General features: G+C 74.3%; 51 protein-coding genes and 4 tRNA genes (1 of these 55 only partly in view). 15 read left to right on the top strand and 40 right to left on the bottom strand.

The genetic code is table 11. The annotated features are described in order from the left end of the window. Positions 1-95: 95 nt before the first annotated feature. The 4 genes from BUE45_RS19490 to BUE45_RS19475 all read right to left on the bottom strand — a co-directional run bounded on the left by BUE45_RS19490 (position 96) and on the right by BUE45_RS19475 (position 6,040). Positions 96-2,696, bottom strand: a complete 2,601-nt coding sequence (locus BUE45_RS19490) for a serine/threonine-protein kinase (RefSeq protein WP_245833357.1) — start codon at positions 2,694-2,696, stop codon at positions 96-98. After that, positions 2,693-3,961: a hypothetical protein gene (locus BUE45_RS19485; RefSeq protein WP_073380795.1), complete on the bottom strand. Its 1,269-nt coding sequence runs from the start codon at positions 3,959-3,961 to the stop codon at positions 2,693-2,695. The genes BUE45_RS19490 and BUE45_RS19485 overlap by 4 nt, the downstream gene beginning before the upstream one ends. A 261-nt stretch (positions 3,962-4,222) precedes the next feature. After that, entirely contained in the window at positions 4,223-4,786 is a 564-nt protein-coding gene (locus BUE45_RS19480; protein ID WP_073380794.1) for an AAA family ATPase, read from the bottom strand. Positions 4,787-4,873: 87 nt separating this feature from the next. Next, complete coding sequence (locus BUE45_RS19475; RefSeq protein ID WP_073380793.1) at positions 4,874-6,040, bottom strand: macrolide family glycosyltransferase; 1,167 nt, start codon at positions 6,038-6,040, stop codon at positions 4,874-4,876. Positions 6,041-6,251: 211 nt separating this feature from the next. On the opposite strand from BUE45_RS19475, the gene BUE45_RS19470 reads away from it, so the two are divergent. After that, entirely contained in the window at positions 6,252-6,566 is a 315-nt protein-coding gene (locus BUE45_RS19470) for a putative quinol monooxygenase (protein WP_073380792.1), read from the top strand. Between the two features lie 12 nt (positions 6,567-6,578). Here BUE45_RS19470 and BUE45_RS19465 read toward each other — a convergent pair whose 3' ends face one another. From BUE45_RS19465 to BUE45_RS19450, 4 genes are all read right to left on the bottom strand, one after another. Next, a complete protein-coding gene (locus BUE45_RS19465; RefSeq protein ID WP_073380791.1) occupies positions 6,579-7,376 on the bottom strand; it encodes an HdeD family acid-resistance protein in 798 nt (265 codons plus the stop codon). A gap of 206 nt (positions 7,377-7,582) precedes the next feature. Continuing rightward, positions 7,583-8,872 (bottom strand): citrate synthase, encoded by a 1,290-nt coding sequence (locus BUE45_RS19460; RefSeq protein ID WP_073380790.1) that lies wholly within the window; start codon positions 8,870-8,872, stop codon positions 7,583-7,585. Between the two features lie 695 nt (positions 8,873-9,567). Beyond that, positions 9,568-11,193, bottom strand: coding sequence for a peptide chain release factor 3 (locus BUE45_RS19455; RefSeq protein WP_073380789.1), 1,626 nt, complete (start codon positions 11,191-11,193; stop codon positions 9,568-9,570). Between the two features lie 78 nt (positions 11,194-11,271). Further along, on the bottom strand, positions 11,272-12,006 hold the full coding sequence (locus tag BUE45_RS19450) for a TetR/AcrR family transcriptional regulator (protein WP_073380788.1): 735 nt from the start codon (positions 12,004-12,006) through the stop codon (positions 11,272-11,274). Positions 12,007-12,161: 155 nt separating this feature from the next. On the opposite strand from BUE45_RS19450, the gene BUE45_RS19445 reads away from it, so the two are divergent. Beyond that, positions 12,162-13,319, top strand: a complete 1,158-nt coding sequence (locus tag BUE45_RS19445) for an acyl-CoA dehydrogenase family protein (protein WP_073380787.1) — start codon at positions 12,162-12,164, stop codon at positions 13,317-13,319. A gap of 72 nt (positions 13,320-13,391) precedes the next feature. On the opposite strand, the gene BUE45_RS19440 is transcribed toward BUE45_RS19445, so the two are convergent. After that, a complete protein-coding gene (locus tag BUE45_RS19440) occupies positions 13,392-14,204 on the bottom strand; it encodes an NAD-dependent epimerase/dehydratase family protein (protein WP_073380786.1) in 813 nt (270 codons plus the stop codon). A 144-nt stretch (positions 14,205-14,348) separates the two neighbouring features. Between BUE45_RS19440 and BUE45_RS19435 the strand changes: the two genes are divergently transcribed. The 3 genes from BUE45_RS19435 (at position 14,349) to BUE45_RS19425 (ending at position 17,220) form a co-directional block, all read left to right on the top strand. Continuing rightward, positions 14,349-15,530 carry a sensor histidine kinase gene (locus BUE45_RS19435; RefSeq protein WP_073380785.1) on the top strand — a complete coding sequence of 394 codons (1,182 nt, stop codon included), beginning with the start codon at positions 14,349-14,351 and terminating at the stop codon, positions 15,528-15,530. Next, complete coding sequence (locus BUE45_RS19430; protein WP_178378583.1) at positions 15,527-16,213, top strand: response regulator; 687 nt, start codon at positions 15,527-15,529, stop codon at positions 16,211-16,213. The genes BUE45_RS19435 and BUE45_RS19430 overlap by 4 nt, the downstream gene beginning before the upstream one ends. Positions 16,214-16,281: 68 nt before the next feature. Then, a complete protein-coding gene (locus tag BUE45_RS19425; RefSeq protein ID WP_245833356.1) occupies positions 16,282-17,220 on the top strand; it encodes a glutaminase in 939 nt (312 codons plus the stop codon). A gap of 57 nt (positions 17,221-17,277) precedes the next feature. On the opposite strand, the gene BUE45_RS19420 is transcribed toward BUE45_RS19425, so the two are convergent. The 11 genes from BUE45_RS19420 to BUE45_RS19370 all read right to left on the bottom strand — a co-directional run bounded on the left by BUE45_RS19420 (position 17,278) and on the right by BUE45_RS19370 (position 32,026). Continuing rightward, a complete protein-coding gene (locus BUE45_RS19420) occupies positions 17,278-18,990 on the bottom strand; it encodes a serine/threonine-protein kinase (protein ID WP_073380783.1) in 1,713 nt (570 codons plus the stop codon). 325 nt (positions 18,991-19,315) lie between these two features. Next, positions 19,316-20,611 carry a cytochrome P450 family protein gene (locus BUE45_RS19415; RefSeq protein WP_245833354.1) on the bottom strand — a complete coding sequence of 432 codons (1,296 nt, stop codon included), beginning with the start codon at positions 20,609-20,611 and terminating at the stop codon, positions 19,316-19,318. A gap of 264 nt (positions 20,612-20,875) precedes the next feature. Beyond that, a complete protein-coding gene (locus tag BUE45_RS19410; protein ID WP_073380781.1) occupies positions 20,876-23,095 on the bottom strand; it encodes a heavy metal translocating P-type ATPase in 2,220 nt (739 codons plus the stop codon). Beyond that, positions 23,092-23,286: a hypothetical protein gene (locus BUE45_RS19405; RefSeq protein WP_073380780.1), complete on the bottom strand. Its 195-nt coding sequence runs from the start codon at positions 23,284-23,286 to the stop codon at positions 23,092-23,094. Before BUE45_RS19405 ends, BUE45_RS19410 begins: the two co-directional genes overlap by 4 nt. 1 nt (position 23,287) lies before the next feature. Beyond that, positions 23,288-23,503 (bottom strand): heavy-metal-associated domain-containing protein, encoded by a 216-nt coding sequence (locus BUE45_RS19400; RefSeq protein WP_073380779.1) that lies wholly within the window; start codon positions 23,501-23,503, stop codon positions 23,288-23,290. Positions 23,504-23,701: 198 nt separating this feature from the next. Beyond that, positions 23,702-24,301, bottom strand: coding sequence for a GNAT family N-acetyltransferase (locus BUE45_RS19395; RefSeq protein WP_073380778.1), 600 nt, complete (start codon positions 24,299-24,301; stop codon positions 23,702-23,704). 197 nt (positions 24,302-24,498) lie between these two features. Further along, entirely contained in the window at positions 24,499-24,780 is a 282-nt protein-coding gene (locus BUE45_RS19390) for a GNAT family N-acetyltransferase (protein ID WP_073380777.1), read from the bottom strand. A gap of 242 nt (positions 24,781-25,022) precedes the next feature. Next, a complete protein-coding gene (gene narI / locus BUE45_RS19385) occupies positions 25,023-25,775 on the bottom strand; it encodes a respiratory nitrate reductase subunit gamma (protein ID WP_073380776.1) in 753 nt (250 codons plus the stop codon). Continuing rightward, positions 25,772-26,611: a nitrate reductase molybdenum cofactor assembly chaperone gene (narJ, locus tag BUE45_RS19380; RefSeq protein WP_084737517.1), complete on the bottom strand. Its 840-nt coding sequence runs from the start codon at positions 26,609-26,611 to the stop codon at positions 25,772-25,774. The genes narI and narJ overlap by 4 nt, the downstream gene beginning before the upstream one ends. Before the next feature lie 10 nt (positions 26,612-26,621). Next, positions 26,622-28,352: a nitrate reductase subunit beta gene (gene narH / locus BUE45_RS19375; RefSeq protein WP_073380775.1), complete on the bottom strand. Its 1,731-nt coding sequence runs from the start codon at positions 28,350-28,352 to the stop codon at positions 26,622-26,624. Then, a complete protein-coding gene (locus BUE45_RS19370; protein ID WP_073380774.1) occupies positions 28,349-32,026 on the bottom strand; it encodes a nitrate reductase subunit alpha in 3,678 nt (1,225 codons plus the stop codon). Before BUE45_RS19370 ends, narH begins: the two co-directional genes overlap by 4 nt. A 164-nt stretch (positions 32,027-32,190) precedes the next feature. Here BUE45_RS19370 and BUE45_RS19365 point away from each other — a divergent pair, with 164 nt between their 5' ends. Continuing rightward, positions 32,191-33,390, top strand: coding sequence for an MFS transporter (locus tag BUE45_RS19365; protein ID WP_073380773.1), 1,200 nt, complete (start codon positions 32,191-32,193; stop codon positions 33,388-33,390). A gap of 99 nt (positions 33,391-33,489) precedes the next feature. Here BUE45_RS19365 and BUE45_RS19360 read toward each other — a convergent pair whose 3' ends face one another. Next, positions 33,490-34,212, bottom strand: a complete 723-nt coding sequence (locus BUE45_RS19360) for an rRNA methyltransferase (RefSeq protein WP_073380772.1) — start codon at positions 34,210-34,212, stop codon at positions 33,490-33,492. A gap of 60 nt (positions 34,213-34,272) precedes the next feature. Continuing rightward, positions 34,273-34,347: transfer RNA gene (locus BUE45_RS19355), tRNA-Asp, on the bottom strand. Positions 34,348-34,470: 123 nt separating this feature from the next. Between BUE45_RS19355 and BUE45_RS19350 the strand changes: the two genes are divergently transcribed. Both BUE45_RS19350 and BUE45_RS19345 read left to right on the top strand, forming a co-directional pair. Next, a complete protein-coding gene (locus tag BUE45_RS19350) occupies positions 34,471-34,875 on the top strand; it encodes an RNA-binding S4 domain-containing protein (RefSeq protein WP_073380771.1) in 405 nt (134 codons plus the stop codon). 16 nt (positions 34,876-34,891) lie between these two features. Then, positions 34,892-35,563 (top strand): phosphotransferase, encoded by a 672-nt coding sequence (locus tag BUE45_RS19345; protein ID WP_073380770.1) that lies wholly within the window; start codon positions 34,892-34,894, stop codon positions 35,561-35,563. Between the two features lie 214 nt (positions 35,564-35,777). Here BUE45_RS19345 and BUE45_RS19340 read toward each other — a convergent pair whose 3' ends face one another. The 9 genes from BUE45_RS19340 to BUE45_RS19300 all read right to left on the bottom strand — a co-directional run bounded on the left by BUE45_RS19340 (position 35,778) and on the right by BUE45_RS19300 (position 42,417). Next, entirely contained in the window at positions 35,778-36,566 is a 789-nt protein-coding gene (locus tag BUE45_RS19340; protein ID WP_245833353.1) for an alpha/beta fold hydrolase, read from the bottom strand. A gap of 46 nt (positions 36,567-36,612) precedes the next feature. Then, positions 36,613-37,410: a nucleotidyltransferase domain-containing protein gene (locus tag BUE45_RS19335; protein WP_073380768.1), complete on the bottom strand. Its 798-nt coding sequence runs from the start codon at positions 37,408-37,410 to the stop codon at positions 36,613-36,615. A 248-nt stretch (positions 37,411-37,658) separates the two neighbouring features. Then, on the bottom strand, positions 37,659-38,201 hold the full coding sequence (locus BUE45_RS19330; RefSeq protein ID WP_073380767.1) for a hypothetical protein: 543 nt from the start codon (positions 38,199-38,201) through the stop codon (positions 37,659-37,661). A gap of 215 nt (positions 38,202-38,416) precedes the next feature. Then, positions 38,417-39,178: a glycosyltransferase family 2 protein gene (locus BUE45_RS19325; protein ID WP_073380766.1), complete on the bottom strand. Its 762-nt coding sequence runs from the start codon at positions 39,176-39,178 to the stop codon at positions 38,417-38,419. A 3-nt stretch (positions 39,179-39,181) separates the two neighbouring features. Continuing rightward, positions 39,182-39,979 carry a GntR family transcriptional regulator gene (locus BUE45_RS19320; RefSeq protein ID WP_073380765.1) on the bottom strand — a complete coding sequence of 266 codons (798 nt, stop codon included), beginning with the start codon at positions 39,977-39,979 and terminating at the stop codon, positions 39,182-39,184. 472 nt (positions 39,980-40,451) lie between these two features. Next, positions 40,452-40,525: transfer RNA gene (locus BUE45_RS19315), tRNA-Phe, on the bottom strand. A gap of 21 nt (positions 40,526-40,546) precedes the next feature. Next, positions 40,547-40,621, bottom strand: a tRNA-Asp gene (locus BUE45_RS19310). A gap of 84 nt (positions 40,622-40,705) precedes the next feature. Further along, a tRNA-Glu gene (locus BUE45_RS19305) sits at positions 40,706-40,778 on the bottom strand. A 106-nt stretch (positions 40,779-40,884) separates the two neighbouring features. Then, complete coding sequence (locus BUE45_RS19300; protein ID WP_073380764.1) at positions 40,885-42,417, bottom strand: metallophosphoesterase family protein; 1,533 nt, start codon at positions 42,415-42,417, stop codon at positions 40,885-40,887. A gap of 119 nt (positions 42,418-42,536) precedes the next feature. Between BUE45_RS19300 and BUE45_RS19295 the strand changes: the two genes are divergently transcribed. Both BUE45_RS19295 and BUE45_RS19290 read left to right on the top strand, forming a co-directional pair. After that, entirely contained in the window at positions 42,537-42,887 is a 351-nt protein-coding gene (locus BUE45_RS19295) for a metallopeptidase family protein (RefSeq protein ID WP_073380763.1), read from the top strand. 297 nt (positions 42,888-43,184) lie between these two features. Then, positions 43,185-44,495: an MFS transporter gene (locus BUE45_RS19290; RefSeq protein WP_073380762.1), complete on the top strand. Its 1,311-nt coding sequence runs from the start codon at positions 43,185-43,187 to the stop codon at positions 44,493-44,495. A 66-nt stretch (positions 44,496-44,561) separates the two neighbouring features. Here the strand turns inward: BUE45_RS19290 and BUE45_RS32610 are convergent, their stop codons facing one another. The 3 genes from BUE45_RS32610 to BUE45_RS19280 form a co-directional block, all read right to left on the bottom strand. Beyond that, entirely contained in the window at positions 44,562-44,699 is a 138-nt protein-coding gene (locus BUE45_RS32610; RefSeq protein ID WP_178378582.1) for a hypothetical protein, read from the bottom strand. Then, entirely contained in the window at positions 44,699-44,959 is a 261-nt protein-coding gene (locus BUE45_RS19285) for a PspC domain-containing protein (protein WP_073380761.1), read from the bottom strand. The genes BUE45_RS32610 and BUE45_RS19285 overlap by 1 nt, the downstream gene beginning before the upstream one ends. A gap of 224 nt (positions 44,960-45,183) precedes the next feature. Continuing rightward, positions 45,184-45,786, bottom strand: a complete 603-nt coding sequence (locus BUE45_RS19280) for a TetR/AcrR family transcriptional regulator (RefSeq protein WP_073380898.1) — start codon at positions 45,784-45,786, stop codon at positions 45,184-45,186. Between the two features lie 464 nt (positions 45,787-46,250). On the opposite strand from BUE45_RS19280, the gene BUE45_RS19275 reads away from it, so the two are divergent. Both BUE45_RS19275 and BUE45_RS19270 read left to right on the top strand, forming a co-directional pair. Beyond that, positions 46,251-46,772 carry a lamin tail domain-containing protein gene (locus BUE45_RS19275; protein ID WP_073380760.1) on the top strand — a complete coding sequence of 174 codons (522 nt, stop codon included), beginning with the start codon at positions 46,251-46,253 and terminating at the stop codon, positions 46,770-46,772. Positions 46,773-46,976: 204 nt separating this feature from the next. After that, positions 46,977-48,374 carry an alpha/beta hydrolase family protein gene (locus BUE45_RS19270; RefSeq protein WP_073380759.1) on the top strand — a complete coding sequence of 466 codons (1,398 nt, stop codon included), beginning with the start codon at positions 46,977-46,979 and terminating at the stop codon, positions 48,372-48,374. On the opposite strand, the gene BUE45_RS19265 is transcribed toward BUE45_RS19270, so the two are convergent. Next, positions 48,358-49,263: a LysR family transcriptional regulator gene (locus tag BUE45_RS19265; protein WP_073380758.1), complete on the bottom strand. Its 906-nt coding sequence runs from the start codon at positions 49,261-49,263 to the stop codon at positions 48,358-48,360. The genes BUE45_RS19270 and BUE45_RS19265 overlap by 17 nt on opposite strands. A gap of 68 nt (positions 49,264-49,331) precedes the next feature. Between BUE45_RS19265 and BUE45_RS19260 the strand changes: the two genes are divergently transcribed. Next, positions 49,332-50,225 (top strand): EamA family transporter, encoded by an 894-nt coding sequence (locus tag BUE45_RS19260; protein WP_073380757.1) that lies wholly within the window; start codon positions 49,332-49,334, stop codon positions 50,223-50,225. Positions 50,226-50,284: 59 nt separating this feature from the next. On the opposite strand, the gene BUE45_RS19255 is transcribed toward BUE45_RS19260, so the two are convergent. The 5 genes from BUE45_RS19255 to BUE45_RS19235 form a co-directional block, all read right to left on the bottom strand. Beyond that, positions 50,285-51,646 carry a GntP family permease gene (locus tag BUE45_RS19255; RefSeq protein WP_073380756.1) on the bottom strand — a complete coding sequence of 454 codons (1,362 nt, stop codon included), beginning with the start codon at positions 51,644-51,646 and terminating at the stop codon, positions 50,285-50,287. A 12-nt stretch (positions 51,647-51,658) separates the two neighbouring features. Then, complete coding sequence (locus tag BUE45_RS19250) at positions 51,659-52,855, bottom strand: glycerate kinase (protein WP_073380755.1); 1,197 nt, start codon at positions 52,853-52,855, stop codon at positions 51,659-51,661. A 71-nt stretch (positions 52,856-52,926) separates the two neighbouring features. Beyond that, a complete protein-coding gene (locus tag BUE45_RS19245; RefSeq protein ID WP_073380754.1) occupies positions 52,927-54,015 on the bottom strand; it encodes a sugar diacid recognition domain-containing protein in 1,089 nt (362 codons plus the stop codon). 58 nt (positions 54,016-54,073) lie between these two features. After that, positions 54,074-54,514, bottom strand: a complete 441-nt coding sequence (locus BUE45_RS19240) for a DUF4240 domain-containing protein (RefSeq protein ID WP_073380753.1) — start codon at positions 54,512-54,514, stop codon at positions 54,074-54,076. 44 nt (positions 54,515-54,558) lie between these two features. After that, positions 54,559-55,038, bottom strand: a complete 480-nt coding sequence (locus BUE45_RS19235) for a DUF6463 family protein (RefSeq protein ID WP_218619570.1) — start codon at positions 55,036-55,038, stop codon at positions 54,559-54,561. 92 nt (positions 55,039-55,130) lie between these two features. Between BUE45_RS19235 and BUE45_RS19230 the strand changes: the two genes are divergently transcribed. Further along, positions 55,131-55,682, top strand: coding sequence for a TetR/AcrR family transcriptional regulator (locus tag BUE45_RS19230; protein ID WP_073380752.1), 552 nt, complete (start codon positions 55,131-55,133; stop codon positions 55,680-55,682). Between the two features lie 124 nt (positions 55,683-55,806). Continuing rightward, positions 55,807-55,913 carry the 5' end (the start) of a winged helix DNA-binding domain-containing protein gene (locus BUE45_RS19225; RefSeq protein WP_073380751.1) on the top strand. Its footprint extends 985 nt past the window's final position, so the window shows 107 of its 1,092 coding nt (coding positions 1-107); its start codon is at positions 55,807-55,809; the stop codon falls past the right edge of the window.

The raw sequence follows: 55,913 nt of genomic DNA, 5'->3' as shown, positions 1-55,913 counted from the left end.
GTGGCCGCAGCGCTCGCAGAAGGCGTCGCCCGCGGCCACCTTGTCGGCGCACCCCGGGCAGGTCCGCACCATCGTCATCGCTGTTCCTTCGGTCCTCACAGCAGCGTCACGGGTCGTAGGGAGTTCGCCTTGTCGATCAGCTCGTACCGCTCCGCGGCCTCGGTGGACCGGTGTGCCAGGTCACGGTAGCGCCGCTCCAGGTTGGTGCGCACACCCGCCTGGTCCAGCGGGCCGCCCAGCAGCTCCGTCCCGTCGGCCCGGCCGCCCGCGCCGAGCCAGTCCAGCGCGGACTCCAGGGCCCGCACGGCCAGCCGGTCGGTGGACTCGCTGTCGAGCCCGAGCCGCTCCAGGCGCTGTCCGGCGCGCACCAGGTCGCCGGCGTCGCGGCCCGGGTGGCGGGCCGCCAGCACGGCGATGAGCGCGGTCTGGGCGTGCACGTACAGGCTCGACAGCTCGGGCACCGTGTCCAGGACCGCGATGGCCCCGTTCCGGTCGCCCTGGGCCAGCCGGATGCGGGCGAGGCCGAACGCCGCGCTGACGAAGGAGTGGTCGGTGTTCCACACGTTCTGGAAGTGCCGCGCGGCGACCGCGTGCTCGCCGGTCCGCTCGCAGGCGAGCGCCAGGCCCAGCTTGGGGGCGGTCTCCCCGGGCAGGTGGCCGTACAGCTCGTCGAAGTGCCGGCGGGCGGCCTGGACGTCGCCGGTGCTCAGCTCGGCGACGGCGAGGTACCACATGGTGCGCCAGTCGCCGGGGACGCGCTCGCTGAACTGGTGCAGGGCGTCCATGGCCTGCCCGTGCCTGCCCAGCGTGATGAGCGTCCGGGCCAGCATGAGCAGCGTTTCCGGGGTCGGCTCCGGCATGGACACCAGGGCCGCGACCAGTTCCTCGGGGGTCAGGGCCTGGAAGCCCCGCAGGTGCTGCGCCGCGGGGTCGGAGGGGTCGATCAGGGGCGCGGGCAGCAGCGTGGCCGCCTCGGTGGGGGCGGGCGGCAGGAGCAGGCGGTCGGCCCGGCCCACGTCGGACCCGATGGTGAAGTTCTCCCCGCCGAACAGGGTGGAGGGCGCCGGGTGGGGCGCCCCCTCCATGTCGGAGAGCACCTCGCGCAGCACGCCGGTGAGCTGGTCGGCCATGTCGGAGGCGTCGTGGAAGCGGCGCTCCATGTCCGGGTGGGTGGAGCGGCGCAGCAGCCGGTCGTAGGACTCGTAGCGCTCCAGCAGCGGCACGGCCGAGCGCGGCGGCAGCTCGTGCGGGTACTCGCGCATGAAGCTGAACCGGAAGCTGAGCACGGCCAGTGTCCGCCCCACCGAGTACAGGTCGGCGCTGACGGTCGGGCCGGGGCCGCGCAGCTCGTCCTCGGGGACCCGGTAGCCGGGGGTGGTGTAGACGGGGCTGACGGCGTCGTCCATGCGGCGCACGCCGCCCAGGTCGATGAGCTTGATCTGCTCCTCGCTCTGGATGACGTTGTCGGGCTTGAAGTCGCAGTACAGCAGGCCGCGGGAGTGGAGGTGGCCGAGCGCCCGCAGGACCTCCAGGCCGTAGGCGATGACCTGGTCCACCGGCAGCACCGCGTCGGGGTCCTGGTCGCGGCGCTCCATGAGGAGTTCGCGCAGCGACTTGCCGCCCACGTACTCCATGACGATGTGCCCGGCGGGGATGCCGGTGCGCGCGTCGGGGTGCTGGGAAAAGTTGATGATCTTGACGATGTTGGGGTGCTCGACCTCGGAGAGGAAGGCGCGTTCGGCCGCTGCGGCCTTGTGCGCCTCGGCATCGCCGTCGTTGAGCAGGCCCTTGAGCACCACCCAGCGGTCGTTGACGTTGCGGTCGCGGGCCAGGTAGATCCAGCCCAGGCCGCCGTGGGCGATGCAGCCCAGCACCTCGTACTGGCCGCCCACCCTGTCCCCGGCGCCGAGCTTGGGGGTGAAGGAGTACTGGGTGCCGCACTTGCGGCAGAACCCCTCCGTGCGGCCCTGCTGGTCGCCCCGGGTCCGGCCGACCTTCTCCCCGCAGTTGCCGCAGAAGCGGTTCTTCTCGGAGACGACCGCGTTCTCCATGATCGCCTCGGCCGGGTCCCGGTAGGGGACCGGGGGGACGACGACCATGCCCGCGCCGAGCATGCCGCGGATGGAGCGCCGGGTGCGGCCGGAGCCGGGTCCCGGGCCGCTGCCGATGGTGCCGGTGATGCTGCCGGGCCCGGACCTGCCGGAGAGGCGGATGTTGCCGGAGATGGGGTGGGAGTGGAGGGGGTCGCCGATGTCGTCGCCCTCGGACGGGGCCGCTCCCCGCTCGGGGCCGCCGCCGGAAGGCGCCCCGGGCGGCGTCCCGTGCCCGGCGGGGAAGGGCCGGGGGCCCGGGGCCTGCGGCCGGGCGCCGGGCGGCGGGCTTCCGGGGACGGGCGCGCCGAAGGGCCGCTGGGCCCCGGAGGCGGGCGGGGGCCCGTAGGCGGGGGGCCGCGCCTGCGGACCGGTCGGCGGGCCCCCGGCGTACCCGGCCTGCGGCCCCGAAGGCTCCCGGGGCGCGGCGTAGCCCGCCTGCGGCCCGGTCCCCCAGGAGGTCGGGGGCGTCGAGGGGGGGTTCTGCGGGGCTCCCGGGACGGGGGGTGCCGGGGCCGCGGCGCCGGGCGCGGGCGCCAGCCCGCACACGACGCAGAAGCCGTCCTCGATCACACCGCCGCAGCCGGGCTTCGTGCACTTCGTCATCTGCTCACACCACCATCGCTCTCGCCGTCTGACGCGTCCGCACCCGGTGTGGTTCTGTCCCGAGTGGTTTCGGTCACCCCGGGTTCCTCCAGAGACCTGCGGTAGGCGGCCAGGGCGGAGGTGGCGGCGCGCAGGTCGCCGGGGGCCGTCCACAGCTCCCGGTGCGCGCGGGCGTGCAGTTCGCTCACCCCGGGCTCCTCGGCCCGGCCCAGCCGGACCGCGCGGGCGCGGTAGGACTCCAGGCGTCCGCGCAGTTCGGAGCGGCGGTCCAGCAGGCCCTCCAGGTCCGCCCGGCGCTCGCGCGCGTCGTCGGTCGCGGTGTGGACGGCCGCCTGGACCTCGCCGAACAGCGCACCCAGCGCGCGCCACCGGCCCTGCGAGCGCAGGGTGTCCATCTCGGCGAGCCGGGCCCGCAGGCCGGGCACCGGGTCGGGGAGGCCGACAGCGCGGGGTTCGCTGATGCGGGTGACGACGCGGGCGCGCAGTTCGTGCAGGGAGGCCAGGGTGGCCTCCAGGTCGTCGACGGCCGAGACCAGGTGCCCGGTGCTCTCGCGGTAGGAGTCGCGCATGCGCAGGGCGTCGCGCAGCCGGCCGCGCACCGCCTCCAGCCGCTTGCGCAGGCGCTCCAGCCCCGAGGCGTCGACCCCGAGGTCGGGGCCCAGCAGCGAGAGGGGGTCGCGGCGGACGGTGTCGCCGACCCGGTCCAGCTCCGAGCGCAGGGCCTCGTCGTCCCCGCCGCCCGCCTCCTCGATCATGTCGCCGAGGGTGCCGATCTCCTGCCACAGGGCGTCGAGCCCGGCCAGGCGGGGGTGCAGGGTGTTCCAGGCGGACTCCGCGGCCGAGACGACCTCGGTGACCTCCTCGTAGTCCGCGGTCATCCGGGCGACGGCCTCGGCCGCGGTGATGTGCTCGGTGTCGGCGTCCAGCAGCCCGCGCTCGTGCAGCGGCGCCTTCTCCAGCGGCGTCTCGATGCAGGGGCCGGTGAGCAGGAAGGTCAGCCGTGCCTGGTCGGAGGCGCGCCCGCCTCCCAGGGCGCGGTGTCCGGAGGCGTCGTCGACGACGCGGCGGAAGGCGTCGAAGGTCTCCCACAGGCGGTGGATGTGGCGGTCGGCGTGCTCCCAGCGCTCCCGGGTGGTGCCGCGCAGGTCGGCGCCCCTGAGCATCCGGTGTCCGACGTGGCCGTCCAGGTCGGCGAGGTTGAAGGTGATCCGTTTCAGCTCCCCGCGCACCCGGTTCAGCGCGTGGTCGATGCCCTCCCAGCTCATGGGCGGCGTGTTCGCCTCCGACGCGCTCGCCACCTTCCCTATCACTCCCCGTGTCCGTCCGACCCGCGCCCACCGGGTGGACGCGGGCGGGCCATGCTCCCTTTACCTAGAAGAGTCTGGCGGTGGGCCCCGCCGACCACAAGAGAGGGCCCCCTTTACGGCCGTGAACGGACACTACCGACACTTGCGTGCACCCCCACCGAATACACCCCCTCCGGGATCCGGCGTCACCGGTCCCACAAAAGAGCATGCACGAAAGGGTCACGTTCGGTGACCCGAACCCGGATCCTCCTCCGCCAGCGTCTCCAGCACGAAGCGGGCCCGTTCCGCCACGGGGACCCTGGGCAGCTCCACCGGTGCGTAGCCGAACCGGGGGTAGACCTCCAGCATGGCGTCGTAGGTGCGCCGGGCCTCCTCCTGCGACTGGTGGCGCTCGGCGTCCCCGGTGAAGATCTCCGGCCAGGGCGGCGCCACGAAGACGGTGGGCCGGTACCGGAAGCGGCGCGCGGCGGCCTCCGCGTGCGGGGGCACCGGCAGTCCGCGGAGCAGGAGGTAGCCGACCGTGTCGGGCACGCCGCGGTCGCAGAACACCGGGCCGGGCAGGGCCGCCGCCTCCCGGTGCGAGCGGATCTCCCAGGCCAGCATCAGCTCCGCGAACAGGGCGTCGTCGCGCCAGGCCAGGCCGGGCCCGTCGATCTCCCGCTGGTCGCGGATGACCGCCCGGCCCGCCTCCTCGGTGCGGGCGTGGCCGAGCCCGGCCAGGTGGTCGATGAGGGTCGTCTTGCCGGAGCCGGGTCCTCCGGTGACGACGACGAGGTGGTCCATGGGTGTTCCCTCCACGGGGTCGGCGGGGGCGCGCGGGGGCGCGCCCCGGCGCACGGCCGGGACGCGCCCCGCGCAGGGGGACGGGGGCTACGGGAGTTCGGCCTCGACGAGGTCGGCCGCGTACGAGGCGCCCTGGCTCCGCAGGCGGGCGGAGATGTCCGCCAGGCGGGCGGCGACCTCCGGGTCGGAGGTCAGCTCCAGCAGGGCCGACCGCAGGGCGGCCGGGTCCTGGGACCGGTCGTCGAGCCTCCGGGCCACCCCCAGCCCGACGAGGCGGTCGGCGTTGTCGAACTGGTCGACGGCCTGGGGCACCGCGATCATCGGGACGCCGCAGTACAGCCCCTCCGAGGCGCCTCCCATCCCCGCGTGGGTCACGAAGGCGTCGGCCTGGCGCAGCACCGACAGCTGCGGCACCCAGGGGTGCACCTCGACGCCGGCGGGGACCTCGCCCAGCTCGGCCGGGTCGGTGTACCGGCCGATCTGGAGCACCACGTGCCAGCCGGGCAGCCCGGCGAACGCCTCGACGCAGGCCCGGTAGAACCCGGGGCGGTCGGTGTAGGCGGTCCCCAGGGACACCAGGACGACCTTCTCCGCGCCGGCGGGGCGCCGCCACTCCCCCTGGTCGGCCCGGTCGCCCGGGCAGGGGCCGACGAAGGTGACCGTGTCGGAGACGGTGTCGGCGAACGGCTGCATCTCCCGCGGGATCAGCGCCAGGGCCCGGTCGGGGCGTCCGGCGAAGGTGGTGTGGTCCAGCCCGGTGACCCCGTTCTCGGCGAGCCAGGCGTCGAACCTGGCGAAGTGCTCCGCGGCGCCGGGCTGACGGGCCAGCCAGGCCGCCACCGTGGCCTCGTGGTCGGCCCAGGCGACGTAGGTCGGGGACAGCTGCACGCTGGGGATCCCCCAGCGAAGGGCCAGGACCCGGGCGGCGTACCCCCCGATGTCGTAGAGGAACAGGTCGGGCCGGTCCGCGTCGTAGGCGTCCCCGATGACGGGGAGGACGTTGATCGCGTCGTCGAGGAACACGTCCATGCCCTCGACGGGGTCCTGCGGCCACTCCTCGTCGCCGGTGGGCAGCGTGGTGGTGAACGGGACGAGTTCGGCCCCGGTGGGGGTGATGAGGTCGGCCACCAGCGGGTCGTTGGCGACCGTGACGCGGTGGCCCCTGCGGACCAGCTCGCGGAGGATCTCCAGGCTGGGCAGGGTGTGGCTGACGGCCGGGACTCCGACCATGGCGATATGGGCGCGACGGTTCATCGTCGGACCTCTCCAGATGAGTGCGTTCCACGGGTAGGGCGATGGGGCGCCCGGCCCGTCGAGGGGCCGCGGCGCCGGGGGCGTCGGCGACGCCCGCTCCTAGCCGTAGATCTGGAGGTGCATGCGACCAGGGTAGCCGAGCCCCGGCGACGGCGCCGCCGGGCCGGGGCCGTAGGCTCGGGCACCCGTTTCCCCCGCGCGAGGAGGACCCGTGCCCGCAGTCCCCGTGTCCCTGGTCATCTCGGTGCGGGTCAGGCCCGGCCGCCGCGACGCGTTCGTCTCCGGGATCTCCCGGCACGCAGCGGCCTCGGTCCGCGAGGAGCCGGGCTGCCTGCGCTTCGACGTGACGGCCGACGCCGCCGACCCCGACCTCTTCTGGGTGTGCGAGGTCTTCACCGACGCGGAGGCCCTGGAGGCGCACCGCGCCTCGCCCCGCTTCGCGGCCTGGCAGCGCGAGAAGGCCGCGTCGGTCGTCCCGGGAAGCCAGGTCGACCGCTGCGGCCCCCTCGTCGTCCGCGAGCCCTGAGGGCCCGCTCCGTCAGCCGTCGGTGTCCGCGTCGCCGGGCTCGCCCCGCTCGCCGGGGGCGCGGTGGCGCCCGCTGGCGCGGCGCGCCGTCCCGGTGCCGTCGGCGTCCCGGCCGGTCGGCTCCGCCGAGGCGTTCGGGTCGCCGCGGTACCCCTCGCGGTAGCCCTCGGAGTACCCCTCGTCGAAGGGGCTCACCGGCTCCTCGGGCATCCCGGACATGTCGGCGGCGTCCATGCGGTCCGCGTCCGCGATCGTGTCGGCGGCGCCGCGCAGCCGGAATCCGGCCACGACCATGACCACACCGAAGATGAGCGCGTAGACGCCGACCACGAACACGATCGCCCGGGCCCCGGCCAGGGGCCAGAACCACAGCAGCAGGCCGAACACGACGGAGAGCGCCCCGGCGAAGATCAGCAGCCACTCGGAGCTGATGTGGGCGCGCAGGCGGACGGCGGTGACGATCTCCGCGACACCGGTGATGACGGCCCACACGCCGATCACGAAGACCAGCGCGATGATCGCGGCGACCGGCCAGATCAGGGCGATGAGGCCCATCAGGGCGCTGAGCACCGCCTGGACGACGAGCGGGGCGCGCGTCCCCGGGGCCGCGCGGTAGGCCGCGTATCCGAGCACCACGGCGTCCACGAGCGCGTACACGCCGAAGACGATCGCCAGGGCGACCGTGGTCAGTCCGGGCGAGATCAGGGCGATCAGGCCGAAGAGGATCGCGGCGGCCCCTCGCAGGACCACCGTCCACCAGTTCCGGCTCATGGCCCCGAGGATCTCCCCCGCCATCATGTTCCGCATCATCGTCGCCCCACCTCCCCGGCACGCCCCTGTCGGAGAGGGGCGCACCCTGCAACTTCCCTCAAAGTCGCACGCGAACGGCAGAGCATCCGCAAAATACTCGGAAAGGGACGGTTCTGTGCCGGTAAGGATAGTGAGGGCGCACGGACGACGAAGACGCCCGCCCCGTCCGGGGACGGGGCGGGCGGGGCGTGCGCTCCAGCCGGGTTCTAGCCCTGGCCCGGGTAGCGGCGCTCGGCGGAGCCGATGTAGTGCTGGCGCGGGCGCGCGATCCGGAAGGCCGGGTCGTGCAGCTGCTCGCGGTAGTGGGCGACCCAGCCGGGCAGGCGGCCGATCGCGAACAGCACGGTGAACATGTTGGTCGGGAAGCCCATGGCCCGGTAGATGACGCCGGTGTAGAAGTCGACGTTGGGGTAGAGCTTGCGCTCGGTGAAGTAGGAGTCGGCGAGCGCCGCGGCCTCCAGTTCGAGGGCCAGCGCGAACAGCTCGTCCGGGTCGTCGTGGCGGTCGAGGATCTGGGTCGCGAGGACCTTGATCTCCTTGCTGCGCGGGTCGAAGTTCTTGTAGACCCGGTGGCCGAAGCCCATGAGGCGGACCTCGCGGGCCTTGACGCGCTCCAGGAACTCGGCGACGGTGACGCCCGACTCGCGGATCTCGTCGAGCATCTCCAGCACGGCCTGGTTGGCGCCGCCGTGGGAGGGGCCGGACAGGGCGTTGATGCCCGCGGCGACGCTGGCGAAGATGTCGGCCTGCGAGGAGCCGACCGTGCGCACGGTGGCGGTCGAGCAGTTGAGCTCGTGGTCCGCGTGCAGGATGAGGAGCAGGTCCACGGCCTTGCCGAAGAGGTCGCCCAGCTCGCCCGCGGCGGCGTCGTCGCCGAAGGTCATCCGGATGAAGTTCTCGACGTAGCCGAGGGAGTCGTCCGGGCCGATCGGCTCGGCGCCGACGGAGTTGCGGTAGATGCGGGCCGCGATCGTCGGCAGCTTGGCCATCAGCCGGATCGTGGCGAGCTCGACCTGGGCCTCGTCGGAGGGGTCGACGCTGTCCGCGTAGTAGGCGGACAGGGTGTTGGCGGCGCTCGCCAGGAGGGCCATCGGGTGCCCGTTGCGGGGCATCGCGTCCAGGAACGCGCCCATCTCCGCCGGGATGTCGGCGTTCTCGCGCAGCTTGTCGGAGAACTCCTTGAGCTGGCCGGGCTCGGGCAGCTCGCCGTAGATCACCAGGTAGGCGACCTCCAGGAAGGTGCTCCCCACGGCCAGGTCCTGGATCGGGTACCCGCGGTAGCGGAGGATCCCGGCGGCGCCGTCGATATAGGTGATCTTCGAGCTACACGAAGCGGTGTTGCCGAACCCCGGGTCCAGGGTGGTCATGCCCGTCGAGCCCAGCAGGGTCTTCAGCTCGATGGTCTGCTCACCCTCGGTGCCGGTGAAAACCGGCAGCTTCAGCACGCCGCCCTCGTAGTGGAGCTCCACCGTGCGCTCTTTGTCGTCTTCGCTCATGCCCGAGGTCAACCTTTCCAGGCGGGGGATACGTGAGGTGCGTCAGACGCGGGACGGTCCGCCGCCACGTTCTTGATTCACTCGTTATTGTTCTGTTTTGTTAAACGACGATTAAGCAAAATCATATAAGTTTCACCGATTCACGGACAGGTGACATGCAACACATACCCAGATGTGAGCAGAATTACCGTGAGGTGAAGATTTACAATCTTTGCCAGATGTCGTTTACTCCGTGATCGCCCTGAGACGTCGCCGGACACCCGCGGGGTTCTCCCCCGGTGCGGCGACGCCCCTTGTGCCGGTCCCCTGAACACCCCGGACACCGCACGAACCACGCCGCCCGGGAGTCCTTCACATATCTGGACATACCCGGACGAGGCGGAGTGCGATCAGCTGTCCGAACGCGCCCTAGCGGCCAGCTATCAGAGTACCTTCGCCCTGATCACGGGCGTTGACGCGGGGTACCCCCCGTGCGGTGATCTTGGCCTCTGCCGCGGGAGCCGTCCCCCGCCCCGCGGCGCGGGGCGCTTCCTGGGCCGCCGCGGATGGGCAAAGAGTGTGCCCGCGGAACGGGAGTTCACACCCGTCGCGGCGGACGCGGCCGATTTCGCGCGCGTGTCCGCCGCACCGAGGGCCGGCCGTGCGAGAAGGGCGCCATTTCCACGCCCCGGTCCGGGCTATCGAAGGGAGGTGTGCTATTCGTCTTCGACGACGCCGCCGGCCAGCAGCGGTTCCATGAACAGCGAGGGGTGGTCGCGCTCGATCACCCGCAGCCGCCACTTGTTGTGCACCAGCACCAGCAGTTCCCCGTCGTTGCGGCGGCGCAGCACCTCGGCACCCGAGAGCGCGTGCAGGGTGGGCGCCGACTCCTCGTCGGTGCGCCGGGCCACCGAGTACTCCAGCGGGGAGACCTCGACGGGGCTGCGGAACTCCTGCTCCATGCGGTGCTTGACGACGTCGAACTGGAGCGGTCCGACCGCCGCCAGCACGGGGGCCTGCTCGCCCCGCACGTCCGAGGTCAGCACCTGCACCACGCCCTCGGCGTCGAGCTGGGCGATCCCCTTCTGGAACTGCTTGTACTTGCCCGCGTCCTTGGCCCGCGCCACCACGAAGTGCTCCGGCGCGAAGCTCGGGATCGCGGGGAACTCCACCTTGGCGCCGTCGTACAGGGTGTCACCGACCTTCAGCGCCTGGGCGTTGACCAGGGCGATCACGTCGCCCGGGAAGGCGGTGTCGATGGTGGAGCGGTCCGCGCCGAACACCGCCTGGGTGTACTTGGTCGCGAACGGGCGGCCGGTGGCCGCGTGCGTGAGGACCATGCCCCGGTCGAACCGCCCCGAGCTGACCCGGACGAAGGCCATCCGGTCCCGGTGGTTCTTGTCCATGTTGGCCTGCATCTTGAAGACCTGGCCGGAGAACGGGGCCTCCACCGGGCGCGGCCGCTCGTTCACGTCGCCCTTGGCCGCCGGGGCCGGCGCCAGGCCCACCACGGCCTCCAGCAGCCGGCCCACGCCGAAGTTGGTGAGGGCGGCGCCGAACAGCACCGGGGACGACTTCCCCGTCAGGAACGACTCGCGGTCGAAGTCGGCGCCCAGCGCCTCCAGCAGCTCCAGCTCCTCCCGGGCCCTCTCCCACGCCTCGCCCTCGACCTCGGCGGCCCGGTCGGTGTCCACGGCCTCCTCGATGGCCTTGGTCGCACCGCCCGGGGTGCGGGTCAGCTTGGTGTAGACGCCGCTGTCGCGGTCCACCAGTCCGCGGAAGTCGCCCGCGATGCCCACCGGCCAGTTGAGCGGGGTGGGGCGCAGGCCGATGCGCTGCTCGATCTCGTCCAGCAGTTCCAGCGGCTCGCGGCCGGGGCGGTCCCACTTGTTGACGAACGTGATGACGGGCATCCGCCGCGCCCGGCACACGTCGAAGAGCTTGAGGGTCTGCGGCTCCAGGCCCTTGGCCGAGTCCAGCAGCATGATGGCGCAGTCCACCGCCGAGAGCACGCGGTAGGTGTCCTCGGAGAAGTCGGCGTGGCCGGGGGTGTCGAGCAGGTTGAGGACGCGGCCCTCGTAGTCGATGCGCAGCGCGGCCGAGGTGATGGAGATGCCGCGGTCCTGCTCCATGTCCATCCAGTCGGAGGTCACGCCCCTGCGGTCGCCCTTGCCGTGGACGGCTCCGGCCGACGTGATCGCCGACGAGTGGAGTGCCAGCGCCTCGGTGAGCGTCGACTTTCCGGCGTCGGGGTGGGAGATGACCGCGAACGTCCGCCGTCGGCGGGCCTCCTCCGAGACCTCCGCCTCGTGCCGGGTCGCACCCGTCGTGTCCACACTCATGCGCGCTCGCCTCTTGGTTCTCTCCCGCCGACCAACCGTCCCAGCCTACGCGCGCCCGGGAGGCGCCCCGACCACCGGTCAGCCCCGGGGGCCCGCCTCGTCGACGGCGGCGGCCAGGCGGCGCACCAGTTCGTCGCGCCCCAGGTCGGCCGGGTAGACCGCGACCACGACCCGTTCGCGGGCGGGGGCCTCCCCGTCCGCGTGCAGCATCGGGCCCACCGCGCGGCGGACGAAGGCCATGGCGGCGTCGTAGCGCTCCCAGACCCGCGCGGGCTCCTGCCCGGGGTCGCGCAGCCAGCCGCGGAGCACGTGGTTGTGGGCGGCGATGAGGGCGGCGGCGGCCGCTCCGGCGGCCAGCGAGCGCTCCTCGGGCGCTCCCCCGCCCCCGCGGGCGGCCAGGTAGCGGCTGAACGCCGACTGGTAGCGGGCGGTCATCGCCACCTCCCGGTCGCGCAGCCGGGGGTGGACGCGGACCAGGCGGTACCGGGGCACGGTGACCTCGGGATCGCGCAGGTATCCGTCCAGGACCAGGCGGGCGGCCGAGAACACCGCGTCCAGGGGCGTGCCGGGGGCGGTCTCCAGGTGCCGGGAGACCTCGGCGAACAGCTCGTCGTGCTCGGCGAAGAGGATGTCCTCCTTGGTGCCGAACCGGCGGAACAGACTGCGCCGGCTCACCCCTCCGGCCGCCGCGACGTCGTCCATCGTGGTGGCCTCGAAGCCGTGGTCGGTGAACAGGCGGACGGCGGCCAGCACCACGTCCCGGGTGGGCACGCGGGCGGTCGCGCCCCCGGTGCCCGGCCTCTCGCGGACCATCGCCACCCCTCCCCCTCGGACGGAACCCCCGAAAGGTATCCGACTCCCGGCGGTGTACTTCGCACCCTCCACCCTCTACTCTGACACTAAATGCCACACGAGGGCACCGAGTGCCAACGATCGGGGGAGGGCGCCCCTCCCGCGGAGGAACGCAGATGAGCGACTTCGACCTGTTCAAGACCACCGAGGAGCACGAGGAGCTGCGCGCGGCCGTGCGCGCCGTCGCCGAGGACAAGATCGCCCCGCACGCGGCCGAGGTCGACGAGAAGAGCGCCTTCCCCCGGCAGGCCCTGGAGGCGCTGGTCGCCACCGACTTCCACGCCCCGCACATCGGCGAGGAGTACGACGGCGTGGGCGCCGACGCGCTGGCCACCTGCATCGTCATCGAGGAGGTCGCCCGCGTCTGCGCGTCGTCCTCGCTCATCCCGGCGGTCAACAAGCTCGGCACGATGCCGGTCATCCTGGGCGGCTCCGAGGACGTCAAGCGCCGCTACCTGCCCGAGGTCGCCTCCGGCGAGGCGATGTTCTCCTACGGCCTGTCCGAGCGCGAGGCGGGCTCCGACACCGCGGGCATGCGCACCCAGGCCGTGCGCGACGGCGACGACTGGGTCCTCAACGGGCAGAAGTCGTGGATCACCAACGCGGGCGTCAGCAAGTACTACACGGTCCTGGCGGTCACCGACCCCGAGGGGCCGCGCGGGCGCAACATCACCGCGTTCGTGCTGCACGCCGACGACGCGGGCTTCACCCTGGGCGAGCCCGAGCGCAAGCTCGGCATCAAGGGCTCCCCCACCCGCGAGCTGTTCTTCGACGGCGTCCGCATCCCCGGCGACCGGATCGTCGGCGAGCCCGGCGAGGGCCTGAAGATCGCGCTGCGCACCCTGGACCACACCCGCGTCACGATCGGCGCGCAGGCCGTCGGCATCGCCCAGGGCGCCCTGGACCACGCCGTGGCCTACGTCAAGGAGCGCAAGCAGTTCGGCCGGGCCGTCGCCGACTTCCAGGGCGTGCAGTTCATGCTGGCCGACATGGCGATGAAGCTGGAAACCGCCCGCCAGATGGTGTACGCCGCCGCCGCCAAGTCCGAGCGCGGCGACGCCGACCTGGCCTTCTTCGGCGCGGCGGCCAAGTGCTACGCCTCCGACGCGGCCATGGAGATCACCACCGACGCCGTGCAGCTGCTGGGCGGCGCGGGCTACGTCAAGGACTTCCCGCTGGAGCGCATGATGCGCGACGCCAAGATCACGCAGATCTACGAGGGCACCAACCAGATCCAGCGCCTGGTGATGGCGCGCCAGCTGCTCAAGAAGTAGCCGACGGACCGGACGCCCGGCCCCCGCTCCGCAACAGTGGGGGGCCGGGCGTCCTCCCCTGTCCGGGGCGCGTCAGAGGGTGGACTCGCGGGCGAAGCGGGCCAGGGGGATGGGTTCGCGCCCCAGGGCGGCGCGGACGTCGTCGGTGACCTCCGCGGCCCGGCCGCGGACCGCCGCGGCGAAGCGCTCGTTGAGGGTGTCGGTGTAGCGGTCGCCCCAGCCGCTGTCGGTGGCGCGGAAGTAGAAGCGCGACTCGTCCACCGGCTTGAACCGCCACACCGGGCTGTCGGTGCCCCTGGTCCAGCGCACCACGTTGCCGACGGTCAGCGGCTGCGGGCCGGTGAGCGTGTACTCCTTGCCGCCGTGGTCGCCCACGAGGGACTCCACCGCGGCGGACGCCACGTCGCGCGCGTCCACGAAGCTGATCTCGGTGCGCCGCTTGACCGGTAGCTCCAGGCGGCCGTTGCGGGAGCGGGCCAGCCCGGCGAAGGTGCCCTCGGTGAAGTCCTGGAACAGCCAGTTGGGGCGCAGCACCGTCACGCGGCCGAACAGCTCCTTGGCCTTGAACTCGGCGGCCCGCTGGTCGGAGTCGGAGGGCGCGTGCTCGGTGCCCATGGCCGCCATCACCACGGCCCGCTCCACGCCGGCCTCGGCGGCGCGCTCCAGGAACGCGGACACCCGGTGCCCCAGGGCCATGCCCACCGGGGTGACCACGAAGATGCCCGAGACGCCCTCCAGCACCCGCGGCCAGTTGGAGGTGTCGGTCCAGTCCAGGCGCCGTTCGGACGTGCGCGAGGCACCGGCGGCGGGCAGGCCTCGCCGCTTCAGCTCGGTCAGGACGCGTCGGCCCACCATGCCGGTGGCTCCGGTCACCAGAGTGCTCATCGACTCCACGGTACCCACGGCCGCGACGGAAGTGGACGATAACCGCGCGGACGGCGACCGAAGTAGGGAAGGCCACCGCCATCGGTATCGTCCCCGCCGCGGGGCGCACCCCCGCGGCCTGCCGGAACATAGACTCGCGCTGATATGAACACCGACGGCGGGCCGTACAAAAGGGATGTGCGCGACTGGATCGTGGATCTCTCCATGTTCCTGCTCGCGCTCGTCTTCGCGGCCACGGCGGTCCTGGACTTCCCGCCGCCGGGCCCGCCGACCGGCGACGCCGCACCGATCACCGTGCCCGGCCAGCCCACCTGGTGGGAGGCGGCCCAGCGGGTGGCGACCCTGGCCGGCTGCGTGTCCCTGTGGTGGCGCCGCCGCCGGCCGGTCGAGATCGCCGTGGCCCTGGTCGCGCTCTCGGTACTGACCGAGCTGGCCACCGGAGCGCTGCTCATCGCCCTGTTCTCCCTGGCCCTGCACCGGCCGCCCAAGGTCAGCCTGGCGGTCTTCGGCCTGGGGATCGCCTCGGTGGGCCTGGGCACCCTGCTGCTGCCCGACCCCCACCTGCCCGCCCTGGTGGCCTTCCTGCTGGGCGTGGCGATCCAGGGGGCGGTCATCGGCTGGGGACTGAGCATCCACCACCGGCGGGAGCTGGTGGAGTCGCTGCGCGAGCGCGCGGTGCACGCCGAGACGGAGGCGCAGCTGCGCGCCGAGCACGCCCAGCACCAGGTGCGCGAGGCCATGGCGCGGGAGATCCACGACGTGCTCGGGCACCGGCTGTCGCTGCTCAGCGTGCACGCGGGCGCGCTGGAGTACCGGCCGGACGCCCCGCCCCGGGAGATCGCCCGCTCGGCGAAGGTGATCCGGGAGAGCGCCCACCAGGCGCTCCAGGACCTGCGCGAGGTGATCGGCGTGCTGCGCGCCCCGGTGGGCGAGCTGCCCCAGCCGACCATGGCGGACCTGCGCCAGCTCGTGGAGGAGGCCGACGAGGCCGGAGCACGGGTGGCCTTCACCGAGGACTACGAGGGGACCGTCCCGGACCGGGCGGGGCGCACCGCCTACCGGATCGTGCAGGAGGGTCTGACGAACGTGCGCAAGCACGCCCCCGGGGCGGACACCCGCGTGTCGGTGCGGGGCGCGCCCGGGGAGGGGCTGACCGTGGAGGTCCGCAACGGCCGCGCCCCGGTGGAGGAGCGGCGGTCCGGCTCCGACGGCCAGGGGCTGGTGGGCCTCACCGAGCGGGTGTCGCTGCTGTCGGGCCGCCTGGAACACGGACCGCTGCCCGGTGGTGGCTGGCGCCTGTCCGCTTGGCTACCGTGGGCCGGATGAGCGAGGCGCAGCGCGACCCCCGGGACATCGGCGTGGTCATCGTCGACGACGACGCACTGGTCCGGGTGGGACTGGTGATGATGATGGGCGGGGCCCCGGACATCAAGGTGCTGGCCGAGGCGGAGGACGGCGGCAAGGTCCTGGACCTGGTCTCGCGGTACTCCCCGGACGTGGTCCTGATGGACATCCGGATGCCGACGGTGGACGGGCTGACCGCCACGGAGCGGCTGCGCGCCCTGGAGGACCCGCCGGAGGTGCTGGTGCTGACCACGTTCGACGCCGACGAGCACGTGCTGCGGGCGCTGCGGGCGGGCGCCGCGGGGTTCCTGCTCAAGGACACCCCTCCGGCGGAGATCGTGGAGTCGGTCCGCCAGGTGGCGCGGGGCATGTCGGTGCTCTCCCCCACCGTGACCCGGCGGCTGGTGCAGCGTGTCGGGGACAACGACGCCGAGGCCCGCGCGGACCGGGCGCGCGGGCGGCTGGCGTCGCTCAACGCCCGTGAGCTGGAGGTGGCGGTGGCCGTGGGCCAGGGCCGGTCCAACGCCGACATCGCGGCCTCGCTCTTCCTCAGCGTGCCGACGGTCAAGACCCACGTGTCGAGCATCCTCACCAAGCTGGGGCTCAACAACCGGGTGCAGGTGGCGCTGCTGGTGCACGACGCCCGCCTCGTCCAGGACGGCTGACCGCTCCCCGTGCGCCCCGGCACGCCATACTTCCCGTGACGGTCATGCCACGGGAAGGGAGGGGACCGGTGAGCGGTTCCGCACGAGACGACGAGGTCGACCTGGACGACGCCCTCACCGTCGTGATGGCGCGGGTCCGCCCGCACATCGGCGAGGGGCGGGTGGCGGACTACATCCCCGAGCTGGGCCGGGTCGACCCGGACCGCTTCGGGTTCGCGGTGGCGACGGTGGACGGGAGGGTGCACACCGTCGGCGACACCGACGTCCGCTTCTCCATGCAGAGCATCACCAAGGTGTTCACGCTGGCCCTGGTCACGCAGAAGGGCGACACGCACGTCTGGGACCGGGTGCACCGGGAGCCGTCCGGCAGCGCGTTCAACTCGCTCTACCAGCTGGAGTTCGAGAACGGCATCCCGCGCAACCCGTTCATCAACCCGGGCGCGATCGTGGTCACCGACGAGCTGCTGGCCACCACCGGGGACGCCTTCGCGTCCCTGCGCGGGCTGCTGCGCGCCGAGACCGGCAACCCCGGCCTGGACGCCGACCCGGTGACGGCGCGCTCGGAGCAGGCGACGGGCGAGCGCAACCGCGCGCTGGCCCACCTGATGGCGGGGTTCGGGAACATGCGCAACCCGGTCCCGGAGGCGCTGGACCACTACTTCCGGCAGTGCTCCATCACCATCACCGCCACGGAGCTGGCCCGGGCCGGGCTGCTGCTGGCCCGGCACGGGCGGCGGGCGGACGGGAGCCGGATGCTCGACCGCAACGCCGCCCGGCGCATCATGGCGATCATGCTCACCTGCGGCACCTACGACGCCGCGGGCGAGTTCGCCTACCGGGTCGGCCTGCCCTGCAAGAGCGGGGTGGGCGGCGGCATCCTGGCCATCGTGCCGGGGCGGTTCTCCATCGCCGCCTGGGGTCCGGGCCTGGACGCCAAGGGGAACTCGGTGACGGGCTCCCTGGCCCTGGACACCTTCACGCAGGCGACGAACTGCTCGGTGTTCTGAGCGCACGCGCGGGGCCCCGGGGAGAGGCGTCCCCCAGGGCCCCGCGCGTCCCGTGCCTCAGGCCGCGGGGACGAAGGTCTCCGAGAGCCGGTCGAGCAGCGCCCGGTTGAGGTCGGGGTGGTCGTTGCTGGCCACCAGGAACAGGGCGTAGCCCTTCTCCTCGGTGTGGAAGCCGCGGTTGATGCCGTGCATGCGCCCGCCGCGGCCGTCGTAGGTGAACTCCCAGTCGGCGGCGGTGATGTAGGAGTCGGCCCAGCCGCCCTCGATCTCGTCGATCCCGGTGCGCTCGTAGCCGGGGAAGCCGCCCCGGGCGTTGGGCTCCAGGTCGCGCCAGTCCTGGGCGGCGTCCGGGCCGGGGGCGTCGGTCTGGTCGATGAGCAGGTACCCGCCGTCGGGGTTGTCGAAGTAGACCATGTGCCCCTGGCGGCGCAGGGTCCAGTCCTCGGGGTACTCCACGGTGAAGCCGCTGGAGTCCTCGTGGACGGCCAGCCCGCCGCCCCAGGGGTCCTGCTCCTCCTCGGACTCCTCCTCCGGCTCCCCTTCGGGCTCCTCGTCCGGGGAGGCCTCCCCGCCGGTGTCGTCCCCCGCGCCCTCCTCCCCGGCGGGCGGGTCCGACTCCTCCTCCGGCGGCGCGGCTCCGGCGTCCTGGGAGACCAGTCCGGCGTCGGGCTCGCCGCCCCGGTTCATGCTGACGAACAGGGTGGCCCCGGCGACGACCACCAGCACGGCGAACACCGCGGCGACCACCGCCAGGCCGCGTCGCCGGGAGCGGTCCCGGCCCCCCGTGCGGCCCGCGGCGGCGGGGGGCGCGGGCGGCCCGGCGGCCGGCTCCGGGGCGGCCGGGGCGGAGGCCATGACCGCCTCCTCGGCCTCCGGCTCCTCGTCCGGCACCGGCGCGACCAGGGTCGGCGTCACCGGGGCGGCCGCCGCCGAGCCGCCGTCGCGGTCGCGCAGCTCCCGCAGCCGGGCGCGGACGGCGTCGACCCCGGGGCGGTCCTGCGGGTCCTTGGCGCACAGCTCCCGCAGCAGCGGCGCCATCGGACCGGCGTTGACGGGCGCCGGGAGCTCCTGGGTCACGATCGCGGTCAGCGTGGCCACCGGGGTGGGCCGGTCGAAGGGCAGGGTGCCCTCCAGCGCCTGGAACAGGGTGACCCCCAGGGACCACACGTCCGAGGCCGGGGTGGCGGAGTGCCCGTGGGCGATCTCGGGCGCGAGGTAGCTGGGCGAGCCGATGAGCAGCCCGGTGCTGGTCAGGTGGGTGGAGCCGTCCAGGTGGGCGATGCCGAAGTCGGTGAGCACCGCCCGGCCCTTGGGGTCGATGAGCACGTTGCCGGGCTTGATGTCGCGGTGGACGATGCCGCTCGCGTGCGCCTCCGACAGTCCGGCGGCCATCTGCTCGCCGATGTCGGCGACGCGCGCCACCGGCAGCACCCCGTCCTCCCGGATGAGGTCTCCCAGGGAGGGCCCCTTGACCAGTTCCATGACGATCCAGGGGCGCCCGTCCTCCTCCGCCACGTCGAACACGGTGATGATCGACGGGTGGCTGAGCTGGGCGGCGCTGCGCGCCTCGCGGAGCATGCGGGTGCGCAGGACCTCCACCTCGTGCGGGGGCAGGTTGGGCGGGGTGGTCAGCTCCTTGACCGCGACCGGCCGGTCCAGGAGGGTGTCGCTGCCCTTCCAGACCCGGCCCATGCCGCCCGAGCCGATGACCTCGTCCAGGCGGTACCGGTTGGCCAGGAGTCGACCGGAGTCGGCTTCCGAACTGTTCATGGGCGCGCAGTTCCTCTACGGGGGAAGGGCGTACGGGGGGTCTCGGGGGAGAAGGCCGTGCGGCGGAGGGGGAGTCGGAGAGAATTCTAGGTTCCCCCGGCGGTGCGCGACCCTCTTCGCGGGGGTGTCGGTCGCCTCTCCTTGAGGTGACATAACCCCGCAAACCACCCTGACATGCGACGATCCCGGACCGGCGCCCCCGTGGGGGCCGGGTCCGGGGGGACGGGCTTTCGGGCGTGTCAGCCCAGGAGCACCGGCAGGGCCCTCCCGCACCCCGGCGCCCCGCCGCCCCCGGCGGCCGGCGCGCGGTCCGGCGGCCGGCGGGTCACGGCCGGCGCAGCAGCCGCCGCAGGAGGCCGGAGCGCGGGGGAGCCCCGCCCCCTGCGGGCCCGGTGCCGGGAGGCCCGGCGGGTGCGGCGGTGGGCGCGGCGGGCCGCTGCGGGGTGAAGCGGACCGGCAGGGACACCGGCGCCCAGGACAGGGTCGCCAGCCGCCAGCGCAGCCGCTCCGCGGGTACCGCGGGCACCGGGTCGGGCAGCCTCTGGAGGAGCCGGCGGACGGCGACGGTGGTGATCGCGGTCGCCTCGTCGCGGGCCGGGCAGCGGTGGGGCCCGGCGCCCCACGCCACGTGGGCGCGGTTGGCGCGGTCGGCGCCGTCGGCCACCCGCTCGGGGTTCTCCTTCTGGAAGAAGTGGTTGGCGGCGGCACAGGCGAGCAGGACGGGCGACCCGGCCTCGATGACACGTCCCCGGTCCAGGGGGACGTCGACGCGCGGGTACAGGGCCGGGTAGTTGAGGATCGGCGGGTCGCGCCACAGCACCCGCTCCACCAGGTCGTCCAGGGCCGCCGGGGAGGGGCCGCCGGGCACGTGCCACCGGGACGGGTCGGCCAGCACGGCGCGCAGGACGGAGTCGATGAGGGCGGCGGTGGGCTCGTTCGCGGCGGAGGCGACCAGGAGGAGCTGCGTGACGACCTCGTCGTCCGAGAGCCGCGCGCGGTGCCGGATCAGGCGGCTGGCCAGGTCGTCGCCGGGCGCGCGGTGCTTGGCGTCCACGACCTCCGACAGCACCCGCTCGGCCTCCGCGCCGGAGCGCTCGGCGTCCCGGCCCGCCCACAGGCCGCGCACGGCGGCCGCGAACCGCGCCCCCTGATCCCCCTCCATGCCGAACAGGTCGTTCATCACCAGCGGCGGGAGCATCCGCGCGTACTCTTCGAGCAGGTCGGCCTCGCCGCGGGCGCAGAAACCGTCGATGAGCAGGTCCGCGGCGCGGGTGGTGACGGCGGCCAGGCGCGCCGCGGTGACCGCACCCAGGGCGTCGGTGATCGCCCGGCGCAGCCGCCGGTGCTCGACCCCGTCGACGAACAGGGCGCCGGCGCGGGGGGCCGTCATCGGCGCCAGGGGGGCGCCGGGCCCGACCCGGCCCCGCGCGGAGTCCCGCCACAGGCGGGAGTCGTGGGTGAAGACGGTGGTGTCGCGCGACCAGGAGATCAGCGTCGCGTAGTCGGTCACCAGCCAGCCGTGCACCCCGGGCGCGAGCTCGACGGGGACCACCGGCCCGTGCTCGGCGCGCATCCGCGCGTAGGCGCCGTACGGGTCGGGGTGCGGCTCGCTCTGGTACATCCGGGCGTGGGGGCATCCTGAAGACACGGTGACCTCGGGTGGTGGGGTGACACTGCCGGGGCACGGCGACCCCGGACGTACCCGGACCGGGATCCCTGCGGGATGTGCGGGCTCACAGTAGCGCCGGGCCCGCACCCGCGCGAGGGCGCGGGGCCCCGCCGCCCGGCAGCGGCGCCCCCCGCTCCCGCGGTGACCTGGAGCGACCGCCGGCGCGGCCGGACCCGGCCACGGCGGCGCGGCGGCCGCCCCCGCCGCCGCGCGCCCTCACCGGCCGAAGCGGTGCAGCCGCTGGCTGTTGACCACCACGAACGCGCTGGACACCGCCATGGCGGCACCGGCCAGCATGGGGTTGAGCAGCCCGGCGGCGGCCAGCGGGATGGCGGCCGTGTTGTAGGCGAAGGCCCAGAACAGGTTGCCCTTGATGACGGCCAGGGTCCGGCGCGAGAGCCGGACCGCGTCGGCGGCGACCCGCAGGTCGCCGCGGACCAGGGTGAGGTCGGAGGCCTCGATGGCCGCGTCGGTGCCGGTGCCCAGGGACAGCCCCAGGTCGGCGCGGGCCAGCGCGGCGGCGTCGTTGACCCCGTCTCCGACCATGGCCACGGCGCGGCCCCGGGCCTGGAGCCCGCCGATCACCTCCGCCTTGTCCTCGGGCAGGACCTCGGCGACGACCTCGGTGATCCCGACCTCGTCGGCGACGGCGCGGGCCACCGTCTCGTTGTCCCCCGTGAGCAGGATCGGGGTGAGGCCCAGCTCCCGGAAGGAGCGGACGGCCTCGGCGCTGGTGGGCTTGACGGTGTCGGAGACCGCCAGCACGCCCCGGGCGCGGCCGTCCCAGCCGACGGCGACGGCGGTGCGGCCCAGGTTCCGGGCCTCCTTCATCGCCTGGGAGAGGTCCTCGCCCAGCGGCTGGGACCACTCCTCCAGGAGGGCGGGGCGACCGACCAGGACGGCGCGGCCCTCGACGGTCCCCCGTACGCCCAGGCCCTCGACGTTGGCGAAGTCCCCGGGCGCCGGCAGCGCGCCGCGGGCGGCGGCCCCGGCGGCGACCGCCTTGGCGACGGGGTGCTCGGAGGCGTTCTCCAGGGCCCCGGCCAGCCGCAGCACCTCGGCCTCGTCCTCGCCCTCGGCGGCGACGACCTCCACCAGCGCCATGGTGCCGGTGGTGACGGTGCCGGTCTTGTCCAGGACGACGGTGTCGATGCGGCGGGTGCTCTCCAGGACCTCGGGGCCCTTGATGAGGATGCCCATCCGGGCGCCGCGCCCGGTGCCGGCCATGAGGGCCATCGGCGTGGCCAGGCCCAGGGCGCAGGGGCAGGCGATGATGAGGACGGCGACCGCGGCGGTGAAGGCGGCGCCAGCGGGCCCGCCGGTGCCGAGCCAGAAGCCCAGGGTGCCGGCGGAGACCAGGATGGCGACGGGGACGAAGACGCCCGAGACCCGGTCGGCCAGGCGCTGCACCTGCGCCTTGCCGGTCTGGGCGTCCTCGACCAGGCGGGCCATCTGCGCCAGCCGGGTGTCGGAGCCGACCCGGGTGGCCCGGACGACGAGGCGTCCGCCCGCGTTGACGGTGGCTCCCACGACGGCGTCGCCGGGGGCCACCTCCACGGGCACGGACTCGCCGGTGAGCATGCTCGTGTCGACGGCGGAGGTGCCGGCCTCGACGATGCCGTCGGTGGCGATCTTCTCGCCGGGGCGGACCACGAACCGGTCGCCCGCGGCGAGGTCGTCGACGGGGACGAAGACCTCGCGGTCGCCGCGCAGCACGGCGACCTCCTTGGCCCCCAGCTCCATGAGGGAGCGCAGCGCCGCTCCGGCGCGGCGCTTGGAGCGGGCCTCGAAGTACTTGCCGAGGAGGATGAAGGAGGTGACCCCGGCGGCGACCTCCAGGTAGATGTTGGCGGAGCCGTCGGTGCGGGCGATGGTGAACTCGAAGGCGTGCGTCATCCCCGGCTCCCCCGCGGTGCCCAGGAACAGGGCGTACAGGGACCACAGGAACGCGGCGGACACGCCGAGGGAGACGAGGGTGTCCATGGTGGCCGCGCCCAGCCGCAGGTTCTTCCACGCGGCGGTGTGGAAGGGCAGCGCCCCCCACACGACGACCGGGGCGGCCAGGACCAGCGAGGCCCACTGCCAGTGGGTGAACTGCAGGGCCGGGACCATCGCCATGGCGATGACCGGGACCGACAGCACGAGCGAGACGACGGCGCGGTCGCGCAGCGGGCGGGCGGGGTCCCGCTGCTCGGCGCCGGGCTCCGGTTCGGCGCGCGGCGGCCGGGGGACGGCGGCGGTGTACCCCGCCTTCTCGACCTGGGCGATGAGGTCCCCGACCGCCACGGGCGGGCCCTCGAACGAGACCCTGGCCTTCTCGGTGGCGAAGTTCACCGTGGCGGTGACGCCGTCCATCCTGTTGAGGCGCTTCTCGACGCGGTTGGCGCAGGCGGCGCAGGTCATGCCGCCGATGGCGAGTTCGACGGGGGCGCTCATCCCTCGTGCCCCCCTTCTCCTTCGTGTCCTGCTCCGTCGTCGGCGGGGCGCGCGCCTCCGCCGGTGGTCTCCTCCACGTGGTCCTGTTGCCGGGGAAGGACGGGGCCGACCCAGGAGCCGACCCCGAACATCGCCGTGAACACGACCACGAGGCCGAGGGCGTAGAGCCCGAGCTTCGCGGCCACTCCCATCTCAGTCACGCACCTCGTATCCGGCCTCGTCGATGGCGGCGCGCACCGCGGCGTCGTCCACGGCGCCCTCGCCGGTCACGGTCACCTTCTTGGCGCCCAGGTCCACCTGGACCCCGGAGACGCCCGCGACGGCGCCCACCTCCCGGGTGACGGAGTCGACGCAGTGGGCGCAGCTCATGCCTTCGACGGTGTAAACAGCGGTGGTCGTGGTGGCCATTTCGCCTCCTGTAGTGACGTGCGACTGTTCCAGCACGACCGACTATACCCCCTGGGGGTATGACCCCGTCAAGCGCCGCCGCGCCTGGTCGGGGCGCCGCACTCGGCAGGTTACCCCAGGGGGGTACCCGGAGAAGGCGGGCCCGCACGAAAAAGCGCGGGGGCCCAGGCCCCCGCGCGGGTGTTCTCCGACGCGGCCCTACTCCTGCTTCAGCTCCAGCCGGGCCACGACCCGCTCGCTGGAGTGGTGGTCGGCCAGGGTGAACCCGGCCCGGCGGAACATCTCGACGGTCCCCGCGTACACCTCGGCGCTGGGCGCGCGGCCCCCCGCCGTGTCCACGGGGTAGGCCTCCAGCACCCGCGCCCCCTGCGCCCGCGCGTACTCGATCGCGCCGTCCAGCAGACGGCCGCCCATACCGCGGCGGCGGCGCCGCGGCGGCAGCCAGAAGCACACCAGGGACCACACCCCGGGCTCATCGGGGTCGGCCGGGCGCAGGGTCCTGGACCGGGAGAGCCGGATGTAGTCGCCGCGGGGCGCCACCGACACCCAGCCGCACGGGCCCTCCTCGTCGTAGGCGAGCAGGCCCGGCACCCGGCCGTCGAGGGTGAGCCGGCGCAGCTCCCGCTTGTTGTCCGCGCCCCGCTGGGCCCGCTCGCACGTCGTGCTCTCCGTGTAGTCCTTGGCCCGCCTGCGGAAGAAGGTGCACCAGCAGTGCCCGTAGGCTCCGGTCGGCCCGAACAGGTTCTCCAGGTCGTCCCACCGCTCGGCGGTGGCGGGCTCGATGGAGACGATGGACATGGGGGGCTCCCTCTCGAACACAATGACCGCCACTGTGACCCAGAACACTAGCGGTGATTCGCCGTGACCGAAAGAACACAGATGCAATCACATAGTCGCTTTCTCGATGAAAGTCACGAAAACGACCGTGTGTCCCCCGCGCCCCGGTGTCCATGGAGACGTCCCCGCCGCGGCCCCCGCGGGGCGGGCGGACCCGCTCACTGCACGAGGTCGGCGTACTCCCCGTTCTTGGCGATGTACGCCCGCGCGTAGGGGCAGACCGGCATCACCTTGAGGCCCTTGGCCCGGACGTCGTCCAGCGACCGGCGCATGAGCTCGGCGGCCACCCCCCGCCCCTGGTGCACGGGGTCCACCTCCACGTGCGGAAGGGCCAGCACCCCGTCCTCCAGCCGGTGGTAGGCCGAGAAGCCGACCACCTTCCCATCGACGCTGACCTCGTACCGCGAGCGGTCCGGCACGTCGGCGACCGTCAGGTCCATGGCTCTCCCTCACTCCCGTGCGCCCGGTGCGCACACCTCACCAATGCCCACTTTCCCACCCAGGCCCCCCGCCCACACCCCGGGGCGGGCACCACCGTCCGCGGACCGGTCCGCACCGCCGCCCGGCCGCCGCTCCGGAGCGCACCCGGCGCGGCGGCACCGCGGCGCGCCGCACACGCGGCGGGGCCGGGGCCGCTCCCACGGCCCCGGCCCCGCCGGTCGTGCTCCCCGTCAGGCCGCGGTCACCAGCCGCGGCGGCCGGCGCGCTCGGCCCGCCCCGCGCCGCCGGCGTGCGCGTCCCGGGTCCGGTACAGCACGTACGGCCGGAACAGGTAGCCCACCGGAGCGCTGAACATGTGCACCAGCCGGGTGAACGGCAGCAGCGCGAACAGCGCGAGCCCCATGAGCGCGTGAACGCGGTAGGGGACCTCCGCGGCCGCCATCGCCGCGACGTCCGGGCTCAGGATCCAGAGCGACCGGAACCACGGCGACACCGTCTCGCGGTAGTCCTGGGAGTGCCCGCCCGCGACCTCCACCCCGGCGAAGTACACCGTCATGCCCAGGCCGGTGAGGATCGCCAGCACCAGCACCAGGTACATGGCCTTGTCGTTGGCCGTGGTGGCGCTGAACACCGGCCCGCTGGTGCGGCGGCGCCACACCAGCAGCGCGATCCCGGCGAGCGTGCACACCCCCGCGACCAGCCCCAGGGACAGCGCGGTGACGTGGTACAGGGTGTCGGAGACCCCCAGCGCCCGCGTCCACGCCTCGGGGACGAGCAGGCCGACCGCGTGGCCGACGACCACCACCAGCACCCCGAAGTGGAACAGCGGGCTGCCGATGCGCAGCAGCCGCGACTCGTACAGCTCCGAGGAGCGGGTGGTCCACCCGAACCGGTCGTAGCGGTACCGCCAGAGCAGTCCGCCGACCACGACCACGAGCACGATGTAGGGCAGGATCCCCCACAGGAACAGGTCGGCACCGCCGTGGTCCCTCACCGGGCCCCGCCCTCCCCGTCCTCCTCCGAGCGGACCTGCCGCTCGCCGGCCCGGGCCGCGCGCGGGCGCGGCACCCGGCCGCAGCCGCAGGCCCCCGGACCGTGGCCGTGGCCGTCCGGCTCCGCCATGGGCAGCGTGGTGCGCACCCCGTAGGGCTCCAGGCCGACGTCCTCCGCGGGCGGCCCCTGGCGGACCAGGTGCTCCACCGCGTCCCGGTCGGCCGCGCGCGGCGGCGGCAGGGTCTGGCGGACCGCGTCGACCACCCGGGCGTAGGGGGTCCCGTACTCCTCCAGGGCGACCGAGAGCAGGTCGAGCCCGGAGCGGAACCGCAGCAGCAGGTCCTCCCCCTGGTCGGCGTCGCCGCGCGCGGCGAACTCCAGCACCACCGCGAGGTGGTCGGGCAGCTCACCGGCGGCGACCTCCCAGCCCGCGGCCCGGTAGACCGCCTTGATCTCGGCCAGCGAGTGGCCGCGCCGCCTGGTGTCGCCGTCGGTGTAGTAGGTCATGTGCAGCGCACGCCTGCGGCGCAGGTCGAACACGTCGACGTAGTGCGTGCACAGCTCCATCTCGGGTGTGGCGCAGGCGTAGTCGCAGAACTCCTGGAGCGCCGCGCGCACGGTCCCCCGGGGCAGTTCGGCGACCGCCCGGGCCACCAGCGGCAGCCGCTCGAAGAACGCCTGGTCGGGGTAGCCGAGCAGGACGGACGCCGCCTGGTGGGTGACCGCCCTGCGGTGTGCGCGGCGGGCGGAGCGGCCGGCTCCGAGCCAGCCGGTCCGCGCCCGTCCCGCGGCCGGGGTGGTCCCCTCCGTCCCGGCCGCGTCGGTGGTGGTGCTCATCGCAACTCCCTCACACGGGGCGGCTCGGGCCGCCTCCGCCGTCGGTGTCGTGGTCGCCCCCGCGGGGCGGGAAGAGCCCTGCGGGCCGGCCGTTCCCGTCCCAGTTGAGGAGGTTGACCCGGCCCCTCCCGGCCGCGGGCTCCTCACCGGACTGCCGGTCGCGCAGGGCGTGGAAGGTCTCGACCGAGGCCGCGTCGGGGCGGCCCGAGGCCTCGCCGAACGGCACTCCCCCCATGCCGCCCATGCCGGGGCCGCCCTCGAAGTCGAGGCTGCACCCGATCTCGTCGATGACCCCGCGGTCGGAGTCGTCGACGCCGTAGGCGGTGGGGATGACGTAGCGCTCGTCGTACTTGGCCAGGGCGAGCAGGCGGTACATGTCCTCGATGTCGCGCCCGGTCATGCCCACCCCCTCGGCGATGGACCCGTCGCGCTCCTGGCCGAGGTTGATCCGGCGCATGTGGGAGCGCATGGCGGCGAGGCGGCGCAGCACCAGCCGCACCGGCTCCGTGTCGCCCGCCGTGAACAGCTCGGCCAGGTACTCCACCGGGATGCGCAGCGCGTCGATGGCGCCGAACAGGTTCCCGGCGTCCTCGCCGTCGTGGCCGGTGGAGGTGAGCGTGTCCACCACCGGCGACAGCGGCGGGACGTACCAGACCATCGGCAGGGTGCGGTACTCCGGGTGCAGCGGCAGCGCCACCCGGAACCGCTTGGCCAGCGCGTACACCGGGGACCGGGACGCCGACTCCACCCACCGGTCGGGGATGCCGTCGCGGCGGGCGGCGGCGCGCACCGCCGGGTCGTCCGGGTCCAGGAACACGTCCAGCTGGGCGCGGTAGAGCTCCCGCTCGTCCTCCACCGCCGCGGCCTCGCCCACCCGGTCGGCGTCGTAGAGCACGACCCCCAGGTAGCGCAGCCGCCCCACGCAGGTCTCCGAGCACACCGTCGGCATGCCCACCTCGACCCGCGGGTAGCAGAACGTGCACTTCTCGGCCTTGCCGGTCTTGTGGTTGAAGTAGATCTTCTTGTACGGGCACCCGGTGACGCACATGCGCCAGCCCCGGCAGCGGTCCTGGTCCACCAGGACGATGCCGTCCTCGGCCCGCTTGTACAGCGCGCCGCTGGGGCAGGTGGCCACGCAGGACGGGTTGAGGCAGTGCTCGCAGATGCGCGGCAGGTAGAACATGAAGGTCTCCTCGAAGGAGAACCTCACCTTGTCGCCGAGCTTCTTCACGACGGGGTCGTGCCGGGCCAGCTCCGGGCCGCCCCCGAGGTCGTCGTCCCAGTTGGCGCTCCAGGTGACCTGCATGGGCTCGCCGGTGAGCGCCGAGCGCGGCGAGGCGACGGGGAAGTCGTCGCCCAGCGGCGCGTTGAGGAGCGTGTCGTAGTCGTAGGTCCAGGGCTCGTAGTAGTCGTGGATGGACGGCATCACCGGGTTGGCGAAGATGGTCGCCAGCCGCTTGAGCCTGCCGCCCGCCCGCGGCACGAGGCGCCCCCGGGGCGTGCGGACCCAGCCACCCCGCCACCTCTCCTGGTCCTGGTAGGTGCGCGGGTACCCCTGCCCGGGCCGGGTCTCGACGTTGTTGAACCAGGCGTACTCCACACCGCTGCGGTTGGTCCACGCCTGCTTGCAGGTGACCGAGCAGGTGTGGCAGCCGATGCACTTGTCGAGGTTCATGACCATGGCGACCTGCGCCATGACCCGCCCCACGGGCCGGCCGCCCGTCCGCTCCCCGGTGGTCATCGGTAGCGCACCTCCGTCGTCCTCTTGCGCACGACGGTGACCTCGTCGCGCTGGTTTCCGGTCGGACCCAGGTAGTTGAAGGCGTAGGTGAGCTGCGCGTACCCGCCGATGAGGTGGGTGGGCTTGACCAGCAGGCGGGTGAGCGAGTTGTGGATGCCGCCGCGGCGCCCGGTCGTCTCGGTCCTGGGCACGTCGATGGTCCGCTCCTGGGCGTGGTGCATGTACACCGTCCCGGTGGGCATGCGGTGCGAGACCACCAGGCGGGCGGCGACCACCCCGTTGCGGTTGACCGCCTCCACCCAGTCGTTGTCGGAGGCGCCGATGGCCTCGGCGTCGGCGGTGCTCATCCAGATGGTGGGGCCGCCCCGGGACAGGGTCTGCATGAGCAGGTTGTCCTGGTACTCGGAGTGGATGGACCACTTGGAGTGCGGGGTCAGGTAGCGCACGACCACCTCGCGGTGCCCGGTGGGGCCGATCCGCGGCTCGCCGAACAGCCGGGAGATGTCCAGCGGCGGCCGGTACACCGGCAGGGCCTCGCCGAACTCGTGCATCCAGTCGTGGTCGAGGTAGAAGTGCTGGCGCCCGGTGAGGGTGTGCCAGGGCTTGTCGTGCTCCAGGTTGATGGTGAAGGGCGAGTACCGGCGGTCGGCCGACTCCTTGCCCGACCACTCGGGGCTGGTGCCCACCGGTGTCGGCCCGGTGCGGGCGTCGGAGAACACCACGCGCCGCTCCGCGGCGTGCGCGATCAGCTCCCCCATGTCGGTGCCGGTGCGCTCGGCGAGCCGCTCGAAGCCCTGCGCGGCCAGTCGGCCGTTGCTGGTCCCCGACAGGGCGAGGATCATCTCGCACGCCTTGACGTCGGTGTCCAGGGCCGGGCGGCCGTCGGCGACCCCGCCGCGCACCGCGCCGTTGCGCTCGCGCAGCCACTCCACCTCCCGGTCGGGGGTGAAGGACACCCCCTTGACCGGCAGCCCCCTGGACTCGGCGAGCGGTCCCAGCGCCGCCATCTTCTGGGCGGTCGCCGAGTAGTTGCGGCGCACCGCGACGATGGCGGGCATGGTGCTCCCGGGGACGGGGCGCTCGCCGTCGGCCTTCCAGTCCGGGGCCACCCCGCGCGGCTGGGCCATCTCCCCGGCCGTGTCGTGCTGGTGCGGGACCGCGACCAGGTCGGTGACCTCGCCCAGGTGCTCGGCGGCCAGCGTGCTGAACGCCCGGGCCAGCGCCTGGAAGGCCGCGAAGTCGGTGCGGGCCTCCCAGGGCGGGTCGATCGCCGGGTTGAACGCGTGCACGAAGGGGTGCATGTCCGTGGTGGACAGGTCGTGCTTCTCGTACCAGGTGGCGGCCGGGAGCACGATGTCGGACAGCAGCGTGGTGCTGGTCATCCGGAAGTCCATGGACAGCAGCAGGTCGAGCTTGCCCTCGGGGATCCCGTCCCGCCAGGCCACGTCGGCGGGCCGGTCCCCGGGGCCCGCGGGCTCGGCCCGGAGGTTGGAGTGGGTGCCCAGCAGGTGCTTGAGGAAGTACTCGTTGCCCTTGGCCGAGGACCCGAACAGGTTGGACCGCCAGACGGTGAGGGTGCGCGGCCAGTTCGCCGGGTCGTCGGGGTCCTCCGCGGCGAACCGCAGGGTGCCCGCGGCCAGCAGGTCCGCCACGTACTCCGCCGGGTCCGCCCCGAGTTCGGCCGCCTCCCGGCCCAGCTCGACGGGGTTGCGGTCGAACGTGGGGAAGGACGGCATCCAGCCCATCCGCGCCGAGGCCGCCACCAGGTCCGCGGTGTGGCGTCCGCGCACCCTGCCCGGCCCCAGCGGGGAGGCCAGGGCGTCGGCCCGGTAGGTGTCGTAGCGCCACTGGTCGGTGTGCGTGTACCAGTACGCGGTCCCGGCCATGAACCGGGGCGGGCGCGACCAGTCCGCGCCGGAGGCGTAGGTCGCCCACCCCGTGGCGGTGCGGCACTTCTCCTGGCCCACGTAGTGCGCCCACCCGCCGCCGTTGACCCCCTGGCAGCCGGTGAGCAGCAGCAGCGCCAGGAAGGCGCGGTAGGCGTTCTCCCCGTGGAACCACTGGTTGGTGCCCGCGCCCAGGATGATCATGGCGCGCCCGCCGCTGGCCTCGGCGGTCTCGGCGAACTCGCGGGCGATCCGCACGGCCTTCTCGCCCGGGACGCCGGTCAGCTCGGCCTGCCAGGCCGGGGTGCACGGCTGGGAGGGGTCGTCGTAGCCGGTGGGCCAGGTGCCCGGCAGCCCCCGCCGGCCCACCCCGTACTGGGCCAGGACCAGGTCGAACACGGTGGTGACCAGGCGCCCGCCCACCCGGCGGACCGGTACGCCCCGGGTGAGGACGCCCCCCTCCCCGGTGGGGGTGTCGAACCGGGGCAGGGAGACCTCGACCGCCTCGGCGCCCTCCCCGTGGAACGTCAGCTCCGGGACCCGGCCCTCCAGGCGCAGGTTCCACTTGCCGACGCCGTCGTCGCCCCACCGGTGCCCGAGCGTGCCGTTGGGCGCGTAGGGCCCGTCCTCCCCCCGCGGCCACAGGACCGGCTTCCAGTCGGCGTTGGCGACGCCCTCCGCACCCGGCAGGTCGGCGGCGGTGAGGAACTTGCCCGGCACCCGGCGCCCGTCCCTCTCCTCGATCTCCACCAGGAACGGCAGGTCGGTGTAGGTGCGGGCGTAGGACAGGAACCGGTCGACGGGGGCGTCGACGAACCGCTCCCGGAGGATGACGTGGCCCATCGCCATGGCCAGGGCGCCGTCGGTCCCCGGGTGGGGGGCCAGCCACTCGTCCGCGAACTTGGTGGCGTCGCTGTAGTCGGGGGAGACCACCACGACCTTCTGCCCCCGGTAGCGGGCCTCCGCCATCCAGTGGGCGTCGGGCGTGCGGGTGACCGGGACGTTGGAGCCCCAGAGCATGAGGTAGGCGGCGTCCCACCAGTCGCCGGACTCGGGGACGTCGGTCTGGTCGCCGAACACCTGCGGGGACGCCACCGGCAGGTCGGCGTACCAGTCGTAGAACGACAGCATGGAGCCGCCGATCAGGTTGACGAACCGGGCGCCCGCACCGTGGGAGACCATCGACATCGCGGGGATCGGCGAGAAGCCCGCGATCCGGTCCGGGCCGTAGCGCTTGATCGTCAGCACGTGCGAGGCCGCCGCGATCTCCAGGGCCTCCTCCCAGGTGGTGCGCACCAGGCCGCCCTTTCCGCGGGCCCGGTGGTAGCGGCGGCGCTTCTCGGGATCGGTGGTGATCTCCTCCCAGGCCGCGACCGGGTCGCCCAGGCGGCCCTTCGCCTCCCGGTACATCTCGGCGAGCACCCCGCGCACGTAGGGGTAGCGGACACGGGTCGGCGAATACGTGTACCAGGAGAAGGCGGCGCCGCGCGGGCATCCCCGGGGCTCGTATTCGGGACGGTCCGGCCCCACCGACGGATAATCGGTCGCCTGGGTCTCCCAGGTGATGATCCCGTCTTTTACATAAACATCCCAAGAACAGGAACCGGTGCAGTTGACCCCGTGCGTGGAGCGCACGACGCGGTCGTGGCTCCAGCGGTCCCGGTAGAACACATCACCTTCGCGACCACCCTTTCTGACCTGCGCACGGTCTCCGTCGAGGGACTCCGATCCGGTCAGGTAGGTGCCGAGGCGGAGCAGCGCGTCGCCCGCTTTGCCATTTGTCGACATGAAGATGACACCCCGTTCAACAGGCCACTTCCCACGCCCACCACATTCCGTTAATGAATATGCCTGTTCGGCGCGGAAAGTCACGTTTCCCACACCGGCGCAGGCGACAATCACGGCAGATCCATTCGTATCGCCGGGACCGGCGCCGAGGAGAAGGAGCCGCCATGCGAGCGGAAGTCGGGCGACGGGCGACGCGCCCGGGCACGGCGGGCGGGAACCTCGCCCTGGCCACGGCGGCGTTCACCCTGACCTTCTGGGCGTGGAACCTCATCGCGCCGCTGTCCAAGACCTACTCCGAGGACCTGGGGCTGTCGCCGACGCAGACGTCGCTCCTGGTGGCCTTCCCCGTCCTGGTGGGCTCCCTGGGGCGCATCCCCGTCGGGGCGCTCACCGACCGGTACGGCGGCCGGGTGCTGTTCACGGCGATCTGCTTCGTCAGCATCGCCCCGGTGCTCCTGGTCGGCCTGTCCGGCGGGTCCTTCGGGATGCTGCTGCTGTGGGGCTTCTTCCTGGGGGTGGCCGGCACCTCCTTCGCGGTCGGCATCCCGTTCGTCAACGCCTGGTACACGGCGGACCGGCGCGGGTTCGCGACGGGCGTGTTCGGCGCGGGCATGGGCGGCACGGCGCTCTCGGCGTTCCTCACCCCGCGGCTGGTCGACGCGGTGGGCCTGTTCACCACCCACCTGCTGATGTGCGCGGCGCTCGCGGCGATGGGCCTGGTCATGTGGTCCTTCTGCCGCAACGCGCCCGGGTGGTCCCCGCGCACCGGCCCCGCGCTGCCGCGCATGCGCGAGGCGCTGCGCCTCAAGGCCACCTGGCAGGCGTCGCTGCTGTACGCGGTGGCCTTCGGCGGGTTCGTGGCCTTCTCCACGTACCTGCCGACGCTGCTCACGCTCTCCTACGACTACCTCCAGTCGGACGCGGGCATGCGCACCGCCGGGTTCGCCGTGGCGGCGGTGGCGGCGCGGCCGGTCGGCGGCATCCTGTCGGACCGGATCGGGCCGGTCAGGGTATGCCTGGTCTCGTTCTTCGGCACCGCGGCGTGCGCCGTCGTCCTGGCGCTGCACCCGCCCGCGGAGTTCCCGGCCGGCGCGGCGTTCGTGCTCATCGCGATCACGCTGGGCCTGGGCACCGGCGGCGTTTTCGCCCTGGTCGCCAAGCTGGTCGAGCCCTCCCGCGTGGGCACCGTGACCGGCCTGGTGGGCGCGGCCGGCGGGCTGGGCGGGTACTTCCCGCCCCTGGTCATGGGCGTGATCTACCAGGCGACGGGCGGCTACGCCATCGGGTTCGTGCTGCTGGCGCTGGTGGCGCTGGCGGTCGGCCTGTACGCCTCCCGGGCGTTCGGGCGCGCCGCCGCGGACTGAGGGCCGGGGCGGGGTCCCGGCCCGTTCCGGCCCGCGCGCCCCGGGACGGGGCGCCGCAACCCGCCCGGGCGACCGCCGGGCCGCACACCGCACCGGGCCTCAGGCCACGTCCCGGGCCCGCACCAGCACCGCCGACCGCACACCCACCTTGACCCGCTCCAGCGCGCGCACGCCCTCGGGCAGGGCGATGCGGCGCGCGCGGGCCGCCACCACGATGACGGCCCCGGGAGGCAGGACCCGGCCCAGGGCGGCGAGCAGCCCGCCCACCGGGTCCGCCTCGGGGGCCGCACCGGACCACCGGGTCATCTCGCCGTAGGGGACGTCGGTGACGACCAGGTCGGCGGCCACCGGCTCCACCGCGGAGAACACGTCGGCGACCGCCGCCTCGTGGGGCAGGTCGCCCCCGTCCCGGGCCAGGCCCCGGGCCAGCGCCCGGGCGTCGCGCGCCCGCTCCACGAACGCGGGCCGGCCGAAGTCGCGGGCCGACCGGCGCAGCTCCTCCTCGCGTTCGGCCAAGCCCTCGGCGGTCAGCAGCCGCAGGTTGCGCCCGGCCAGCTCCACCGCGTCGGGGTCGACGTCGGTGGCACGGACGGAGGCGATCCGCTCGCGGTGCAGCAGCCCCAGAACGGCGGCCAGGTAGCCGCTCCCGCAGCAGGGGTCCCACAGCCGGACCCGCGTGTCCCCCACGTGGACCGCCGCGCGCTGGAACAGCTCGCTGGCCAGCCGCACCGGGAACCCCGGGAACCCCGGCGCCGACCGGAGGACGTGTCCACTCGCCAGCACCGAGCCGTCGGCGCGGTCCACCGCGTACCGGTACGTCATCGTGCCCCTCCCCGGACAACGGCGAAGGCCCGGCGTCCTGGGACACCGGGCCTTCATGTGCGGTCCTGACGGGATTTGAACCCGCGGCCTCCACCTTGACAGGGTGGCGAGCACTCCTAACTGCTCCACAGGACCTCGTTGCAAGAACAACTCTAGCGCGACTCCGGAGTACTTCGTACCGCAGCCCCATAAAGTGACTCGGGACGCTCCGAACGTCCCGGCCGTCCCGGTCCCGCCCGATCCAGAGGAGTCCCGCGCGTGAGCGACGCAGCACCCCTTCCGTCCGGTCCCGACAGCACCCGGGTCGACCGCTGGCTGTGGGCCGTACGCCTCACCAAGACCCGCGCCGACGCGGCCCAGGCCTGCCGGGGCGGCCACGTGCGGGTCAACGACCGCCCGGCCAAGGCCGCCTCCACCGTCAAGGCGGGCGACGAGGTCCGGCTCCGGCTGCACGGCACCACGCGGATCGTGGAGGTGGGCCACGTGCTGGAGAAGCGGGTGGGCGCCCCCATCGCGGTCCGCTGCTACGTGGACAACACCCCCGAGGCGCCGCCCCAGGCCGCGCTCCCGGTGATGCGCCGCGACCGGGGCGCGGGGCGCCCCACCAAGAGGGACCGCCGCGTGCTGGACCGCCTGCGCAGCGACCCTCCCCCGGCCCCCTGAACCGCGAAGGCGACGTATGACCCCCCAGACCCCCCTGGCGTCCGGCCGCGACGCCGACGTCTTCGCCCTGGACGGCGACCGCGTGCTGCGCCGCAACCGCGACGGGCGCTCCCCGGCGGCCGAGGCCGCGGTGATGGCGCACGTGACCGGGCACGGGTTCCCGGCCCCGCGCGTGCACGCGGTGGACGGCGCCGACCTGGTCATGGACCGCCTGCACGGGCCCACCCTGCTGGGCGCGATGCTGACGGGCGGCGTGGACGCCGCCGAGGCGGGCCGGGTGACGGCCGGCCTCCAGGACCGGCTGCACGCCCTGCCCGCGCCCGGCGGGGGCGCCCTGCTCCACCTGGACCTGCACCCGGACAACATCGTGATGACCGCGGCGGGGCCGGTCCTCATCGACTGGACCAACGCGCGGGAGGGCGAGGCCGACCTCGACGTGGCCATGACGGCGCTGATCCTGGCGCAGGTCTCGCTGGCCGGGGTGTTCCCGCCGCCGGTGCCCGCCCTGGCCGCGGCGGGGCTGGACGGCTTCCTCGCGCACACCGGCGGCGACCCGGTGCGGCTGCTGGACGGGGCGGTGGGGCTGCGGGCCGGCGACCCCAACCTGGCCCCGCAGGAGGAGGCGGTGCTGGCCGGCGCCGCGGACAGGGTCCGGGAGCGGGCCGCGGCGGTGCCGCCGGCGGACTGACCGCGGGCGGGGGCCCGGGACGGGCGTCCGCGGCCGGGGTGGAGCCGGCTCCGTCGCGGCCGGGCGCGGCCCGGCACGGATGCGGCCACCGCGACCGGGCCGGGGCCCCCTCCCGTCGCGCACGGCACCGCACGCACCCTCCCCGCGGGTCCGGGCCCCGAGGGGGCCCGGCACCGCTCCGGACAGGGGTCCGGCCGCAGGCCGGCGCCCCGCCTCAGCCCAGCGGGTGGGCGGCGAGGAAGTCGAGGACCTCGCGGGTGGCCTTGGACTCGTCCTCGTGCAGGTAGCCGTGGCGCATGCCGGGCAGCACGAGCAGGCGGGCGTCCGGGATGCGCTCGGCCAGCAGGGCGGCGTTGCCGACCGGCGTCAGCGCGTCGTCCTCGCCGTGCACCACGAGCGTCGGCGCCTGGATGTCCGGCAGCAGGTCCCAGCCGTCGTGGCCGGAGCTGGCGCCGAAGTGCAGGCGCTGGGCGCGCAGCGGTCCGCGCGGCAGGACGCGTGCGACGGTGTCGGGGTGCGCCCGCGCCCATTCCGGCGTGTAGAACAGCGGGCCGATCTTCCCGGGGCCCGCCGCGGTGCCCGCCTGGCGCAGGGCCAGGGTGGACTCGCGCGGGCGCTCCACCTCGTGGGGCCCGCCCGGGGCGGTCGCGCCCAGGACCAGGGCGCCCACGCGCTCGGGGGCGGTCGACGCCATCCGCTGGGCGACCTTGCCGCCCATCGAGAACCCGTAGACGTGGGCGCGTCCGACGCCCAGGGCGTCCAGCACCGCCAGGGCGTCGTCGACGAACAGGTCCAGGGTGTACGGGGAGCCGAGCGGGGCGTCGCTGCCGCCGGTGCCCCGGAAGTCCGTCCGCACCACCCGGTGCCGCTCGGCCAGGGCGGCGTGCGGCCCGTCCCACATCCCGTGGTCGAGCGCCTGGCCGTTGAAGAGCAGGAGGGGGTCGCCCTCGCCGAGGACGTCGTACCAGATGCGGGTTCCGTCGGAAGCGGTCACGTGGCTCACGGATCCGGACACTACCCGAAGGCGCGCCCGCCGTCCGTGGCCCCGGTCACCGCGGCGCCTTGACCCCGTGGACGCGGCGGTACTCCGCGGCCACGCGCGGCGCCAGGCCGTCGGTGACCATGCGCAGCAGTCCGGGGTCGGGCACCGGGTCCAGCGCCGCGGCGGCGGTGCGCCGCAGGTCGTCCGCCCACTCCGGGTGGTAGCGGCCGACGATGCGCGCCGACCGCTCCAGGTCGCTGGTCCAGCCGCCCCAGGCGGGCATGACCAGGGTGAACGCGCTGCGCACGGTCTTGCGGGCGGCCCGGCGCACCAGCGCACGCACCTCCTCGCCGCGGTCGGCCGCCGCCCGCCAGCGCTCGGGGAACAGGTACAGGTCGCCGTTGGTCTCCCGGGCCAGCAGGGAGGTGGGGCGGTAGGCGGGGAGCCGGTCGGCGAGGTCGGAGCCCAGCAGCGGGGTGCACAGGCAGGCGGTGAAGAACCCGCCGTCGTGGGGGTCGGCGAGGATCGCCGCGGCGTCCTCCACCAGGACCCCCACCCCGTCGACCTGTCCGAAGGCGCCGTCCAGGGCGGTCTCCAGACGCCGGACCGCCTCCCGCCCGGCGTCGGTGGCCGGCTCGCGCAGCACCACCATCAGATCCAGGTCGGAGCGGCCCGGCCGGGCCGCGCCCCGGGGGACGCTGCCGTACAGGTAGGCGCCGTGCAGGGCGTCCCCGAAGAGCGCGGAGACCCGCTCCCGGGCCGCGGCGACCACCGGTGCGAACACCGGGTCCACCCGGTGGAGCGAGCCCTCGCGTGCGATGGTCCCGTCGGGGTTCAGTCCCCGGTCCGCGCCGTCCCCGTCCATGGCGACCAGCCTGCCGCAGCGGCCCCGGTCCGGGCAACGGGATCGCACCGGCCCGCCCGGGAAACGCCGGCGGGCTCCCCGGGGCTCCGAGCTCTCACCGCGTGACCTGCGGTGCGAAAGCGCGTTCGGGGGACTCCCCCGACGCCTCAGGCCCCGTGACGGGTCCAACGGTGCGAAAGCACACCCCGGTGGACTCCCCCCGATGCTTCGGGCCCTCGCCCCCCGCCGACGGCGCCAGCGCCGGGCCGCTAACCGTCCCCCTTGCCGTACTGCGCCGCGGCCAGGACCAGCACACAGGCGGCGACCGCCGTGAAGACCCCGGGACCGGCGGAGACCGGGGCCTCCTCCAGTGCCTGCGGCCAGGAGAGGAGGAACAGCAGCGGCCCCGGGACCGCGGCCACCTGCGCGGCGAGCAGCGCGGGACCACGCAGCGCGACCGCCGCCCACACGGCCAGGCCCGCCGCGACCGCCAGGGCCAGGAATCCCAGTACCAGACCCCAGCGCCCCTCGACGAGGGCCTGCCACCACAGCTCCCAGCCCGTGGCGAAGGCCCGGGGCTCGCCGATGGCGGCCTCGCCGCCGTTCGTGAACCGGAACCCGCGGGTCTCGGTGAACCGCCGCAGCCACGGCAGTGCCGGGGCCAGGAACAGCACGGTCGCCGCGGCCACCAGCCCCAGGGACGCCGTCCGGCCCCGGTCGGCCCGCGCCCGCTCCTCGAAGACCCGCACCTCCAGCCTGCGCAGCCGCTCCCGCAGCCCGTCGATCTCGTCGTAGGCCGACCTCTCACCCATCCCGGTCTCCTTCCGCAGGCGGCTCGAAGGAAGAGACTCCCGGGCGCACCGTCCGGTTCCCGCCCCGGGAACACGGGAGGCCCCGCCACGGCGGGGCGGGGCCCGTGCGGGGTGCACCGGGGCCGGACCGGCGGTCCGCGGTGCGTCGGTGCCCCGCACGGCCGGTCCGATTCGCGCCCTCCCCGCGCACCCCGCGTCCGGCGGCGCGTACCGGCCTACCCGGCGGCGTCCCCGCGGTACGTCCACCCGGTCGCGGCGAGCGCCCGTGCCCGGTCGCGGACCACGCCCATCCGCGCGGCGCGCTCGACGCCGTCCCCATGGGCGGCCGCGGCCGTCACCTGGCCGGGCCACTTGCGGTAGAGCAGCCCGGGACGGGCGGTGAACCAGCCGCGGCTGACCGCGTCCAGGGCCAGGAGGAGTCCCGTGTCCTCGGAGGCCGGCAGCGCCATCCACCCGCCGAGGGCCAAAAGCAGGTCCCGGCGCACGCACAGGGTGGCCGGGTGGACCTGCGCGAGGAAGCCGTGCGCGCTCCAGTGTTCCAGCACGGTGCCGCGTTCGATCGGCCCCTCCCCGGGGTCTCCGTCGAAGCCGACGGTCGTGCCGTCCGGCAGGAGGTCGAGGGCCCGCGAGGTGCTCCACCCGACCGTCCCGTCCCCGGTGAGGGCCGCGATGTCGCGTGCGAGGGCCCCCGGGGTCAGCAGGTCGTCCGCGTCCAGGACCTTGACCAGCTCGCCCCGCGCCCGGGAGAGCCCCAGGGTCCGTGCCATCCCGGCCCGCCCGGCGCGCCCCTGCCCGAAGCTCAAGCGCCCGTCCTCGGGCAGGTGCGGCCGGACCCCGTCGGTCTCCCCGTCCTCCTGGACGACCCACTGCCAGTCCCAGCCGTCGGGCAGCACCTGCTCCGCGAGGGACCGGTGCGCCTCGGGCAGGTACCGCGCCCCGGGGGCGTGGACGGCGGTGACGACGGTGATCAGGGGCATCGGCTACCAGCGCTCCAACGGGGTCGTGAAGACCGCTTCGGCGCGGTCCCCGGGAAGGATGATCTCGGACCAGTCGGCGACGCGCCCACGGAGGTCGATCGAGGCCTTGTGCACCACCATGACCGCGGCGCCCGGGCCCAGCCCGAGTTCGTCCGCCTCCTCCGCGGTCGGCGGGCGGGCCGTGACCCGCTCCTCGACGCGGTCCAGTTCGATGCCCACCGTGTGCAGCTGGCTCTGCGTGCCGCCGGGCCAGGGCTCCTTCGCCTCGTCGAACAGGTCGGGGTTGCCCTCGACGAGTTCCGCCACCAGGTAGGAGCGCACCAGGCTGAACGGGTCCCGCTCGTCCCGGTGGCGGGTCCGGTAGAGGCGCTCCACCAGTTCGGCCCCCTCGGGGACGCCGAGGGCGCGCGCGAGCACGGCGTCGGCCCGCACACGCCGGTAGGCGGCGCTGAACACGAGGTCGTCGACCTCCAGGCCCGTCTCGCGCTCGGTGGCGCCGGTGGACAGCCGCTCGTCCAGTCCCGCCCGGACCCGGTCCTTCTCCCACTGGTGCCGGTCGTCGGAACGGCGGACCGGTCGCCGGGGCGCCCGCACGACGTCCCCGCGCCCGCCGGGCCCGTCCTCGACCAGCCCCTCGGCCCGCAGGAGGCCGAGGGCCCGCCGGACCGCGGACGGATCCCCGTCGCGACCGCCGCCCGCCCCGGTCTGCGCGGGCAGCGGGTCCCCCGGCGCCAGTTCCCCGTCCCGGATCCGCCGCCGCAGCTCCTCCGCGACGCGCTCGTACACCTCACCCGTGGCCATCCGCCGATCACCGTCCTCCCCCTGGGCACTCTCCCCCCGTACCCCGGGCGGCGCAGGAGCCCGGCAAGACCCCGGTGATGGTTTCACCAAGTACCCGGGACCGTCCGCTTCCGCGCCCCGGCACACGCCGGGCACGCGGGGCACGTCGGCCGCCCTCACCCGCCGCGCGCGCGGCCACGGGAACAGGCCCTGAGAGACGCCGAGGCGGCCTCTCCGCCCGCCGAGCACACCTACGGGCTCCGGGGGCGGACGCACACCCGCGTGTCCACACTGCTCAACGCGGGCGTCTCGAAAACGCTCGTGTCCCACCCGGCGGGGCACGGCGTTGGCCGTGGGATCCACACGCACACGGCGCCGGAGGGCGGGCCGCGGGCAGCATCGGAAGCGCTCGGATGAACCGGCCGCTGTCGTTGGTGCACGAAAAACGCCCGGAGCCTGTCGGCTTCCGGGCGTTCGTGCTGCTCAGTGTGAGTGGCTAGGGGCGGGGTCGAACCGCCGACCTTCCGCTTTTCAGGCGGACGCTCGTACCAACTGAGCTACCTAGCCGTACCGCCGTTTCGGCGAGTGCGGTCCTGACGGGATTTGAACCCGCGGCCTCCACCTTGACAGGGTGGCGAGCACTCCTAACTGCTCCACAGGACCTTGCTCCGGGCGCCTTCCGGGTCTCCCCGGTCCGCGTCCGCGGTTCCATTCTGCCAGACATCCGACAGTGGTCGAACCGCCTCGTACCCCCAACGGGATTCGAACCCGCGCTACCGCCTTGAAAGGGCGGCGTCCTAGGCCGCTAGACGATGGGGGCCCGTGTGACACGTCCAGCATAGGGGAGATTCCCACCAACACCAAAGCGATTTGACCATCCCGGGGAAAGCGCCCGGACCTGCGGTGATACCGCGGGCACGGCCGGTTCAGCGGTCGGCGCCGTCGTCCTCGGACTCCTCGTCACCGGCCGGTCCGGGCTCGCCCACCGGGCGGTCGGGGTCGGCCTCGATGTGGCGTTCGACCTGCGCGGACGTCAGGCCCAGACCGCCCAGGTCGATGTCGTCGCGGGCCTGGAGGCGGCCGGTCTCGGCGTCGAAGTACAGGACCGAGGCCTGGTAGGGGGTGGGCCGGCCCCGGCCGTGATCAAGGCCACGCAGCCCCGCGCCGCCGGTGGAGCCCTGGCCCAGGAACCGGGTGCCCAGGTCGGTGAGCCGCGTGGAGCGCAGGTGGTCGCCGCCGGTGAGGACCAGGGGGACGACGCCGTCGAACGCCGCCGCCTGCGTCTCCGTGTGCAGGAGGGCGAGGTCGACCTCCTCCCGGCCCCCGATCACCTCCGCGGCCTGCTCCTCGCCGAGCGCGGCGACCCCCTCGGCGGTCGGGTTGAGCCGGGTGGCGTCGGGCGTGTACCGGGGGTCCCCCGCGCCGTACAGGGTGAGTCCGCCCACCTCGCGGACCTCCCCGTCCAGCACCACCGCGTTGGCCTGGGCCTCCACCGCGCGCTGGGTGCCCATGGAGTCGTGCTGCCCGCGCACCCACACGTAGGGGACGTCGAGCTTGGAGATCTCGTCGGCGAAGACGTCCTCGGCGGCGCTGCCGCGGTCGGTGAGGTCGCCCGAGTCCACGACGACGTCGACGGCGTACTGCTCCAGCAGGGTACGGATGATGCTCCAGGACGCCGGGTTGAGCTGGATGTCGGACACGTGCAGCACGCGGATGACGGACTCGTCCTCCTCGTACACCGGCAGGCCCGAGGTCGCCTCGTAGATCATCGCGACGTTGCCGACCAGCCCGGCGAGCTGCTCCTGGTACTCGTTGAACCGGCCCACCACCTCCTCGGCGCTGCCGACCACCTGGGGGGCACCCGCGATGAGCCCGGTGTAGCGGGGCTCGGCGATGGCGCTCGGGTTGAAGGTCATGCCGGCGGCGGCTCCGGACCCGGCCAGGACGGCGAGGCAGACCCCGGACCCGGCCAGGGCCCGCCACACGCTGCGGAACAGCAGCAGGCCCATGAGGGCGGCGCCGACGGCGGCGGCGAGCACCGACCGCACGACCAGGGCGATGACGCCCTCGCGCAGGTCGGAGCCGATCCCGGCGGCCATCCGGTTGATGGCGTCGGGGTCGGCGAACATCTCCTGGGCGGCCGAGAGCCGGATGTCGGAGATCGTCGCCTCCAGCCGCAGCGGCGCGCTGTGGGTCTCGAAGGCGAGCTGTCCCAGGGGCGCCACGTTGACGACGGTCTCGCCGCGCCACTGGGGGCTGAGGCTCAGCGTCACGTCGGCGGGGCCGATGGGGGTGACCACCTGCCCGGCCAGCGCCAGGCCGAGCCATCCCCCGACCAGACCCGCGACGACGACGCAGGCCCAGCGCCAGGCTCTGCCGGCGCGTATCCGGACCAGGCTCTCGCGGAACCGGCGGAGGGCCCCGCGGAGGTCGTACGTGCGGATCGCTTCCCAAGACAACACCCCCCCATCATGCCGGTGACGGGGACCGTTCCCAATGTTTCCTCCCGTCCAGTGTGTTATGTCGCTATCCCCTTCCCCCCGGACCGGGGTCGGCGCGCCCGTTCCCGGACGGCACAATGGCGGTTGTGGTGGAACTGACGCGCAGGGAGTTCGAGGAACTGGTCGCCGACGCGCTGGACGAGATCCCGCCGGAGCTGGCGGGCCTCATCGACAACGTGGTGATCACCGTCCAGGACGAGTCCCCGGACGGGCTGCTCGGCCTCTACGAGGGCATTCCGCTGACGGAGCGGGGTGATTCCTACTTCGGCGTGCTGCCGGACCAGATCTTCATCTACCGGGCCGATATCTGCGCCATCTGCGAGACCCGCGAGGACGTCGTCGAGGAAGTCCTGATCACGGTGGTCCACGAGATCGCCCACCATTTCGGTATCGACGACGCACGCCTGCACGAACTCGGCTGGGGCTGACCCCGGCCGGGGCGCCGCCCGCCGCCGGTTCCGCGGGGGCGCCGCCCCCGGCGGAGCGCGCGGGCCGCCCCCGGGCCCGGCGCGCCCTCTCCGCGCGTTATTGAAAGCCGGGCCGCGGAAAGCGCTACCCGTGCGGCCGGGAACAAGATCACGCCACCCGAAACACCATTACCCCCAGCAACGAATCAGACACGAATTCCCCGCAATGCCTTGCGAGGAAGCGCACGTTCCGGGACGGTTGGTCATTGGGACACGACACAGCGTGATTTCAACCCTGTAACAGTAAGGGAGTGCCGGATGGCCAATCCGCGCCTCGACGGGACGCCTGACGACGAGGGCCACAAGTCCTCGTCCACTCCGCGGAAGGACGCGTGGCGCAGCAGCTACCGCGAGGTCATGGCGATCGGCGAGTTCCGCGCCGTCTGGTCGGCCCACATCCTGTCCACCATCGGCACCAACCTGCTGAACATCGCGGCGAGCATCCTGGTCTACCAGATCACCGGCTCCCCCATGGCCGCGGGTTTCACCATCGCGCTCGGCTTCCTGCCCCCGCTGATCGCCGGCCCGCTGCTGTCCGGGCTGGCCGACCTGTTCCCCCGCCGCCGGGTGATGGTGGTCTGCGACCTCCTGCGCGCCGGCCTCGTCGCCTCCGTCGGCATCCCCGGCCTGCCCCTGTGGGCGGTCTGGACGCTGCTGTTCTGCTCGGTGCTGCCCGCGATCCCCTTCGCCGCGGCCCGGGCCGCGATGATGACCGAGATCGTGCAGGGGGAGCGCTACGTCGCCAGCACCGCCATCATCCAGCTGACCTCGCAGGTCGGGATGCTGGTGGGGTTCATGGCGGGCGGCTTCACCTCGGGCCTGTTCGGGCCGCACGCCACCGTGATGGCCAACGGGGCGCTGTGCCTGGTGACCGCGCTCATCGTGCGGTTCGGGGTCCGGGCGCGGCCCGCCCCGGAGCGGAGGAAGAAGGAGGAGGGCGGCGGGTTCTTCGCGATGACCGCGGGCGGGGCCCGGCTGGTCTTCGGCGACCCCCGGCTGCGCACGCTCGCCCTGATGGCCTGGCTGGCCGGGCTCTACATGGTCCCGTACGGGCTGGCGACCCCGCTGGCGGCCGAGGCCGGCGGCGGCGAGACGGCGGCCGGCGTGGTCATGGCGGGGACGTCCATCGGCGCCCTGGTCGGCGGCCTGGTGCTGACCCGCCTGATACCGCCGGAGACCCGGCTCCGGCTGCTGGGGCCGCTGGCCGTGCTGGCGTCGGTCCCGCTGCTGGCCTGGGTGTTCGACCCGCCGCTGTGGCTCATGGTGGTCGCGCTGGCGGTGACCGGTGCCACCGGCTCCTACCAGTTCGTGGCCAACGCGGCCTTCGTGCTGTGCGTTCCGGGCGAGGGCCGGGCGCTGGCGTTCGGCCTGGTCGCGGCGGGGCTTCAGGTGGCCCAGGGGCTGGGCATCCTCGCCGGCGGCTTCTTCGCCGAGTTCTTCGGCACCGGCCCGGTCGTGGTGGGCGCGGGCGTGCTGGGCATCGTATTCGCGCTGCTGCTGGCGGTGCCGTGGTCGCGGATGAGCGACGAGGTCACGCGCAGGATGCAGGAGAGCGACTCCGCGTCCTGACCGGGTGCCCCCCGCCGGTCCCCCGCGCCGGACGCGGGCCCGGCGCACCCCGCCCCGGGAGGTTCCCTAGGGGCGGGGCCGACGGCCCGCGGAGTCGGTGCAGCGCTCGCCGGAGGTCTCGCGCTCCTCCTCGGCCTCGTGGTCGGGGCGCTGCGAGCGGAGTTCGCGTCGTTCCCATCCCGGATGTGCTCTGAGGGTCCACATCAGTTCTGCCCCGGCTTTCCCTGGAAGTTGCGGATGATCTGTTCGAGCAGCGAGTGCCGCTCCCCCTCGGCCGGCATGATCAGCAGCGCGAGGACGTACACGAAGACGCCGCTGAAGCCGAGCACGGTGAGGACCACGAACACGAGGCGGACGATGTTGGCGTCGATGCCGAAGTAGTCGGCGATACCGCCGCACACGCCGGCCAGGAAGCGGTTGTCGTTGCTGCGCCGGAAGCGCTTGCCCTGGAGTCTGTCGTTCATATCCTCAGCCTGCCCGTCGGCGGCGGTCTTTCCCATCGGGGAGAGCCCTGGAGCGTCCCTGACATCCCCCCGACACCCCTGACGGGGCCCCGGGTCGCACCCCGGCGGGGCGCGCACAGATCCGACGCACGCGCCCGACGCGGCGTTCCCACCGTCCGGCGAGTCGTACCGCACACTACGCGCCGGGTACGACGTTCGGCGGCCGGCGGAACGGTCCGGGCCGCTCAGCGGGGGGCGTACACCTCGCCCAGGACCCGGAACGCGGTGCGGACGCGCGCCCGGATGCGGGCGGCGTCCTCGCCCTCGGAGTAGCGCAGCTGGCGCATGGTGTGCCGCATGACGGCCATCGCCGTCACGGCGGCCAGCTGGGGGCGGTCGGACTCGGGCGGCTCGCCCGTGCGCTCGGCGATGGCGCGCGCCACCACCTGCTCCATGTCGTGGAACCGGGCCAGGACACCGGGGACGAGCTGGGGCTCCCGGTCCATCAGGAGCTTGCGCAGCCGCATCTCCTCGCGCTGGCGGGGCAGGTCCTCGGTGTCGAGGAGGAAGGCGATGAGCAGGCCGATGAGGTCGTCGGTGAAGTCCCCGGTGGGACCGCCCGCGGCGAACTCCCGGGTGGCCTCCTCGTCGAGGGTGCCGGGCAGTTCGCCCAGGAGGGCCTCCTCCTTCGTCCCGAAGTAGTTGAAGAAGGTGCGGGTGGAGACCCCGACGTCGGCGGCGACGTCCTCGACGGTGACGTTCTCCAGGCCGTGTTCGAGCGCGAGTCGCACCGCGGCCTCCCGGAGGGCGCGCCTGGTGGCCATCTTCTTGCGCTCGCGCAGCCCCATCCGCTCCTCCTCCCGCCGATCCTCGGTCACCTGTCGTGCTCCTCTCCCATGCCTGCCCGTCCTCGCCGCGGCCCCGTCCGGGGCCGCGCCCGCCGGCCACCGGCCCAGGGCCGCCTGGGGCGGACACGGGCGATGACGGGGGTGTCACCGCAACTGTGCCAGGAACGGCGCTCCCCGAGGTACTCCCGGGGTGTCCGGGGCCCGGGGAACCGGCGCGGACCGGCGTGCGGCGCGGGTCCACCAAAGGGAAATACGACTGCAAAAACCCCCTTTTCCCTCAGACTGCGAAGGTGATGACCGTAATTTCTCTGACGAAGGAAAGAAACCTCGCGGACGCATATCTGGAAAAGAACGGGAAAATGCCACCCGGATCGACCGCCGTCAGTACAGTCTCCTCAGCAGTGGGTGTGTTCTTCCTCCAATTTCGGACACCGGACTCACGTCCTTCATGACAAGGAGCCCATGTGGCGCAGAAAAGGTTGCGTGCCGCACTCGTCGCAGCGGCGGCCCTGGCGACCCTCGCCGCCGTGCCCTCCCCCGCGCAGGCCGCCTCCACGACCGGCGCGCTGATGATCACGCACGTACGGCCCAACGCCTCCGGTGCGGACATCAAGAACAACCGGCAGACGAACCTCAACGGTGAGTACTTCATCGTCAGGAACGTCACGAAGAAGACGGTGGACCTCGCCGGGTACGTCCCCGACATCACCACCAACACCTACGGGCGGCCCCTGCCGTCCTACCGGCTCCCGGCCGGCGCCCGTGTGTACGTGCACACCGGCAGCGGGCGCAACCACCGGGACTCCTCGGGGAACCACCACGTGTACCGGGGCTACGCCCGCCACGTGCTGCCCAACGACGGCACCACGAGGAACCCCGACCTCCGGCTCAAGAAGCCGAAGTCCCGGGACGACAACACGTCCTCGGGTTCCATCAGCACCTGCAACTGGGGGAGGGCGGCGGACGGCAGGACCTACGCCTGCTGACCCCCGCCCGGACACCCCGTCACCCGCTGCACCGCGCCGCCCCCGGACCCGCGACCTCCGGGGGCCGCGCCCTCCCGCCGCGCCCCCGCGCGGGAAATCCCCCCGATTGCCTCCTCCCGGACGATGCGCGGCCCCGCGCCGCACCGTAGTGTCTTCGCGGACGCGCCGCGGCGGCGCCTCCCGCTCCCCCCCGGAAGGACGTCCATGACCTGGTCGGAGGCCCTTCTCCTGGGCGCGATCGGCTTCCTGCTACTCACCCTGTGCCTCCCGGTCCGGGTCGGGCGCCCCGCCGTGGTCTCGGCGATGTTCGTCGTGGTCGGCTGCGCCGCCTCCGGGGCGCTGACCGACCCCCGCTGGCAGTGGCTCCCCCTCGCCGGGGGCGCGCTCATCGCCCTGGCCCTGGGGGCCCTGCGCCTGCGGACGCCGCGCCCGGACCGGCGGCGGGGCCTGCGCGCCACCGGGTTCACGCTCACCCTGCTCGCCTGCCTGGGCACGGCGGGCCTGGGCGGCCTGGGCGCGTGGGCGATCCCCGTCCCGGTCTTCCCCGAGCCCTCCGGACCGCACCCCGTCGGCGCGGTCACCGTGCAGTGGGAGGACCCCGACCGGGAGGAGACCTGGACCGAGGACCCGTCGGACCACCGCGTGGTCGTCGCCCGGGTCTGGTACCCGGCGGCCCCGGACACCGCCGGGGAGCCCGCGCTCTACCTGGGGCGCGACCCCGCCGAGGCGGACGCCGTCGCCCGCGGCCTGGCCGCCGGGTTCGGGGTCCCCGAGATCGTGCTGACCGACGCGGCGGCGGCCGGCGCCCGCGCGGTCCCCGACGCCCGGCCCGCCCCGGGCCCGCACCCGGTGGTGCTCTTCTCGCCCGGTCTGGGCGGGGTCCGCACCCAGAACACCGTGTGGGCCGAGGGCCTAGCCTCCCACGGCTACGTGGTGGCGGCGCTGGACCACCCCTACGACTCCGCGGTCGTGGTCCTCGACGACGGGACCGAGGTGCACGGGGCGCTGGAGGCCACCGGCGACCCGGTCGAGGACGACCTGCTGGCCCGGGAGTGGGCGGACATCCGCGCCGCGGACCTGGACCTGGCGCTGGTCCGGCTGCTGGAGGAGGACCGCGGACCGCTGGCCGGGCTGGCGGACCCGGACCGGGTGGCCGTGGCCGGGCACTCCCTGGGCGGTGCGGCCGCACTGCTGGCGGCGGTGGGCGACCCGCGCTACCACGCGGTCGTCGACCTGGACGGCCTGCCGCGCCTGCCCGAGGACGCGCTCCTGCCGCAGCCGGTGCTGGCCCTGGTGGCCGACGCCGGGACCGGCAGCACGGAGGGGGACACCCGCTACGCGCTGGCGCTGGACGCGGCGTTCGCGGCCTCCTCCGAACCGGGCTTCGCCGTCACCGTCCCGGGGACCGCGCACCTGGGGTTCAGCGACTCCCCGTTCCTGCTGCCGCCGTTCCCGTCGCTGGTGGGGTCGCTGGGCCGGGAGGAGACGGCGCGGATCACCGAGGCCGCCTGCCTGGTGTTCCTCGACGCCTCCCTGAACGGCTCGGGGACCGACGTGGCCGCCGCCCTGTCCGAACTGGGAGAGGTCACCCCGATGCCGTAGGCCGCGGCCCCGGTCCGGCGACGGACCGCCGGGGCGGGGCCTGCCCGTACACCTCCGAGAGCAGGGCGACGGCGGCCAGGGCCGCCGGGTGCGGGTCGGACCGCCGCCAGAGGGCCCGGACCGGGATGCTCGGGGCGTCGCGCACCGGCCGGAAGACGACGCCGTCGCGGCGGTACTGGGCCACCGTGCCCTCGGCGGTGATGCCGACGCAGCGGCCGGTGGCGATCTCGGCCAGCCAGTCGTCGATGTCCTGGGTGTACTCCAGGGCGGGGCGCCGGTCCGCGGGCCACAGGTCCGCGGTGGTGGTGCCCGTGCGGCGGTCGACGAGGACCCGCCGGTCGGCGACCTCGGCCAGGCGCACCGAGCGCCGCCGGGCCCAGGGGTCGTCCGAGGCCAGGGCGCAGACGCGGCGCTCGTGCCCCACGACCGCGCCGTCGAACCCGCGCCCCTCCGCGGACGCGCGCACCACGGCCAGGTCGCAGGCGCCCTCGGCCAGCCCGGCGGTGGGAGTGTTGGTGCGGACCAGGTGCAGCTCCACGTCGGGGTGGCGCTCGGCCCACAGCCGCTGGAAGCGGCGGGTGTGGCGGCCCACCGCCGACCACGCGTGGCCCAGGCGCAGGCGGCGGTGGCCCTCGGCGGCCTCCCGGACCAGGTCGTCGACCTCGGCCAGGACGGCCCGGGCGCGGGCCAGGACCCGCCTGCCCGCGGCGGTGGGGGTCACCTCACGGCTGGTGCGGTACAGCAGCCGCGTGCCCAGGGCGTGTTCCAGGGCGGCCAGGCCCCGGGACACCGCGGCCTGGGAGACGCCCAGGCTCAGGGCGGCGTCGGTGAAGGTCCCCGTGTCGGAGATCGCGACCAGGCAGCGCAGGTGGCGCAGCTCCACATCCATGCGCCCAGCGTATGCGGGGGGCATCGCATGCATTTTGCGCATGTGCCGGCGGACCGCATGATCCGGGCATGGAGACATCGGCGGAGGTGCGCCCGGCGGGCGCGGGACGGGGCGGCCGGGACGCCCGCGGGCGCCTGGCCGGCACGGCGGTGATGCTGGGCGCGGGCGTGTCGAACCAGGTGGGCGCCTCGCTCGGGGCGCTGGCCTTCCCGGTGGTCGGCCCGGCCGGGGTGGTGGCGGTGCGGCAGTGGGTGGCGGCCGCGGTGCTGCTGGCGGTGGCGCGGCCCCGGCTGCGGGCGCTGACCCGGGGGCAGTGGTGGCCGGTCGCCGCGATGGGCCTGGTCTTCGGCTGTATGAACCTGGCCCTGTACTCGGCGGTGGAGCGGATCGGCCTGGGCCTGGCGGTGACCCTGGAGTTCCTGGGGCCGCTGGCGGTGGCCCTGGCCTCCTCGCGCCGGTGGACGGACCTGGGGTGCGCGCTGGCCGCCGGGGGCGCGGTGGCGGTGCTCCTGCGCCCCCAGCCCGCCGGCGACCGGCTGGGGATCGCGCTGGCCCTGGTGGCGGCGGCCTGCTGGGCGGCGTACATCCTGCTCAACCGGACGGTCGGGCGCCGGGTGCCGGGGATCGGGGGCTCGGCCGCGGCGGCGGGGGTGTCCGCGCTGGCGTTCCTGCCGGTCGGCGCCTGGGCGCTGTGGCACCAGCCGCCGACGTGGGCGGCCCTGGGGTGCGCGGTGGCGGCCGGGCTGCTGTCCTCCACCGTGCCGTTCCTGGGCGACCTCTACGCGCTGCGGCGGGTGCCCGCCCGGTTCTTCGGCCTGTTCATGAGCGTGCACCCGGTGATGGCCGCGCTGGCGGGGCTGGTGGTCCTGGGCCAGCACCTGGCCTGGCCGGACTGGGCGGCGATCGCCGCGGTGGTGGCGGCGAACGCGGTGGGCGCGGCACCGGGCCGCCGGCCCCGGTGACGCGGGCCCCGCACCGCCGTGCGGCGGTGCGGGGCCCGGGTGCGCGGGACAGGTCCGGGTCAGAGCAGGAAGAACCCGATCGTGCCGATCGCGGCGAAGGCCGCGGTTCCCTCGACGGCGGTCGCCACGCTGAGGGTCCGGTAGGCGGTCGCCACCGGGATCCGGCTCAGCTGGGACACGACCCAGAAGTAGGAGTCGTTGGCGTGCGAGACGACCATCGCGCCCGCGCCCACCGCGAGCACGCTCAGCAGCATGCCCTCCGGGGAGTCCAGGCCCAGGGCGGGCAGCATCGGGGCGAGCATCGCCGAGGTGCTGACCATGGCCACCGTGGACGAGCCCTGCGCGGTCTTGAGCGCGGCGGCGATGATGAACGGCACCGCCAGGCCCAGGCCCAGGCCGCTGAGGTTGTCCGACAGGAAGCCGGTGAGCGGCGAGGCCGCCAGCACCGCGCCGAAGGCGGCGCCCGCGCCGGTAATGAGCAGGATCGGGCCGGCGACGCGCACCGACTCGCCGATCTGGTCGTTGAAGCGCTCCAGCTTGCCGTGCCCGCGCAGCAGCAGGGCGGCGGCGGCCAGGCCGAAGATCAGGGCGATGACCGGGGTGCCGACGAACGAGACCGCGTCGAAGACGGCGCCCTCGCCGATCGGGCGGCCCGGGAGCTTGACGATCGAGGAGGCGCAGATGAGCACCAGCGGCAGCAGGATCGGGAAGAACGCCAGGAAGGGGTTGGGCAGGCGGCCGTAGCTCGCGCGCAGCTCCTCGTAGGACTGCTCGGCGAGGTCGTCGTCGGACTCGGCCGGCAGCGGGGTGAACTCCTTGCGGGAGAACAGGCTGGCGTAGACCAGGCCGGCGATCGCGGCGACCGCGGCCACCGGCAGGCCGAGGGCGATCAGCATGCCGAGGTCGTCGGTGACGCCGAGGTTCTCGGCGGCGGCCAGCGGGCCGGGCGTCGGCGGGACCAGCGTGTGCGTGGCGTACAGGCCGGTCATCAGCGCGATGGAGGTGGCCAGGGCGGACACGCCGGTGCGCAGGGTGACGGCCTTGCGCAGCGAGTTGAGGATGACGTACCCGGAGTCGCAGAACACCGGGATGGAGACGATGTAGCCGATGAGGGACATCGTCAGGTTCGGGAAGCGGGTGCCGAGCACCTTGATCAGCGCCTCGGCCATGGCGATCGCGGCGCCCGAGCGCTCCAGGATCACGCCGATCATGGTGCCGAACAGGATCACGAGGCCGATGTTGCCCAGGGTGTTCCCGAAGGCGGTCGTCACGGTGGTGACGACCTCGCCCAGCGGGATCCGGTAGGCGAAGGCGCCGATGATGGCGGCGCCCATGAGGGCGAGGAAGGGGCTGACCTTCCAGCGCGCGGTGACGAGCACGATGGCCGCCACCAGGGCGAGGAGGATGAGCAACGAGGTCACGGTCGGTGTTCCTTAGACGTGCGGGGATGCGAGGTGGTGGGCGAGGAGGCGGCAGCAGTTGGCCGTCGCCCACTCGATGTCGGCGAGGACCTCCTCGCTCATCCGCTCCAGGGTGCGGGGGCCCCGGGCGGTGGAGAAGGCGGCGGTGACGCCGGACTCCCGGAGTTCGGCCGGGGTGACGCGGACGTCTCCGGCGATGACCACGACGGGGCATCCCGCCGGGGCCAGGCGGCGGACCGCGTCGACGACCTTGCCGCCCAGGGACTGGCCGTCGAACCGGCCCTCCCCGGTGAGGACCAGGTCGGCGTCGGCCATGAGGCGCTCGGCGTCCAGGACCTCGGCGACCATGCGGGAGCCGGGGACGGCCTCGGCGCCCAGCAGCGCCGTGAGCGGGGCGGGCAGGCCGCCGGCCGCGCCCATGCCCGGGCGGTCCCGGACGTCGTCGCCGGTGGCCCGCGCGAGCACGTCGGCCAGGCGGTCCAGCCCGGCGTCCAGGACGCGTACGTCGTCGGGGCCGGCCCCCTTCTGCGGGCCGAACACGGCGGCGGCGCCCCGCTCGCCGACGAGGGGGTTGGTGACGTCGCAGGCGATGCGCCAGCGCACGGACCGGGCGCGCGGGTCCAGTCCGGAGGTGTCCAGCCGGTCCAGCGCGGTGAGGCCCGCGCCCCCGTCCGGGAGTTCGGCGCCCTCCCGGTCCAGCAGGCGGGCGCCGAGCGCGGAGATCAGGCCGGCGCCGCCGTCGGTGGTGGCCGATCCGCCGATGCACAGGAGGATCTCCTCGACCCCGGCGTCCAGCAGCGCCGTCACCAGGGGGCCGATGCCCCGGGTGGTGGCGGTCAGCGGGCGCAGCGGGACGTCGGAGACCAGCGGCAGGCCGTTGGCCTCGGCCGCCTCGATGATCCCGGTCCGGCCGTCGGGCGACAGTCCGTAGCGCGCCCGCGCGGGGCGGCCCAGCGCGTCGGTGGTGTCCACGGTGAGGGCCCGGGTGCCCCAGGCGCCCAGGAGGGCGTCGAGGGTCCCCTCGCCGCCGTCCGCGAACGGGAGGGTGCGGACGTCCGTCTCGACGCCCGCGGCGCCGAAGGCGTCTCGGACGCCCCGTTCCATGGCCGCGGCCACGTCGACCGCCCGGGCGCTGCCTTTGAAGGAGTCCGGGACGATGGCGACGCGGACGGGAAAGCCCTGGTCATGTACGTGCAACGCGTGGGACATGTCGGAGAGCCTAAGAAGAAACCCCTGTGCGGTTCGACGGCGTCTCGCCCAGACTTCCTGTGACTTCTTGTTCAGCCTGTGTGCGAAACGCACAAGGCTTCACTCGCGTAGAGGGCCATCTGGAGCGCCGCCAGGTGGTCGGCGCGGCGGATGTCGGCCCCGGTGGCGGCGCGGATCCGCTCCACCCGCTGGAGCAGGGTGTTGCGGTGGACGTACACCGAGTCGGCCGCCGCCTGCATGGAGGTCGTCGACGCCACCGCCAGCAGGGTGCGCCGCTGCGCCCCGCTCAGGACCGACGCCCGCCGGGCCAGCTGCTCCAGGCCGCGCCGGGGCAGGTGGGCGACGGCCACGGCGATGTCGCGCGACCACGGCTCGGTCCCGCCCAGGGAGGGGACGAGTCCGGCGTAGCGGCACAGCGCCCGCGTCTCCTCGGCACGGGCCAGCAGCTCCTCGACGTCGCCGGTGGGCCCGGTGGCGGTGTGGCGGACGTCCTCCGGCATGGGGAGCCCGGGGGCGGCCCCCGACCCCACCAGCCACAGGGCGCCGTGCAGCACCGCCGACCGGTGTCCGCCGTCGGTGTTGAACCGGGCCGCGGCGGCGTCCGCCAGCGGCGGCGGGGCGGCCGACCCGTCCGGCCGGGGCTCCCGGGCCGTCCACAGCGCCAGCGACCAGGGCGGGGCCAGCCCGGCGGCGGCCAGCCGGGCGCGCGCGGACTCCGCGGAGGAGGTGCCCGAGGCCAGGGCCGCGATGAGGTCGCGGGCCTCGGTGTGGCGGCGGGTGGCGGCGTCCTGCTCGTCCTCCTGCGCGATGAGCAGCTGCACGGTCAGCGCGACCACCCGGGCCAGCGGGGCGACCTCCCGGGGGTCGCCGGTGATGCCGACGACCCCGCGCAGCTCGCCGGCGACGACCAGCGGCTCGTTGGCGCCGGGCCGGTCGGAGGTCCCGGGCTCGGGCGAGGTGATGAGGACGGGGCGGCCCTCGGCGATGACGCGCTGCGCCCCCCGGTGCAGGGTGCCCCGGCGCTCGGGGTCCAGGCAGGCGATGATCGTGCCGTGCTCGTCCATCACGTTGACGTTGTGGCTGATCGTCGGTGCGATGAGGTCGACCACCCGCTGGGCGAGCCCCCCGCTCAACGGCGTCCGGCCGGCGTTTTCTGCCATGGCCCCCAGGATAGGGAGCCCCGGACTCGCGCCCGCCCCCGCACCGCCGCGGCCCGGCTCAGTCCCCGCTCCCCCACCCCTCGCGGTTGGAGTAGGACTCGTAGGAGTACCGGGTCTCGCGCCGCCACTCCTCGCCGGTGAGGCGGGCGTAGGCCCGGTCCGGCACGTAGAGCAGGGACTCGGCCCAGATCAGCTCCTCGGCGTAGGGGACGAAGAGCACCGGGTCGGCCAGCACGTCCTCGTAGGCCTCGCGGCCGTCCGCGACGACCGCTGCACGGGTGTACAGGAACGCGTCGGAGGACAGCTCCTCGCCGTACTCGCGCCGGTCCAGCCGGTACAGGAACTCGGAGAGGCGCTCGGCGAACCCGGCGACGTCGGCCACCGGTCCGCCGGACAGCCTCTCGACGAGGTATCCGGCCAGGTGGTCCCCGTCGGGATCGGGGCCGGGGGCGGCGGCCCGGCCCTCGTCGACCAGCCGCCAGAAGGTGTTCTCGTCCATGGCACGATCCTGCCGGAGGTCACCGACACCCGTGCGGGGACGGGTCACGCCCCGGGCGGCCGGGGGCCGGCCGGGGCGCCCGGAGCGGGGCCCCGCCGTCCGCGGGCGCGGTCACGGCGGGCCGCCAGCACGATGAGCAGGCCCGCGGCGACCCCGGCGAAGTAGGGGGAGGGCACGAGCAGGACGCCGCCGGCCAGGCACCACGCCGCCAGGGTCCAGCCGACCCAGGCGGGGACCGCGACGCCGCGCCCGGCGAGGTTCCAGACCAGGGCGCCCAGCAGGGCCAGGGGGACGGCGAAGCTCCCGGGCCCGGCCCAGAAGGCGACCTCGTTGCGCAGGTACGCGGCCGAGGGTTCGGCCCCGCCCAGCTCCAGCGGGACGGCCGCCCAGAGCCCCCGCCCGACCCAAGCGGCCATGTCCGCCCCGGAGAAGAGCGTCAGCAGGGCCAGGTGCCCCACTCCCAGGACGAGCATGACGACGCTCGCCCAGCGCAGCATCACCGTGCCCGGATTTCGCGCGCCCATGGCCGCACCCCGTTCTATACGCATCCGTATATCTCTTATGTACGGTAGCGTACAGAAGACCGCCGCAACACCCCCCGGGAACAGGTGACCAGGTGCCGCCCACCGCACGGACCCCGCGCAGCCGCTGGATCGAAGCCGGACTCGACGCCCTCTCCCGGGGAGGCCCGGAGGCCGTCCGGGTCGAGGCCCTGGCCGCGCGGCTCGGCGTGACCAAGGGCGGGTTCTACGGGTACTTCGACGGCCGCCCCGCGCTGCTCGCCGAACTCCTCGACGAGTGGGAGCGCCGCTGCACCGACGACGTCCTGGCCCGGGTCGAGGCCGAGGGCGGCGGCCCCGTCGAGAAGATCCGCCGCGCCGGGCTGCTGACCTTCACCGAGGAGGTGCACCGGATCGACCTGGCCGTCCGCGAGTGGGCCCGCCGGGACCCGGAGGTCGCCGCGCGGCTGCGCCGGGTCGACAACACGCGGATGGACTTCCTGCGCTCGATGTTCGCCGCCTTCGTCGACGACCCCGACGAGGTCGAGGCGCGCTGCACGCTCGCGTTCGCGCTGGCGATCGGCCGCCACTTCGTCGCCGTGGACCATCCCGGCCGCACCCGCCTGGAGGCCGTGGGCCTGGCCGGGGAGTTCCTGTTCCGCCCCTGAGATCCCGGCACGCCCCGGGAAGTAGAGGACCGTTCCCGACCTCTTCCCCTGCGAGGGTGGTGTCCCGGCCGCGGGGGACGCGGCGTCCCGGCACGGCCCGGGAGCGACGCACGGAGGTACACCCATGACCGTTCTGGACGACCGGGCGCTCAACCGCGCCGCGCTCGCCCGGCAGGCCCTGCTCGCACCCTCCGACCGGTCGGCCCTGGACCTGGTCTCCCACCTGTGCGG

Origin of the sequence: Nocardiopsis flavescens, from assembly GCF_900141985.1 — a bacterium.
GTDB lineage: Bacteria > Actinomycetota > Actinomycetes > Streptosporangiales > Streptosporangiaceae > Nocardiopsis > Nocardiopsis flavescens.
The sequence above is the reverse complement of the archived record's forward strand: the minus strand, read 5'-3'. Positions and strand labels throughout refer to the sequence as shown.

Coding starts and splice junctions, on each gene's coding strand:
- BUE45_RS19490 (WP_245833357.1), bottom strand. CDS start 2,696: ATGACGAAGTGCACGAAGCCCGGCTGCGGCGGTGTGATCGAGGACGGC.
- BUE45_RS19485 (WP_073380795.1), bottom strand. CDS start 3,961: ATGAGCTGGGAGGGCATCGACCACGCGCTGAACCGGGTGCGCGGGGAG.
- BUE45_RS19480 (WP_073380794.1), bottom strand. CDS start 4,786: ATGGACCACCTCGTCGTCGTCACCGGAGGACCCGGCTCCGGCAAGACG.
- BUE45_RS19475 (WP_073380793.1), bottom strand. CDS start 6,040: ATGAACCGTCGCGCCCATATCGCCATGGTCGGAGTCCCGGCCGTCAGC.
- BUE45_RS19465 (WP_073380791.1), bottom strand. CDS start 7,376: ATGATGCGGAACATGATGGCGGGGGAGATCCTCGGGGCCATGAGCCGG.
- BUE45_RS19460 (WP_073380790.1), bottom strand. CDS start 8,872: ATGAGCGAAGACGACAAAGAGCGCACGGTGGAGCTCCACTACGAGGGC.
- BUE45_RS19455 (WP_073380789.1), bottom strand. CDS start 11,193: ATGAGTGTGGACACGACGGGTGCGACCCGGCACGAGGCGGAGGTCTCG.
- BUE45_RS19450 (WP_073380788.1), bottom strand. CDS start 12,006: ATGGTCCGCGAGAGGCCGGGCACCGGGGGCGCGACCGCCCGCGTGCCC.
- BUE45_RS19445 (WP_073380787.1), top strand. CDS start 12,162: ATGAGCGACTTCGACCTGTTCAAGACCACCGAGGAGCACGAGGAGCTG.
- BUE45_RS19440 (WP_073380786.1), bottom strand. CDS start 14,204: ATGAGCACTCTGGTGACCGGAGCCACCGGCATGGTGGGCCGACGCGTC.
- BUE45_RS19435 (WP_073380785.1), top strand. CDS start 14,349: ATGAACACCGACGGCGGGCCGTACAAAAGGGATGTGCGCGACTGGATC.
- BUE45_RS19430 (WP_178378583.1), top strand. CDS start 15,527: ATGAGCGAGGCGCAGCGCGACCCCCGGGACATCGGCGTGGTCATCGTC.
- BUE45_RS19420 (WP_073380783.1), bottom strand. CDS start 18,990: ATGAACAGTTCGGAAGCCGACTCCGGTCGACTCCTGGCCAACCGGTAC.
- BUE45_RS19415 (WP_245833354.1), bottom strand. CDS start 20,611: ATGTACCAGAGCGAGCCGCACCCCGACCCGTACGGCGCCTACGCGCGG.
- BUE45_RS19410 (WP_073380781.1), bottom strand. CDS start 23,095: ATGAGCGCCCCCGTCGAACTCGCCATCGGCGGCATGACCTGCGCCGCC.
- BUE45_RS19405 (WP_073380780.1), bottom strand. CDS start 23,286: ATGGGAGTGGCCGCGAAGCTCGGGCTCTACGCCCTCGGCCTCGTGGTC.
- BUE45_RS19400 (WP_073380779.1), bottom strand. CDS start 23,503: ATGGCCACCACGACCACCGCTGTTTACACCGTCGAAGGCATGAGCTGC.
- BUE45_RS19395 (WP_073380778.1), bottom strand. CDS start 24,301: ATGTCCATCGTCTCCATCGAGCCCGCCACCGCCGAGCGGTGGGACGAC.
- BUE45_RS19390 (WP_073380777.1), bottom strand. CDS start 24,780: ATGGACCTGACGGTCGCCGACGTGCCGGACCGCTCGCGGTACGAGGTC.
- narJ (WP_084737517.1), bottom strand. CDS start 26,611: ATGAGCACCACCACCGACGCGGCCGGGACGGAGGGGACCACCCCGGCC.
- narH (WP_073380775.1), bottom strand. CDS start 28,352: ATGACCACCGGGGAGCGGACGGGCGGCCGGCCCGTGGGGCGGGTCATG.
- BUE45_RS19370 (WP_073380774.1), bottom strand. CDS start 32,026: ATGTCGACAAATGGCAAAGCGGGCGACGCGCTGCTCCGCCTCGGCACC.
- BUE45_RS19365 (WP_073380773.1), top strand. CDS start 32,191: ATGCGAGCGGAAGTCGGGCGACGGGCGACGCGCCCGGGCACGGCGGGC.
- BUE45_RS19360 (WP_073380772.1), bottom strand. CDS start 34,212: ATGACGTACCGGTACGCGGTGGACCGCGCCGACGGCTCGGTGCTGGCG.
- BUE45_RS19345 (WP_073380770.1), top strand. CDS start 34,892: ATGACCCCCCAGACCCCCCTGGCGTCCGGCCGCGACGCCGACGTCTTC.
- BUE45_RS19335 (WP_073380768.1), bottom strand. CDS start 37,410: ATGGACGGGGACGGCGCGGACCGGGGACTGAACCCCGACGGGACCATC.
- BUE45_RS19330 (WP_073380767.1), bottom strand. CDS start 38,201: ATGGGTGAGAGGTCGGCCTACGACGAGATCGACGGGCTGCGGGAGCGG.
- BUE45_RS19325 (WP_073380766.1), bottom strand. CDS start 39,178: ATGCCCCTGATCACCGTCGTCACCGCCGTCCACGCCCCCGGGGCGCGG.
- BUE45_RS19320 (WP_073380765.1), bottom strand. CDS start 39,979: ATGGCCACGGGTGAGGTGTACGAGCGCGTCGCGGAGGAGCTGCGGCGG.
- BUE45_RS19295 (WP_073380763.1), top strand. CDS start 42,537: ATGGCGGTTGTGGTGGAACTGACGCGCAGGGAGTTCGAGGAACTGGTC.
- BUE45_RS19290 (WP_073380762.1), top strand. CDS start 43,185: ATGGCCAATCCGCGCCTCGACGGGACGCCTGACGACGAGGGCCACAAG.
- BUE45_RS32610 (WP_178378582.1), bottom strand. CDS start 44,699: ATGTGGACCCTCAGAGCACATCCGGGATGGGAACGACGCGAACTCCGC.
- BUE45_RS19285 (WP_073380761.1), bottom strand. CDS start 44,959: ATGAACGACAGACTCCAGGGCAAGCGCTTCCGGCGCAGCAACGACAAC.
- BUE45_RS19280 (WP_073380898.1), bottom strand. CDS start 45,786: ATGGGGCTGCGCGAGCGCAAGAAGATGGCCACCAGGCGCGCCCTCCGG.
- BUE45_RS19270 (WP_073380759.1), top strand. CDS start 46,977: ATGACCTGGTCGGAGGCCCTTCTCCTGGGCGCGATCGGCTTCCTGCTA.
- BUE45_RS19265 (WP_073380758.1), bottom strand. CDS start 49,263: ATGGATGTGGAGCTGCGCCACCTGCGCTGCCTGGTCGCGATCTCCGAC.
- BUE45_RS19260 (WP_073380757.1), top strand. CDS start 49,332: ATGGAGACATCGGCGGAGGTGCGCCCGGCGGGCGCGGGACGGGGCGGC.
- BUE45_RS19250 (WP_073380755.1), bottom strand. CDS start 52,855: ATGTCCCACGCGTTGCACGTACATGACCAGGGCTTTCCCGTCCGCGTC.
- BUE45_RS19245 (WP_073380754.1), bottom strand. CDS start 54,015: ATGGCAGAAAACGCCGGCCGGACGCCGTTGAGCGGGGGGCTCGCCCAG.
- BUE45_RS19240 (WP_073380753.1), bottom strand. CDS start 54,514: ATGGACGAGAACACCTTCTGGCGGCTGGTCGACGAGGGCCGGGCCGCC.
- BUE45_RS19235 (WP_218619570.1), bottom strand. CDS start 55,038: ATGGGCGCGCGAAATCCGGGCACGGTGATGCTGCGCTGGGCGAGCGTC.